General features: G+C 62.2%; 56 protein-coding genes (1 of these 56 running past the window's edge). 28 read left to right on the top strand and 28 right to left on the bottom strand.

Annotation, left to right across the window (positions count from 1 at the left end; translation table 11 throughout):
• Positions 1-206 precede the first annotated feature (206 nt).
• The 3 genes from NKH02_RS14495 to NKH02_RS14485 all read left to right on the top strand — a co-directional run bounded on the left by NKH02_RS14495 (position 207) and on the right by NKH02_RS14485 (position 2,099).
• Positions 207-362: a YjiS-like domain-containing protein gene (locus NKH02_RS14495; RefSeq protein WP_352879570.1), complete on the top strand. Its 156-nt coding sequence runs from the start codon at positions 207-209 to the stop codon at positions 360-362.
• A gap of 239 nt (positions 363-601) precedes the next feature.
• Positions 602-1,450, top strand: coding sequence for an S-formylglutathione hydrolase (fghA, locus tag NKH02_RS14490; RefSeq protein WP_352879569.1), 849 nt, complete (start codon positions 602-604; stop codon positions 1,448-1,450).
• A gap of 115 nt (positions 1,451-1,565) precedes the next feature.
• Positions 1,566-2,099: a hypothetical protein gene (locus tag NKH02_RS14485; protein WP_352879567.1), complete on the top strand. Its 534-nt coding sequence runs from the start codon at positions 1,566-1,568 to the stop codon at positions 2,097-2,099.
• Positions 2,100-2,115: 16 nt separating this feature from the next.
• On the opposite strand, the gene NKH02_RS14480 is transcribed toward NKH02_RS14485, so the two are convergent.
• The 10 genes from NKH02_RS14480 to NKH02_RS14435 all read right to left on the bottom strand — a co-directional run bounded on the left by NKH02_RS14480 (position 2,116) and on the right by NKH02_RS14435 (position 10,301).
• A complete protein-coding gene (locus NKH02_RS14480; protein WP_352879565.1) occupies positions 2,116-2,706 on the bottom strand; it encodes a hypothetical protein in 591 nt (196 codons plus the stop codon).
• Positions 2,703-3,302, bottom strand: a complete 600-nt coding sequence (locus tag NKH02_RS14475) for a L,D-transpeptidase (protein WP_352879563.1) — start codon at positions 3,300-3,302, stop codon at positions 2,703-2,705. The genes NKH02_RS14480 and NKH02_RS14475 overlap by 4 nt, the downstream gene beginning before the upstream one ends.
• Positions 3,286-4,449, bottom strand: coding sequence for a CpaE/TadZ family protein (locus NKH02_RS14470; RefSeq protein WP_352879561.1), 1,164 nt, complete (start codon positions 4,447-4,449; stop codon positions 3,286-3,288). Before NKH02_RS14470 ends, NKH02_RS14475 begins: the two co-directional genes overlap by 17 nt.
• On the bottom strand, positions 4,446-5,087 hold the full coding sequence (locus tag NKH02_RS14465; protein ID WP_352879559.1) for a TadE/TadG family type IV pilus assembly protein: 642 nt from the start codon (positions 5,085-5,087) through the stop codon (positions 4,446-4,448). Before NKH02_RS14465 ends, NKH02_RS14470 begins: the two co-directional genes overlap by 4 nt.
• A 1-nt stretch (position 5,088) precedes the next feature.
• A complete protein-coding gene (locus tag NKH02_RS14460; RefSeq protein ID WP_352879558.1) occupies positions 5,089-5,646 on the bottom strand; it encodes a TadE/TadG family type IV pilus assembly protein in 558 nt (185 codons plus the stop codon).
• Positions 5,621-7,099, bottom strand: a complete 1,479-nt coding sequence (locus NKH02_RS14455) for a pilus assembly protein TadG-related protein (protein WP_352879557.1) — start codon at positions 7,097-7,099, stop codon at positions 5,621-5,623. The genes NKH02_RS14460 and NKH02_RS14455 overlap by 26 nt, the downstream gene beginning before the upstream one ends.
• A 69-nt stretch (positions 7,100-7,168) precedes the next feature.
• On the bottom strand, positions 7,169-7,459 hold the full coding sequence (locus tag NKH02_RS14450) for a hypothetical protein (protein ID WP_352879555.1): 291 nt from the start codon (positions 7,457-7,459) through the stop codon (positions 7,169-7,171).
• Positions 7,446-8,888: a type II and III secretion system protein family protein gene (locus tag NKH02_RS14445; protein WP_352879553.1), complete on the bottom strand. Its 1,443-nt coding sequence runs from the start codon at positions 8,886-8,888 to the stop codon at positions 7,446-7,448. The genes NKH02_RS14450 and NKH02_RS14445 overlap by 14 nt, the downstream gene beginning before the upstream one ends.
• A 55-nt stretch (positions 8,889-8,943) precedes the next feature.
• Complete coding sequence (cpaB, locus tag NKH02_RS14440; protein ID WP_352879552.1) at positions 8,944-9,984, bottom strand: Flp pilus assembly protein CpaB; 1,041 nt, start codon at positions 9,982-9,984, stop codon at positions 8,944-8,946.
• A gap of 95 nt (positions 9,985-10,079) precedes the next feature.
• Positions 10,080-10,301, bottom strand: coding sequence for a Flp family type IVb pilin (locus NKH02_RS14435; protein WP_127329153.1), 222 nt, complete (start codon positions 10,299-10,301; stop codon positions 10,080-10,082).
• Positions 10,302-10,831: 530 nt separating this feature from the next.
• On the opposite strand from NKH02_RS14435, the gene NKH02_RS14430 reads away from it, so the two are divergent.
• The 5 genes from NKH02_RS14430 (at position 10,832) to NKH02_RS14410 (ending at position 15,286) form a co-directional block, all read left to right on the top strand.
• Positions 10,832-12,214, top strand: coding sequence for a TadA family conjugal transfer-associated ATPase (locus NKH02_RS14430; RefSeq protein ID WP_352879551.1), 1,383 nt, complete (start codon positions 10,832-10,834; stop codon positions 12,212-12,214).
• Positions 12,214-13,185: a type II secretion system F family protein gene (locus NKH02_RS14425; RefSeq protein ID WP_352879549.1), complete on the top strand. Its 972-nt coding sequence runs from the start codon at positions 12,214-12,216 to the stop codon at positions 13,183-13,185. The genes NKH02_RS14430 and NKH02_RS14425 overlap by 1 nt, the downstream gene beginning before the upstream one ends.
• A 67-nt stretch (positions 13,186-13,252) precedes the next feature.
• On the top strand, positions 13,253-14,152 hold the full coding sequence (locus NKH02_RS14420; RefSeq protein ID WP_352879548.1) for a type II secretion system F family protein: 900 nt from the start codon (positions 13,253-13,255) through the stop codon (positions 14,150-14,152).
• Positions 14,153-14,205: 53 nt separating this feature from the next.
• Positions 14,206-14,745, top strand: coding sequence for a tetratricopeptide repeat protein (locus NKH02_RS14415; protein WP_352879546.1), 540 nt, complete (start codon positions 14,206-14,208; stop codon positions 14,743-14,745).
• Between the two features lies 1 nt (position 14,746).
• Entirely contained in the window at positions 14,747-15,286 is a 540-nt protein-coding gene (locus tag NKH02_RS14410) for a prepilin peptidase (protein ID WP_352879544.1), read from the top strand.
• A gap of 523 nt (positions 15,287-15,809) precedes the next feature.
• Here NKH02_RS14410 and NKH02_RS14405 read toward each other — a convergent pair.
• On the bottom strand, positions 15,810-16,826 hold the full coding sequence (locus tag NKH02_RS14405) for a phosphatase PAP2 family protein (RefSeq protein ID WP_352879543.1): 1,017 nt from the start codon (positions 16,824-16,826) through the stop codon (positions 15,810-15,812).
• 216 nt (positions 16,827-17,042) lie between these two features.
• Here NKH02_RS14405 and NKH02_RS14400 point away from each other — a divergent pair, with 216 nt between their 5' ends.
• On the top strand, positions 17,043-18,323 hold the full coding sequence (locus tag NKH02_RS14400) for a hypothetical protein (RefSeq protein ID WP_352879541.1): 1,281 nt from the start codon (positions 17,043-17,045) through the stop codon (positions 18,321-18,323).
• Positions 18,324-18,599: 276 nt separating this feature from the next.
• The gene (locus NKH02_RS14395) at positions 18,600-19,619 is read left to right on the top strand and encodes an isopenicillin N synthase family dioxygenase (RefSeq protein WP_352879540.1); all 1,020 of its coding nucleotides are present in this window, start codon (positions 18,600-18,602) and stop codon (positions 19,617-19,619) included.
• 247 nt (positions 19,620-19,866) lie between these two features.
• On the opposite strand, the gene NKH02_RS14390 is transcribed toward NKH02_RS14395, so the two are convergent.
• The 4 genes from NKH02_RS14390 to NKH02_RS14375 all read right to left on the bottom strand — a co-directional run bounded on the left by NKH02_RS14390 (position 19,867) and on the right by NKH02_RS14375 (position 24,683).
• The gene (locus NKH02_RS14390) at positions 19,867-20,961 is read right to left on the bottom strand and encodes an alcohol dehydrogenase family protein (protein WP_352879539.1); all 1,095 of its coding nucleotides are present in this window, start codon (positions 20,959-20,961) and stop codon (positions 19,867-19,869) included.
• Positions 20,962-20,993: 32 nt separating this feature from the next.
• The gene (locus NKH02_RS14385) at positions 20,994-22,373 is read right to left on the bottom strand and encodes an aspartate aminotransferase family protein (protein WP_352879537.1); all 1,380 of its coding nucleotides are present in this window, start codon (positions 22,371-22,373) and stop codon (positions 20,994-20,996) included.
• 31 nt (positions 22,374-22,404) lie between these two features.
• The gene (locus NKH02_RS14380; RefSeq protein ID WP_352879535.1) at positions 22,405-23,898 is read right to left on the bottom strand and encodes an NAD-dependent succinate-semialdehyde dehydrogenase; all 1,494 of its coding nucleotides are present in this window, start codon (positions 23,896-23,898) and stop codon (positions 22,405-22,407) included.
• Positions 23,899-24,191: 293 nt separating this feature from the next.
• The gene (locus NKH02_RS14375; RefSeq protein ID WP_352871651.1) at positions 24,192-24,683 is read right to left on the bottom strand and encodes an Lrp/AsnC family transcriptional regulator; all 492 of its coding nucleotides are present in this window, start codon (positions 24,681-24,683) and stop codon (positions 24,192-24,194) included.
• 83 nt (positions 24,684-24,766) lie between these two features.
• Between NKH02_RS14375 and ehuR the strand changes: the two genes are divergently transcribed.
• From ehuR to NKH02_RS14320, 11 genes are all read left to right on the top strand, one after another.
• Positions 24,767-26,152, top strand: a complete 1,386-nt coding sequence (gene ehuR / locus NKH02_RS14370) for a MocR-like ectoine utilization transcription factor EhuR (RefSeq protein ID WP_352871650.1) — start codon at positions 24,767-24,769, stop codon at positions 26,150-26,152.
• 123 nt (positions 26,153-26,275) lie between these two features.
• Positions 26,276-27,061, top strand: coding sequence for an ectoine/hydroxyectoine ABC transporter ATP-binding protein EhuA (gene ehuA, locus NKH02_RS14365; protein ID WP_352871649.1), 786 nt, complete (start codon positions 26,276-26,278; stop codon positions 27,059-27,061).
• 67 nt (positions 27,062-27,128) lie between these two features.
• Positions 27,129-27,980 carry an ectoine/hydroxyectoine ABC transporter substrate-binding protein EhuB gene (gene ehuB, locus NKH02_RS14360; protein WP_352871648.1) on the top strand — a complete coding sequence of 284 codons (852 nt, stop codon included), beginning with the start codon at positions 27,129-27,131 and terminating at the stop codon, positions 27,978-27,980.
• A 164-nt stretch (positions 27,981-28,144) separates the two neighbouring features.
• Positions 28,145-28,804: an ectoine/hydroxyectoine ABC transporter permease subunit EhuC gene (gene ehuC, locus NKH02_RS14355; RefSeq protein WP_352871646.1), complete on the top strand. Its 660-nt coding sequence runs from the start codon at positions 28,145-28,147 to the stop codon at positions 28,802-28,804.
• 34 nt (positions 28,805-28,838) lie between these two features.
• On the top strand, positions 28,839-29,498 hold the full coding sequence (gene ehuD, locus NKH02_RS14350; RefSeq protein ID WP_352871644.1) for an ectoine/hydroxyectoine ABC transporter permease subunit EhuD: 660 nt from the start codon (positions 28,839-28,841) through the stop codon (positions 29,496-29,498).
• Between the two features lie 3 nt (positions 29,499-29,501).
• Complete coding sequence (gene eutA / locus NKH02_RS14345) at positions 29,502-30,281, top strand: ectoine utilization protein EutA (protein ID WP_352871643.1); 780 nt, start codon at positions 29,502-29,504, stop codon at positions 30,279-30,281.
• 5 nt (positions 30,282-30,286) lie between these two features.
• Complete coding sequence (gene eutB, locus NKH02_RS14340; RefSeq protein ID WP_352879534.1) at positions 30,287-31,279, top strand: hydroxyectoine utilization dehydratase EutB; 993 nt, start codon at positions 30,287-30,289, stop codon at positions 31,277-31,279.
• The gene (gene eutC, locus NKH02_RS14335) at positions 31,276-32,268 is read left to right on the top strand and encodes an ectoine utilization protein EutC (protein WP_352871641.1); all 993 of its coding nucleotides are present in this window, start codon (positions 31,276-31,278) and stop codon (positions 32,266-32,268) included. The genes eutB and eutC overlap by 4 nt, the downstream gene beginning before the upstream one ends.
• Positions 32,269-32,468: 200 nt before the next feature.
• Positions 32,469-33,659 (top strand): ectoine hydrolase DoeA, encoded by a 1,191-nt coding sequence (gene doeA, locus NKH02_RS14330; protein ID WP_352879532.1) that lies wholly within the window; start codon positions 32,469-32,471, stop codon positions 33,657-33,659.
• Positions 33,660-33,664: 5 nt separating this feature from the next.
• Complete coding sequence (doeB, locus tag NKH02_RS14325) at positions 33,665-34,663, top strand: N(2)-acetyl-L-2,4-diaminobutanoate deacetylase DoeB (protein WP_352879530.1); 999 nt, start codon at positions 33,665-33,667, stop codon at positions 34,661-34,663.
• Positions 34,664-35,109: 446 nt separating this feature from the next.
• The gene (locus tag NKH02_RS14320) at positions 35,110-35,364 is read left to right on the top strand and encodes a hypothetical protein (RefSeq protein WP_352731361.1); all 255 of its coding nucleotides are present in this window, start codon (positions 35,110-35,112) and stop codon (positions 35,362-35,364) included.
• 198 nt (positions 35,365-35,562) lie between these two features.
• Here NKH02_RS14320 and NKH02_RS14315 read toward each other — a convergent pair whose 3' ends face one another.
• From NKH02_RS14315 to NKH02_RS14305, 3 genes are all read right to left on the bottom strand, one after another.
• On the bottom strand, positions 35,563-36,681 hold the full coding sequence (locus NKH02_RS14315) for a DmpA family aminopeptidase (protein WP_352879529.1): 1,119 nt from the start codon (positions 36,679-36,681) through the stop codon (positions 35,563-35,565).
• 4 nt (positions 36,682-36,685) lie between these two features.
• Complete coding sequence (xseA, locus tag NKH02_RS14310) at positions 36,686-38,317, bottom strand: exodeoxyribonuclease VII large subunit (RefSeq protein ID WP_352879527.1); 1,632 nt, start codon at positions 38,315-38,317, stop codon at positions 36,686-36,688.
• An 82-nt stretch (positions 38,318-38,399) separates the two neighbouring features.
• Entirely contained in the window at positions 38,400-39,356 is a 957-nt protein-coding gene (locus NKH02_RS14305; protein ID WP_352871635.1) for a LysR substrate-binding domain-containing protein, read from the bottom strand.
• Positions 39,357-39,534: 178 nt separating this feature from the next.
• Between NKH02_RS14305 and NKH02_RS14300 the strand changes: the two genes are divergently transcribed.
• Positions 39,535-39,825, top strand: coding sequence for a DUF1127 domain-containing protein (locus NKH02_RS14300; protein WP_352879525.1), 291 nt, complete (start codon positions 39,535-39,537; stop codon positions 39,823-39,825).
• 146 nt (positions 39,826-39,971) lie between these two features.
• On the opposite strand, the gene NKH02_RS14295 is transcribed toward NKH02_RS14300, so the two are convergent.
• The 5 genes from NKH02_RS14295 to NKH02_RS14275 form a co-directional block, all read right to left on the bottom strand.
• On the bottom strand, positions 39,972-40,196 hold the full coding sequence (locus tag NKH02_RS14295; protein WP_352879524.1) for a type II toxin-antitoxin system HicB family antitoxin: 225 nt from the start codon (positions 40,194-40,196) through the stop codon (positions 39,972-39,974).
• A 68-nt stretch (positions 40,197-40,264) separates the two neighbouring features.
• Positions 40,265-41,197 (bottom strand): DUF937 domain-containing protein, encoded by a 933-nt coding sequence (locus tag NKH02_RS14290; protein ID WP_352879522.1) that lies wholly within the window; start codon positions 41,195-41,197, stop codon positions 40,265-40,267.
• Between the two features lie 101 nt (positions 41,198-41,298).
• Positions 41,299-42,672, bottom strand: coding sequence for a glutamate--cysteine ligase (locus NKH02_RS14285; RefSeq protein ID WP_352871631.1), 1,374 nt, complete (start codon positions 42,670-42,672; stop codon positions 41,299-41,301).
• A 259-nt stretch (positions 42,673-42,931) separates the two neighbouring features.
• Positions 42,932-43,666: a 16S rRNA (uracil(1498)-N(3))-methyltransferase gene (locus NKH02_RS14280; protein ID WP_352879591.1), complete on the bottom strand. Its 735-nt coding sequence runs from the start codon at positions 43,664-43,666 to the stop codon at positions 42,932-42,934.
• Between the two features lie 31 nt (positions 43,667-43,697).
• Positions 43,698-44,345, bottom strand: coding sequence for a hypothetical protein (locus NKH02_RS14275; protein WP_352879520.1), 648 nt, complete (start codon positions 44,343-44,345; stop codon positions 43,698-43,700).
• Between the two features lie 88 nt (positions 44,346-44,433).
• Here NKH02_RS14275 and NKH02_RS14270 point away from each other — a divergent pair, with 88 nt between their 5' ends.
• Positions 44,434-45,132, top strand: a complete 699-nt coding sequence (locus NKH02_RS14270; RefSeq protein ID WP_352879519.1) for a type 1 glutamine amidotransferase — start codon at positions 44,434-44,436, stop codon at positions 45,130-45,132.
• Between the two features lie 293 nt (positions 45,133-45,425).
• Positions 45,426-45,557: a hypothetical protein gene (locus NKH02_RS14265; protein ID WP_352871709.1), complete on the top strand. Its 132-nt coding sequence runs from the start codon at positions 45,426-45,428 to the stop codon at positions 45,555-45,557.
• 57 nt (positions 45,558-45,614) lie between these two features.
• Here NKH02_RS14265 and NKH02_RS14260 read toward each other — a convergent pair whose 3' ends face one another.
• Genes NKH02_RS14260 through NKH02_RS14250 form a run of 3 tightly spaced genes read right to left on the bottom strand, consistent with a single transcriptional unit; the run spans position 45,615 to position 48,392 of the window.
• Complete coding sequence (locus NKH02_RS14260; RefSeq protein ID WP_352879518.1) at positions 45,615-46,394, bottom strand: metallophosphoesterase; 780 nt, start codon at positions 46,392-46,394, stop codon at positions 45,615-45,617.
• Positions 46,395-46,432: 38 nt separating this feature from the next.
• Positions 46,433-47,569, bottom strand: coding sequence for an alpha-hydroxy acid oxidase (locus NKH02_RS14255; protein WP_352879517.1), 1,137 nt, complete (start codon positions 47,567-47,569; stop codon positions 46,433-46,435).
• 19 nt (positions 47,570-47,588) lie between these two features.
• On the bottom strand, positions 47,589-48,392 hold the full coding sequence (locus tag NKH02_RS14250; RefSeq protein ID WP_352879516.1) for a FadR/GntR family transcriptional regulator: 804 nt from the start codon (positions 48,390-48,392) through the stop codon (positions 47,589-47,591).
• 210 nt (positions 48,393-48,602) lie between these two features.
• On the opposite strand from NKH02_RS14250, the gene NKH02_RS14245 reads away from it, so the two are divergent.
• The 4 genes from NKH02_RS14245 to glcF all read left to right on the top strand — a co-directional run bounded on the left by NKH02_RS14245 (position 48,603) and on the right by glcF (position 54,307).
• A complete protein-coding gene (locus NKH02_RS14245) occupies positions 48,603-49,925 on the top strand; it encodes a DUF3422 family protein (protein WP_352879514.1) in 1,323 nt (440 codons plus the stop codon).
• A gap of 279 nt (positions 49,926-50,204) precedes the next feature.
• Positions 50,205-51,701, top strand: a complete 1,497-nt coding sequence (locus tag NKH02_RS14240) for an FAD-linked oxidase C-terminal domain-containing protein (RefSeq protein WP_352879512.1) — start codon at positions 50,205-50,207, stop codon at positions 51,699-51,701.
• 64 nt (positions 51,702-51,765) lie between these two features.
• Positions 51,766-52,971, top strand: a complete 1,206-nt coding sequence (glcE, locus tag NKH02_RS14235) for a glycolate oxidase subunit GlcE (RefSeq protein WP_352879510.1) — start codon at positions 51,766-51,768, stop codon at positions 52,969-52,971.
• Between the two features lie 10 nt (positions 52,972-52,981).
• The gene (glcF, locus tag NKH02_RS14230; protein WP_352879508.1) at positions 52,982-54,307 is read left to right on the top strand and encodes a glycolate oxidase subunit GlcF; all 1,326 of its coding nucleotides are present in this window, start codon (positions 52,982-52,984) and stop codon (positions 54,305-54,307) included.
• 15 nt (positions 54,308-54,322) lie between these two features.
• Here the strand turns inward: glcF and NKH02_RS14225 are convergent, their stop codons facing one another.
• The gene (locus NKH02_RS14225) at positions 54,323-55,243 is read right to left on the bottom strand and encodes a bifunctional 5,10-methylenetetrahydrofolate dehydrogenase/5,10-methenyltetrahydrofolate cyclohydrolase (protein ID WP_352879506.1); all 921 of its coding nucleotides are present in this window, start codon (positions 55,241-55,243) and stop codon (positions 54,323-54,325) included.
• A 268-nt stretch (positions 55,244-55,511) separates the two neighbouring features.
• A protein-coding gene (locus tag NKH02_RS14220; protein ID WP_352879504.1) for a L,D-transpeptidase crosses the window boundary here: on the bottom strand, positions 55,512-55,725 show its 3' end. 527 nt of this gene lie beyond the right edge of the window; 214 of the gene's 741 nt are visible here — the last part of the coding sequence; its start codon lies beyond the right edge, outside the window — the gene reads right to left on this strand; it ends in the stop codon at positions 55,512-55,514.

Raw genomic sequence — 55,725 nt, 5'->3', positions numbered from 1 at the left:
AGAACTGAAAAACTCGTTGCGACCGTGGCTGTAGCGCGAAGTGGGCATCACGCGCAAGTATGCGGGCATTGGAGGCGTTGGACAATCCTGCTTGATGGGACAGTGAAAAGCGCCTCGACTGGCCAAGAAGCCAGCGCAATCCTTTCCATCGCGCGTGCCTTTCGCGCGGATGTTTTGCGCTTTCGACTGACCCAAAGGAGACGATCATGTTGTATGAACTTCGACGCCGTTTCGCCCGCTGGCTTTCCTATCGCCAGACGCTTGCGAGCTTGAGGCAGGTTTCGGACCGCACACTGGCGGATGCCGGCATTTCTCGCGAAGAGGTCCGCGAGCGTGTCCACCACGCCAGTCTGGGTCGTTGAGACAACGGAGGCGAGCATCGCCTCACACATTGCGGAACTTAACCGGACCAGATGCGCGGGAACGACCGAGACGTTGACTTCGCGTTGTCCTCCCGGTCGTGAGCTTGCCCACGTCTTGCGTGACTTGCGTCATCCCACGGAATCCGGATCATGGTCCATCCTCCAGGGTTGCCGCGATCCCGACCGATGCCGTAGACACGGCGACCATGGTTGGCGTTTTGAATGCGGAGAAAAAGCACATGTCAGAACAGATGAAAATCATCTCCACCGCCAGGTCGCACGGCGGCGTGCAGGGCGTCTATTCCCACGCTTCGGATGCCTGCGCCTGCGACATGAATTTTGCCGTTTTTGTGCCGCCGCGGGCCCGTGAAACGCCTTGCCCCGTGGTGTGGTACCTCTCCGGCCTCACCTGCACCCATGCCAATGTGATGGACAAGGGCGAGTACAGGCGGATGGCCGCGGAGCTTGGCCTGATCGTCGTTTGTCCCGACACCAGTCCGCGTGGCGCCGACATTCCCGACGAGAGGGACAATTGGCAATTTGGCAGTGGCGCCGGCTTCTACGTCGATGCGACGCAGGCGCCTTACGCGAAGAACTATCGCATGTACTCCTACCTCACCGAGGAACTGCCGGCCCTGATCGCGCGGGAATTTCCGGCCGACATGACGCGCCAGGCGATCTTTGGCCACTCGATGGGCGGCCATGGGGCGCTGACGATTGCGCTGAAGAACCCAGAGCGCTTCAAAAGCTGCTCGGCGTTCGCGCCGATCGTTCAACCGGCCACCGCCGGCTGGTCGAGGCCAGCCTTCGAAAAATATCTCGGCAAAGACGAGGCCTCGTGGCGCGGCTACGACGCCACCTCGCTCATCGAGGATGGACACCGTTTTCCGGGGTTTCTCGTCGATCAGGGAACGTCGGACGGATTCCTCGATGATGGGCTGAGGCCCTGGCTTCTGGAGGCGGCCTGCGCCAAAGCCGGCATTCCGCTGACGCTGCGCATGCAGGACGGCTACGACCACTCGTATTTCTTCATTTCCAGTTTCATGGACGACCATCTGAGATGGCATGCGGAACGGCTTTCGCCATAAGCCGATTTGGGCGACCGTCTCTGGCATCGCCTTACGGAGCCGGACATCTCGCTGGAGCCGTTAAGCCTTGCGCAATCTATGCGGTCTATCTTGGCTGGTAGATTGTCGAGGGAACATGAAACGCAAGCCGCTTCTGCTCTTAGCCTTCCCGTTTCTCATTCTTGCGATCCTGGCAGGGGAGCGCATGGCGACCTTCTTGCTGGGAGCCTATCCGGCCAGCCCCGCCGCATGGTGGATATGGCTTGAACTGCGCCCTTTGTCGACGATGCTTTGGCAGCAGGTCGATCTCTATCTGGGGGGCTCGATGGCTCTCGACGCAGCCATCATTGCCGCCGCATCGATCGTCTGCTGGATGGCGTGCCACACCAGAAGGTCGGCTTTCTTCTTCCTCGCCAACCACATCGCCCTGATTTTCGTCGGGCTGATGATCGCGGTCGGCAGCCATTCGGAAACGGCGAGCACGATCGCCGCGTTCACGTCGCCCAGCGGTCTTCCAATCTCGCTGACGGTCGATTTCACCTTGAAGAACAGCCTGGTGCTGCTTCTGGGCGTCACGGCCTGTGCCTACTGCCACATCGCCTTCCTCGCCGAAGCGCGGGAGCGGTCCGTCCGGGCCATTCGCATCCTGGCCCTGCGGCGCGATCTCTAGGCCGTTCCCACCAAGTCTAGTTGATCCTGCGGTAATAGACCTTGCCGTCGGGCTTCTCGATGCGCTGGTAGTTGGAGCTTGGGGGAGGAGGCGCCGCCGGTACGGTCCTCGTCCTGGGCGCGGGCGGCGCTTCGATGACGCCGGGTTCGCTGTCGCCGTCGAGAGCTTCGGGCGCTTGCGCCAGCGTGCTGGTGGTGATCTCGGACGGTTCCGCCGCACTCGACACGGCCTCGCCGCCGGCGACCGGTATATTCTTGGCCAACCGGGCAATGCTGCCATCGATCTCGTTGAAGCTGCCTTGCAGTTGGCTGTCCAGTTTCTCGAACCGGCTCTGGAAGCCGTTGTTGACCGTGTCGAGCCGTGCCGCGATCCGCTGCTCGAACGCGCCGAGCTGCTCCAGCCGCGCCTCGACGAAACGCAGGTCGCTTATGCCCCGGTAGAGATAGACCGCGGCCGCTATGTTGATCCCGGTGATCAGCAAGGCGCCGCAAGCCACAACGATGCCGATCGTCCTTGTGCTGCCGGGTCGCTCGATGGCGCCCTGTTCGCGCTGTTCATGGTTTCCGATATCGATCGCCGGCATGTCCGGTTCGCTGATCGTCGTCATTGGACCACCACCTTTGCGCCGACCGCGACGCGCTTGAAGAGATCGATCACATCCGTGTTGGTAAGCCGAAAACAGCCCGATGTCCCGTCGAAGCCGACACCCTTCGGATCGTTGGTGCCGTGTATGCGGTAGAGCGTGTCGCGCCCGTCGCGGGACAAATAGAGCGCCCTGGCGCCGAGCGGATTGTAGGGACCGGCGGGCACCATTTTCGGCAGCTCCGGCTGGCGGGCCCGCATTTCCTGCGGCGGGCGCCACTCCGGCCATTCGGTCTTCGACCCCACCTTGACGACGCCGGTCCAGCCGAACCCGTCGCGCCCGACGCTGATCTGGTAGCGCAGCGCCTGGCCCTGGCGGGTCACCAGGTAAAGCGCCTTCTCGTCCTTGCGGATGATGATCGTTCCCGGCTGCTCGGTGGTTGGAAAGGCGACGGCCTTGCGCAGGCTGGGCCCCATCGCCGGCAGCGGCGGCCGCTCGACCGACCGCGCCTCGGCGAAGTCCTGGACGGACAGCGCCAGCGCCATGCCGAGCACGCAGGCGCCGGCCAGCCGCCCAGCCATCCGGTATCTCGCGATCCGGTATCTATCGGGCGGCGTCATCGAGCCGCTCTTTGAACATCCGCTTCAGATCCTTGTTGAAGCGCGCCCGCCCATCCACTTCCGATGGCGGGATGGCCCTGTTCAGCGCGTCGGTCAGAAGCGCGTTGTCCAGCGCCACCGACTTGATGTGCGGCGCCTTGAATATCTTCTCGAGCTCGCTGCGCGAAAAGTGGTTCCCGAACCATTTGCGCTTGTGCTTGTTGGCGACCAGCGTGATGCTGACCGCGTTGCCGCGCAGCTCGCGGATCTTCTTGTAGAGCCGCTTGCCTTGCCGCAGCGAAGCGACATTGAGCTCGAAGACGATGAAGATCTCGTCGCTCGTCGAAAGCACGGAATTGTGCCAGGGCGTTTCGAGATTGGGCAGGTCGATGACGATGTCGTCGAAGCGGTAGGCGACGAGGTCCAGCAGCCGGAAGACGAAATCGCTGCCATGCGGCTCGAACGGCAGTTGCGGCCGCTCGAACGCGTAGAGGGTGAGGCCGGACGGGCGCGACAGCTTGATGACATCCATCAGCTCGACATCGAGCCGTTCCGGCTGGCCGATGATGCCGGCAAGATCGAACTGGTTGAACAGATTGAGATAGGCGCCGCAATTGGCGCTCTGGAAATCGAGATCGACCAGGCAGGTGGAAGCCGCGCGCTCGGTCGATTTCGAAGCCAGGAACTCGGCCGCCGACAGCGCCATCGTCGTCGCACCCGCGCCGCCGCTGGCGCCGATGAAGGTGATGATCCGGCTTTTCGTTCCCTGGTTGCCGGTGTCGTGGAAGGTCACCGCGTTGAGCAACTCCTTGCCGTCGAGCGGCTTGTGCAGCCAGTCGGAGGCGTTCATGCGCACCAGCACGCGCGTCTGCTCCGACGTCAGCTCGTCGGAAACCGCGATCAGCGGCACATCAGCCCACAGCGCGCGCGCCTCGACGATGCCGGGCCGGCCGAGCAACTCGCCATTGCCGAGATCGAGGATGACGATGCCCGGACGCGTGTCCGCCGGCGGCCCCTTGAGAAAGTCGTTCGTCTCGGAAATCCTGACATCATAGATCGCCAACGCATCCAGCCGCGTCGCCACATCGCGCTTGAACTGCGGATCCGACGAGAACAGCGCCACCTGCTTTCGCTTGGTCGGCGTAACCTTGGTGTTGATGGCATTCATGGCCAGGTGCTCTTTTGGTCTTCGCCCGTGACCGTGCTCAGCATGGAGGGCATGGTAATGTTACTGAAACCCAGCAAGGCGCCCAGAAAGAAGAATTGGAATGTCACGCCTTGCAAGCTAACGGTTATTGTCGGTACGGATCCGCCCGGACGGGTTTGATAACCCAATCCGGTCGCTGAATATCTGACGATTACATTGGCAGGCTGGAGCATCGGGAAAAAATGGCACATGCCCGGCCGTTGTCCCGCGGCAAGCGGAGGGCAAGTCCCAATGCCCGTCGCGTCCCCGCGAAAGATCTTGCTAAAATCAGGGACGGTGACAATAGGTACGCATCCTGTGCCGACACAGCTGCACGTGTTCGTGGCGCCGTTGCACGTATAGTCGTAGTTGCCCACAGGAATCGGGTCGCCTGGCGTTGTCGCGATTCCAGCTGCTGCAATTTCGGGTACGATCGGTGTTGAAATCGAAGCCATGCGCGCCCCGATTTCGACGGCTTTGGTGGCGGCGTTCCATTGATACCAGGCGTAGCCAAAGTCCACAAAGCCAAGGGTCAGTATCAGCAGCAGGGTCATGCTGATGGCGGCTTCCACCATCGCCGCGCCGCCTTCCTCTTTCCTGAACCGGGTTAATGTGTGCATCTCACCACCCGGTGTATCGTTCTTCGTGGCCAGCCGAGAAGGTGATCGGCCCCAGGCCAAGATAGTTGAGCAAGGACGCGCCGGTGTATGTGAAAGACGTTTCGAGCCGGACCACCCGGACGCTGGCGGTCGCGCTGTGGTAGTTCGCCAAGCCAGTATTTGGGTCAACGATCACCGGGATGACGAGGTAATTGAGATTGACCGTGACGGCCGCCGGCAGCCAACCCGTGACCCGGCTTGCAACCCCGCAATCTCCACCGCAGTTGTATGATCCTGTGGCAGCGATGTTTTTTGCATAGGTGACGCAGTTGAGCGCCGTATTGAACGTCTGATTGCAACGTGCTGCATAGCGAGCCCCATCATTGAGACCAGCTTCGATCAGCAGCTTCTGATGGAGAAGATTCCCGAACTCGAAGACGCCGGCCGAAAGACTGATCATCAGTGGCGTAATCAATGTCATTTCGACGAGGACCGCGCCTCTCTCCTCGCGACCAAACCTTCGAAAAATCGACCCGAGCCCCATCAACATCACATCACCTGTAAAGCTGTGGCTCGTCACGAACGAAATCCTGTAGCGATCCGCGCCCGCCGGCGCCGGTGATATCGACCAATTCAACCATGACCGATGCGCTTGTCGATGCGCTTGACCTCACCGGTTCCGTTAGGAAGAAACTGCCGAAAGCCCGCACTGGGATATCTGTTGAATTTCCGTTCAAATCGTAGCCCTCGTCTTCCAATCTGTTGCAGTCAACAATGGAGACATAGAGAATTCGGCGGTCAACCGTCGTGATCTGCGGCAGACATGAATTTGGCGGTGTGCCTATCTCACCGCCAGTTGACGGCGTGGCTTGAATGTTTTGTCTTAGCTCCTCTCGATAGACTTCGTAGCGCGTCGGCTTTGTGACGGCCCACCCGGCAGGTTTTGTTGCTGTGGGGGATGTTCCGAAATTGGTGTTCCAGTACCCGGTCAGATCCCAATTGCCGTCGCCCATCCGGCCACTCATATAAGGAAATGTCTGGTCACGGGGCATCCCCATCGTCCCCGGTTTTGTAAAATCCAGATCGGTTAGTTTGGGGCAGTTGTTTCCTTTTCCCGTTTTGATCGCTCCCTTTCTGACATTTCGTGCCGGGCCGTATTCTGCAGTGTTGAATTTGTTGCCGCCGGGATCGATGCTGAATCTAACATTGAAGGCATCTTCAACCGGTCCGGCATTCTGTCCGGTCTTGGTGTCGGCCGTGCCGCTTGCATAGCAACCTTTCGGAACCGACGTAGCGATCGTTTCGGCGAGCCCGTTGGCGCCATGTCCGATACCCACCGGGGGGTCGAGGAAACCGAAATTTCCTGGGCCGGCCAAAGCAGCCCCGTTGCCGATCTTACGCAGCTGGATCAGTCGACGGCGATAATCCGTGCTCGCTACCGCCTCCTCCAGCGTGATGCCTGCGGTTGGATCTTCATAGGGATTGCAGATGAACATCGGCGTGAAATCACAAACGGCGCTGTTGAACCCGGCGACCGAAACCGAACCGATGTTGAAACCGTTCACCCCGCCGACAAAAGAAGCCGGAAACATTGCTGAGAAACCAACCGGAGTGACGGTGACCTCAACAAACCTCGCGTCGGTTGCATCGGTGGTCACATTCGCGACAGTGATGGGATCGCTGTCATTGACTGGGAGACTACTCAGGTAGCGCCATGTCACGCCGGCTGCCGCAAGAGTTGTCGCTCCAGGCGGATCGCCAGCAGCTTGGTCCGCGAAACGGTAGGTGTTGAAGACAAGCGTAGCAAGGGCGTTGTTGCTGCGGGTGATCGCGTCCGACTTGCCGTCAAGCTCTGCTGCAGCTGCGAGCGCAAACGCATCGGCGCCCTTCTGAAGGTCGTTATGCAGGCTGTTGGCGCGGGACATATCGATGACCAGCAGGGCAAAACCGATGATCACCGGCAGCATGATTGCAACGAGGATCATCGCGACGCCGCGTTGATCGTTCCAGAAGGCACGAATGGTCCCCAACATGACCTTACTCTCTTTCCTCGCACCAGGGCCCCTCGCATGCCCGGCGCCCTCCGCATCCTTTCGTTCAGCTCACGGCGTCACACCCGACCCACCGACATTGACCGTGATCGCCGGCGGTGGCGGCGGTGGCGGTGGAAATTTGTAGTTGTGCGCGACAAGTGCGGCGCGCGTGCCGTCGCCTTCGATGTGTGTGTTCCTGGAGGCCGGGTTGAGCGGATCGACCGTCTGCAGCATCGAATTGAATTTCTGCGTGTCGCCGGCGGCCAACGTCACTGAATCATAATGGTTCAGATAGTCCGCGGCGCAGCCCGACAGCGCACCGGCGCACAGAATGAGGATCAAGGCGCTATTTTTTGACATAGAGCATCTTGTCCTTCGATTTGAAGTCGAGCATGTGGCCATAAGGGCCGGTGACGCCATCGCCCGTTTCGTATTTTCGGATCATGTCCTTGTTCACTTCAAGCTGGCCGAGCACGAAGAATTCCGGATCGTTGGCGGGCCGCGTCTTGTCGAAAGGCGTCGCCAGCTGCTCGCCGGGCTTCACCGGCCGCACGATGTGCGGCGTGACGATCACCACCAGCTCGGTCTCTTCCTTCTGGTTGCTCGAATTGCGAAACAGCGTCCCGATGACAGGCACCTGGCCGAGCCATGGCACCTGGTTCTGCTGCTTGATGGTCTTGCTGGACAGAAGGCCGCCGACCGCGAAGCTCTGGCCGTCGCGCAGCTCGACAACGGTGTCCAGTTTGCGGTTGGTGAAGATCGGGTCACCGGCGGAGGTGAAGCCGGTCAGGTCGCTCACTTCCGGTGCCAGCTTCATATGGATTTTGTCGTCGGCGAGCACGACCGGGGTGAACTGAAGATTGACGCCGAACTGCTTGTACTCGATCTGAATCAGGCCGTCGGCGGTGACGCTGCGGATGGGAACCTGGCCGCCGGCGTTGAAGCTGGCCTGTTCTCCGGAAAGCGTCGTGAGGTTCGGCTCAGCCAGTGTTCGCACGACGCCCTTGGCTTCGAGCGCTTCGATGACTAGGTCGACTTTGATGTTGCTGTCGATGACGCGGGTGATCAGTGCTGCAAAGGGATTGGAGTTCGACAACAGCCCGGTGATAATATTGCCCGCTCCGGCCACCACATTATCTTCGTCGACGGCGGCGCTGCCCGTGCCTACCCGGGTTGTGCCGCTGCCGTTTGTGCTCCGGATCGACACGCCAAGGTCGCGTCCGGCATTACGCTTGGCCTCCAGCACACGAACTTCGAGATTGACCTGCTGGCTGTCATCGACGGTAACGGAGTTGATGATGGCGTCGGGACCATACTGCTGCGCAACCTGCATGATGGCCTCCAGCGTCGCGCCGTCCTTGACATGGCCGCCGAGCCTGACCTTGCCGTTGATCGACCCGATTTCAATGCGCGACCTGGGTGCCACCTGGCGGATTGCCGCCGCCATGTCGCTGACATCGACGCCGACCTCGATCTGCAGGGCGCCGAGCGAGCGCTTGTCCGTGGAGAAAAGATTGACCGTGGTTGTGCCGGCGCCCTTGCCGATGACATAGAGCGTGCGGTCGGTCATCGGCTGGGCGTCGGCGATCTTCTCGTCGCCGACGACGATATCGCCCAGATTGGCACTCACCTGGACCGTTACCGATTGCGACATCGGCAGGAAGATACGATGCACGCTTGGGGTCGATACGTCGATGAAACGGTCGGCGGCATCAGCCGCAAGGCTCAACGACAGCAACGCACAGAAACAGGCCAGAACAGCGGCCAGTGATCCCCAGAACACGCGCATTTACGCTACCCCCTCGCCGGCTGATTCGGACTCCACATATCCTACTATGCCGGTGTTAATTTTGTCGCGGCACATCATATGTTTCGAGCTTTATACCTCGAAAGACACCGACTGTCGCCCGCGCCGGTGGTTCCGGCTGCACATATTTGACCACTTCCTTGACAACTTCTTTCACCTGCGGCGCAGATGCCACAGCTGGAGCCGGCTTTACCTTGCCCAGTTCGTCGAGGCGGCTTCCCACTTTTTCCACGGCCTGGGTCAAACCGGCTATCCTGTCTTCGGCGCGCTTGCGTTCCTCCGCGGCCGCTGCTTCCGCTGCTGCCTTCTTGTCGAGCTCCGCCTGCCTGGCGGCGACGTCTGCCGCCGTTTCGCCGGTCAGGTCGGAAAGCGTCACACGTTCGGTCGTCTCGCCCTTGCTGGCGGCGGCCTGGCGAAGTGCCAGCGACAACTGGCCCGCGCCCGCTGCAAGGGTCAGCTTCTGCGCATCCTTGGTGCTGGCCTCCAGCGTCACCGACTTCACCACCGTCGGATTGTCCTTGCTCACATCGGCCACCTGGTCGACGGCGAGCACCTTCATGCTCTGCAACAGCACATCGACAAAACTCCTGTCCGCACCGTCGTCGCCGCGCGCGGTGCGCGTCAGAAGTATGTCGACCCGGTCGCCCGGGAAGACGAAGCCGGCAACGCCAAGCACGTCGTTGACCCGAATGGAAACAGCTTTCATGCCGTCGCCGAGTACCGCGGAAAGTGTGGCACGCTGGCCTGGGCCTGTGATCTTGCTGGCTAGAATAGGTTCATTGGCGCTGATCGTCTGAAGCGCCTGCCTCGTGCCTTCACCAGCTAGAGCATCCTTTGTCGTCTTAAAGGCGCCTGTAGGAATCGCGCCCGCTGGCCAGGGAATTTCGCGCAGCTTGTCGACGCTTAGCGTGTCGCCAAACTTCAGCGGCATTGCCGCCACCACGACCGTGTCGCGTTGAATGCCATTCGACTGTGCCATCGCACTGCGTTGGTTGGCCAGCCAGATATTGGCAAGCACCACCGCCAGCACGCCGAACACTCCGGCGAGGACAATCATAATGAGAGTATTGGCGCGCATCTTCCCACCCCAAATCGCCCCCCAAGGGCGATGCTAGTTTCTTCCTGATGCAGAAAACTGGGTCGAGACCGAGTGGTCCCGACCCAGGAGTATGGTTACGGAGAGCAAGCGCCGGTGCCAGAACCGGTAGCGCTTACGCCGCTGCCATCGAGATTTGCGCAAAGACCGGTGAACTGAGCACCAACCCAACCGCCGATCGCGAGGATTGCCAGCAGTGACGCCGCAGCGATGATGCCGACCAGGATGGAATATTCGACCATGGCAGCGCCGTTTTCATCGTCGCGGAACTGCCGGGTCATCGTCATGAGCTTCTTCATGTCAATTTCTCCCTTTGGAGTTTCAACCCGACGAGACAGAGCAAAGGATGAAATCCATACCCAAGCATCCCCCGTCATCTCGATCCTAGGTCCCGAGAAATTGCAGAGTCAAACGGATTAAGGGTTCCTTAACTTTCATATACGTGATTCGGCAAGAAGATTGCAAAGCCATATCTTACCAAGGGATTGATTCTTTTCATTTTTCGATCGTCCTTAACCATTCGTTCACAATTTCGCCGTGGGTGTGGCAAAATTAGGGAAGCATTAGCTATAATGCATATTCCTTTATATCTAAGGGGTTAGCAGTGCCTCCGGAGCGATTTGGCGCCGAAAAACAGGCTGACGCGGAAAGGGGGGATCGACCCGGTGACCGCGAGCGGGCAGCCATATCAAATAAACTCGTTATTACAGGCTCCTGATGTTAACTATGTAGAAAGTATTACGGTTGCGCGGGTAACCTGGGCGCTTGTGCCTCCAGTGGTTAACGGTTAGTTTCCGCTAATATGAGTCCGACGGGGGTATAGGCGATTATGCTGGGGCGGTTCATCAAGGGGCCAAGCGAACAGCAGGCAGTGGCAAAGGTCGAGCCGCTGGCGGTGCTATCTGTTGCTCCGGCACCAGTCGCTGATATTGAATCCCGTGGCGACGATTTCCTGACACTCAAGGTCGAACTTCATCGCCACCTTATCGATCGGTTCAATCTGACTGCTCTTGAAAATGCGTCCAAGGATGAGATCCTGAATGAGATCCGTCCGATCGTTCGCGAATTCGTTCGCGGCCGCAACGTGCCGCTGAATGCCCGCGAGCTTGATCAACTGACCAGCGATACCGCCGACGAGATGCTGGGTCTTGGGCCGATAGAACCACTGCTTAAGGATGATTCAATCACAGACATCCTGATCAACACCCACAAGCGCGTCTTTATCGAGCGGCGTGGCTTGGTCGAAGAGACGCCAATCCGGTTTCGTGACGAGGCGCATCTGCTGCGCGTCATCAACAAGATCGTTTCCGCCATCGGCCGCCGCGTCGATGAATCGTCGCCGATGGTAGATGCCCGGCTGGAAGACGGATCTCGCGTCAACATCGCGGTGCGGCCCATCTCGGTGGACGGCCCGCTGGTCTCGATCCGCAAGTTCTCCAAGAACCCGTATTCGCTCGAACGCCTGATGGCGCTCAACTCGATCAGGCAGCCGATGATCGACATGCTGCGTATCGCGGTGCAGGCACGAAAATCGATCCTGGTTTCGGGCGGCACCGGCAGCGGCAAGACGACCTTGCTCAATGCGCTGTCGAGCTACATTCCCTCCAGGGAGCGCCTGATCACCATCGAGGACGCGGCGGAACTGCAATTGCAGCAGCCGCATGTCGGACGGCTGGAGACACGCCCGCCCAGTGTCGAAGGCAAAGGTGAGGTTCGCCAGCGCGAACTGGTCAAGAATGCGTTGCGTATGCGGCCGGACCGGATCATTGTCGGCGAAGTGCGCGGCGAGGAAGCGTTCGACATGCTGCAGGCCATGAACACCGGCCATGAGGGCTCGATGACCACCATCCATGCCAACACGCCGCGCGACGGGATTTCGCGGCTGGAGCAGATGGTCGGCATGGCCGGCATGCCGATGACGCACGAGTCCATTCGGGCGCAGATCGCTTCGGCCATCGACATCATCGTGCAGACACAAAGACTGTCGGACGGTGGCAGGCGCGTGACATCGATCTCGGAAATTACAGGAATGGAAGGCAATGTCGTGCAACTGCAGGAAATCTATCATTTCGTCCGGCGTGATGTCGCTGCCGACGGCACGATCATCGGAGAGTTTCGCGCCACGGGTGTCAGGCCGAGATTTGCGGCGGAAGCGGCAACGCTAGGACATCATTTCAGCAAGGACGCCTTCAATCCGCAGGTTGCTCTCTGATGCTGACCGGTCAGGCATTGCTTTATTTCATTTATGCACTTGCGGCGGCGTCGGTCATCCTTGCCGGTGAGGCTCTGTTTCTTTCCTTTGCCGGGCGCCGTGCGGCGGTCGGCGCCATCAATCGTCGGTTGAAGCGACTGTCTGACGAAGTTCCGGCTGAACGGACTTTGCAAAGCCTTCTCCGCGAGCGGGGTTTGACGGAATCTGGCGACTTTCTTTTTGGGCTGATCGGACTGAACAGGCTCTATACTCAGTCCGGCATCACCGGAAATCCACTCACATTCGCCGGTATATTCGTCTGTGCCGGGTTGGCATTGGCACTGCTGTTGTCGTTCCTCTTGGGCTTATCGGCCCTACTGGCGCTCGTTGTATTTCTGGTTGTCGGCTTTGTGTTGCCCCTTTTCATGCTTCGCCGCGCTCGCAACAAGCGAATCCTGAAGTTCGCGAAGCAACTCCCGAATGCTCTCGACATGATCGTGCGCTCGCTGCGCGCCGGACATCCAGCCTCCGTGGCCATTGGCCTTGTGGCGCGTGAGATGCCTGATCCCCTGGGGACGGAATTCGGTATCGTATCCGATGAGATCACCTTTGGTCTGAGTATTGAACAAGCCGTGCGAAAACTGTCTCAGCGGGTCGGATTCGAAGGCCTCCACCTGCTTTCGATATCCCTCTCCATTCAGTCCAAGACCGGCGGCAATCTGACCGAAATTCTGGCCAACCTTTCCTCGGTTCTGCGTGAGCGCCAGAAGTTGCGGATGAAAATAAGGGCGCTTTCGTCTGAAGGCCGCGTCTCAGCCTGGATCATCTCGCTGTTTCCAATTGTGATGTTCCTGATCCTTCAGATCACTGCCCCGTCCTACTATGGCAAGGTTTGGCACGACCCGATGATTGCCCCCGTGTTTTTGGGCTTTGGCGTATGGGCTCTGCTAGGCGACTTCATCATGTATCGAATGGTCAATTTCGACTTTTGAGGAGCTTACCATCAACCTGCTTTCCATAACCAACGACCTAAGTTTTCTGGTTTCCACCGCCGTTTTCGTGGCTGCGGTCGCCCTTTTCCTGTTTGGCGCGCTTGTCTTCCTGCCGGCCTTGCAGACGCGAAAGCTGGTGGCCCAAAGCCTCATGGCCGAAGGTGTGGTCGACCCTCGCTCGCTCGCGGGTCAGGAACAGTTGGCCAAGATCGCGGCGCAACGGCCGGTCGACGCATATTTTCGAACGATGGAGAAGGAGCGGCAAGAGCCAAGTGCACTTGAAGCGAAGCTTTTTCGCGCCGGCTTCTATCAAGCGAGCGCTCCATTGATCTATACGCTGTCGCGACTTGGCGCGGTGTGTGTCGGATTTTTGGCTGCCTACGCATTTCTGCTGCGAGTGTTGCCACCGCATCTGCCCGGTTTCTTCGCGCTTGCCGGCTCAGCCCTGCTAGGATTGGGGTGCATAGTGATTCCCAGCATTCTGCTCGATCGCTTCGAGAATGCTCAGAAGGAAACCTACCGTCGTGGTTTTCCGGATTTCATGGATATGATGATCACCTGCGCCGACGCAGGTATGAGCCTTGAGGCAGCGGTCGAGCGCGTTGGTTCGGAGTTGGCCGGTACCCACAAATGGCTGGGCATCCAGCTTGCGATCATGAACCTCCAACTGCGCGCGGGGAAGCCCTTGCGCGAGGCGCTGCGTGAACTCGCGGACCGTATTGGGCTTGAAGAAGCAAGAGCGCTGGCCGTGCTGTTCCGGCAATCGGAAGAGCTGGGCACCAGCCTGACGGACGCACTGCGCGTCTACAGCGAAGAGATGCGAGGGCAGAGAATTCTGAGCGCGGAGGAGAAAGCCAATGCACTGCCCGTGAAAATGATGATACCGTTGGGGCTGTGCATCTTTCCGGTCGTGCTGATGGTTATCATGTTGCCGGTCATCATCCGGATGAAGGGGATTTTCTTCTAGTTACATGTATGCTTTGGTCCTAATGTGAGTCGGGGGACCTCGAGGGGAACTATATGAGAAGGGTTATCGCTGTCGCAGCCTGCCTGTTGACGGTAGTACTTGCCGGCTGCCAGACGGACGCCACCGACGGTGTCGTCCGCACCAACGAGCCGTCGAAGGGTGATGTGACGTCCTTCGGCGATGCTTTCGACGGGCTGAAGACGGTCAGCGACGTCGAATATTACGCCTCCGACCAGGCTGTTGCCGAGGCCAAGAACCAGTTCCGCGCGGAAAATTACGGCAATGCCGGCGCGCTGTTCTTCAAAGCAACACAGCTTGCCCCCAATGACGGCGGCGCGTGGATGGGATTGGCCGCCTGCACCGACCGGATCCACCGCTTCGACCTGTCCGACCGGGCCTATGCCCGTGCCTTCAAGCTGGTCGGCGCGACGCCTGAATATTACAACAATGTCGGCTATTCCTACCTGCTGCGCGGCAAGCTGCAGGACGCCCGCAGCAATTTCCTCAAGGCCTATGAACTGGCGCCCAACGATCCGACCGTCGCCAACAATCTGAAGCTGCTGTCATCAAGCGTGCAGAATATCGAGCGCTAGCATGTTGCTGGTCGAATCGCTGCTGCTGAAGGCGCTCGCCATCCCTCTGCTGGCAAGGATCGCCTGGCTCGACTTCACCACCCAGAAGATTGCCAATCGCGATGTGCTGCTGCTGCTCTGTCTCGGGGCAGGAGGCTTGCTGCTGCTGTCGCTCCAGTCCGGATCCTGGTGGAACATGGGGCTCAGTGCCATTGCCGGGCTTCTGTTGTTCGTCGCGCTCTTCCCGTTCTGGGCGCTGCGCAAGATCGGCGCGGGCGACGTCAAGCTGATCGCTGTGGTGCCATTTTTGATCGGTGGAAGCGATCTGGTTGTGTTTTCGGTGCTGCTTTTGGTTTTCGCCCTGGCCACCGCCGCAATCGTGAAAAACCCGTTCATGCTGCCCGCGGGCGCTTTTCGGCTCATCGTCCAGCATCTGGATCGCAAGGGCGTGGTGCCATTCGGAGTGCCGATCGCGATAGCCGCGATCTGTACGATAGTGTTCCTGATCTACAAGAGTGTGGTGCTGGCGAGCAGCTCTGGAATCCTGAATCAGCTCAACTGACTCGACAGTCCGTTGCATCGTCAGAAACGCGAACCACAGCGATGTAAGCTTTGCTTAACGGGCCGGCAGGCATTCTATGTGCGAATGGAGCGCTTGAAAATGACACCCAATTACCGATTGGCAATGAATTGGCTGGCGGCTGGATTGATCGTTGGCGCAGTGGCAGTCCCGGTAGCCGCAATTGTCGACAGACCGGCTTCGCCAATGATTATCAGTGCCGAACCACCACCGCTCCCGATTATCAAGAAGAAGTATATGCGAAAGTGGCGCATCACATAGCGGCCAGCGCTTGTTCGATTTGAGTGGCCTTGCGGTTATTTTCTACGCTTCCGATGGTTAGATAAACGACCACAGGGGGAGGCGGAATGGCACTTCTACGGGAAGGAGCTATTCGGCCGCGATCAGTTCGACGCCATCGCCGCCAGATTGCGGGCGCTGAAGGGTAAGTTCATTCTCTCAATCAATGACGTGCCCACACACGTCGTATCTTCGCGGGTTTCGACATGCAGGAGCTAGAACTGTTTTACAGTGTCTCGGGAGGCAAAGGCATCCCAGCGCGGGAGCTGATTATCGTAGGCATGTTACGGCCCGCGTGTCGCCAGATCAGCAGCACGCCAATGATCGAAACGTAGCCATCCAAAGCATAGTGCCAGCCAAAATACACTGATCCATACAAGATCGAGGCCGCATACATCCAGCCGACAATGCCGAGCCGTCTGTTGAGTTTGGAGAGAAACAAGGCATTGAGAAAGGCTATGGCGACATGGATGCTCGGCATCGCCGAGATACCGACGCCGAAGACCGCGCTATCGTCAATGTATGACGCATATAGATAGTCGGATGTGCTCAGCGTCACCGTACCCAGCGGGACGGAAGCAAGGGCAGCCAATAGGTCTGCAAACCGGTCGCCATGGTACATTCGATCATAGAAGATCGGGCCTGCCGACGATCCAAGAGCCCTCAGGACTGTTCCTAGCAACAGGAGCGTTGCAGCGAACGACAGCAGATATCGAACCCTTGTGGGCGCGTTCGGCAGGAATGCTGCAAACAGGACGAAGCCGAAGAATTGAGCAAACCATATTGGCCCATACAGTAGACCGAGGGCTGGTGAGATCCATGAGGGCGTGATGGCGTGAAGGTGTCGCCAAGGCTGACCGAGATGCAAAAACTCATCCAGGTCGGCCAACGTTCGGTCGGCAAAGAACGGAACCCATGCAGGAATGAGATATTTAAACGTCGAGAAAGCTGCGATCGCCGCGCAGAATATGCCAATCACCCAAGCAGCCCCGATCCCTCGCTTTCGGATGAGGTCCCACAAATACGACATTGGAGCGGAAGGATGCGCTATCACCGAAGCCGCGCTAAGCCCGAAGAACAGCATCAGTGGCAAAGCGAAGAACTGTGTGACCATGTATTTACCCAGCAGCGCAACGAACGCGTGCCATGAAAGCAACGCCGCGACGGCAGTATAGGTCAGGGCAGCCAGCGCCAGTCTTCCTTGCACACCAAGTCGTGGCCTGGCGGCTAAAGCGTCCATCATTGGAATTCCCCTAGCTCCCAACGGTTAGTCAACCACCAATAGGCTCACCCAGCAAGGTCACGAACTCGGGTTAGTGGGTTCCTTCGGAGCCTTCGCCGGCGCGTAGGCTGACGGAAACGAAAAACCCGCCTGCGCGGCGGGTCACTGGCGCAAATCAGCACCATGGACAAAGATGTACCATAGCTGAGGTCACGAAATCAAGAAAAAATTCCTATCATGAACGGCACAAAAGCTGCCGACACAGCCGGACTGGCTGTCGTCAGGTCTTTTGTGAACCTGAGTTCGGAGCCCTACGGGACTGAGGACCTTGCCCAGCAATCAGGTCGATGGCTAAATAAACGATCACAGGGAGAAGGCAGCATGGCACTTCACCTTTCGGCGGATGCCCCGGTTTCAGTCGCACCGCAGAAATATCTCTTTGGTCCGTTCATCGATTTTCTCATGCTTGGTGGCAGTGCTTTCCTGCTCCTGCCAGTCCTGTACTTTGTGCCTCTCAAACACGAAGGTCTTGTGGCGGCGGTAATGCTCTTGCTCGCCAATCTGATAAACCATCCTCACTTCGCCCATTCCTACCAGATTTTCTATCGCGATTTCGCGCGCAAGGTGCGGGGAGATGGATACGCCAGGAATCTCCAGCTTCGTTACATTTTCGCGGGCATTGTCGTTCCGCTGATCATGTGCGCTTTCTTTGCCTATGGCTCGGTAACCGGGAACGCTCGCCTGTTGGGATATGCCACCAATGCGATGGGCTTTTTCGTCGGCTGGCACTACGTCAAGCAAGGCTACGGCATGCTGATGGTGGACGCCGTGTTGAAGCGCAAATTCTTCAGCGACCAAGACAAGAAGGTGCTGCTGTTCAACGGCTATGCCGTGTGGCTGTTCGCCTGGCTTCAGACAAACGCGGTGATCACCGAACGGCAGTTCTGGGGCCTGGATTACTACACGTTCGCTGTTCCGCCATGGGTCCTCGACATCGCGCTTGCGGTCGCCGCTGCTTCCTCGGCGGCCACCGTCGTGATGTTCGTCAATCGCTGGCGCAAGCATGGTGGCGCGCTGCCGTATAACGGCGTCGTCGCCTATGTCGTCACCCTTTATGCCTGGATCCTGTTCGTGACGATAAATCCGCTCTGGCTGCTCGTGGTGCCGGCGCTCCATTCGTTGCAGTACCTGGCGGTGGTCTGGCGTTACCAGACCAATGTCGAGCGCGACCGCGCGGATGCCGCCAGGGATCCGGAGCTCAAGGTCCTGTCCATAGCCGGACCGATGTACAGGCTGCGGGTGCTGATATTCATCGTCGCCGGCACAATTCTTGGCGCGCTTGGTTTCTGGCTCGTGCCGATGGCGCTGACGGCCCTGGTGCCCTACGACAAACAGGTGCTCGGCTCGTCGCTTTTCCTCTTCATTGCGTGGATATTCATCAACGTGCACCACTACTTCCTGGACAACGTGATGTGGCGTCGCGGAAACCCGGAAGTGTCGAAATATCTGTTCCGCTAGCTGCTTGCCGATCCTCTTCGGCCACGCCCACCATTGGACGATCGCGCTCGAAAGACGGCACGCGCGATGCATTGCGGGACCAGCTTGGAACATTATTTGCCGACAGGCCACAATTCGCAGCGCCGGCGTTCTTCCATTCGGACCAGATTGGAGTGCCCGTTGCTTTGATCGGCGGTCGTCGCGTGCCACTTTGGAGGCGCGATCCGTGCTCGGATCTCCTGCCTGTGGTCGCTTCTACCTCTCCCAGGCAAGGCAGAGAAAAGAAGGAACCCGACCATGCCCAGAATTGTGCCGGTGCTCGATCTCAGCCGTCTCGAACAAGGTGCGTCCGAGCATCGCACCTTTCTCCTGGACCTGCGTACGGCAGCCCGGGACGTCGGCTTCTTCTACCTCGGCGGCCACGGAATTTCCGCCGCGGAGATCGACGACGTGCTTGATGCCTCGCGCCGGTTCTTCGCATTGCCGGAAGCCGACAAGCTGGCCATCGAAATGGTCAAATCCCCGCAGTTTCGCGGCTACACCCGTGCCGGCGGCGAACTGACCAGGGGCGCGGCCGACTGGCGCGAGCAGCTCGACATCGGCGTCGAGCGCCAGCCCATCCCGCAAGGGCCGGGAGTAGCACCCTGGACACGGCTGCAAGGGCCGAACCAGTGGCCCCAGGCGTTGCCGGAGCTCAAGCCGGCGCTGCTGGCATGGCAGACCAAGGCGACGGCGGTGGCGATCCGGCTGCTGAAAGCCTTCGCACTGTCGCTCGATCAGCCCGAGGACGCGTTCGACGCGATCTACCGCGACTCGCCCAACCATCGCATGAAGATCGTGCGCTATCCCGGCCGTGACGCGACCGAAGGCGACCAGGGCGTCGGCGCGCACAAGGATGGCGGCTTCCTGACCCTGCTTCTGCAGGACGACAACAAGGGGCTGCAGGTCGAATATGACGGAAGCTGGGTGGATGTCGACCCGCTCCCCGGAACGCTGGTGGTCAACATCGGCGAACTGCTCGAACTGGCATCGAATGGCTATCTGCGCGCCACCGTGCACCGTGTCGTGACGCCGCCTGCCGGCGTCGAGCGGATTTCCGTTCCCTTCTTCTTCAGCGCGCGGCTGGATGCCACCATCCCGCTTTTCGGCCTTTCCGAGGAACTGGCGGCGCAAGCGCGCGGTCCGGCGAGCGATCCCGACAACCCATTGTTCCGCGATGTCGGGACCAATGTGCTCAAGAGCCGGCTGCGTTCACATCCCGACGTGGCACGCCGCCACTATGCCGATCTTCTGCAGACCGGAGCCGCGGGCTCGTGAGGGCTGCTGAGCACGAATTTTTGTCGTTTTCGATATTTTTTGGAATTCCATTCGTCGCCAAGCCGTCGAAATAAGCTCAAATAGGTAAAACCGTTCGGCGGTTTCCTCCCATTCCGCCGGACGGTGTTCCCCTCTGAAGGTTTTGACCTTCTTTTGGCCGGGCCGTATTCGAGCCCGGCCATTTTTCGTGCTGGTTTCGGACGGCGCAATCATTTCCGCATCGAGGCAGTGTTGAGGCATAGGTTATTCAGCCAGCCGAACCCCACATCGCATCCGGCACCACCACCAGCTTGCCGACGAAATCCTTGGCGATGAAATCCGCCTGCGCATGGTGGAAATCGGAGAGCTTGTAGACTCCGCCGACCAGTGGCCGGATTTTCTTCGCCTCGATGTACCCGACGATGCGGCGAAAATCCGCGCGCGTGCCTTGGCTCGAGCCATGCAGCTGCAATTGCTTCAGGTACATGGTCCTGAGATCGAGCTGCACGACCGGGCCGGCGATCGCGCCGGCGGTGGTGTAGCGGCCCTCGGGTCTCAAAATACGCAACAGGTCGTTGAAGATGGCGCCGCCGACGAGGTCGGCGACAACGTCGATCGGCTGGCCGCCGGTCGCCTCCGCCACGGCTTGCGGCAGGTCGGCAACGCCACGGGTGATGACAGCCTCGGCGCCGATGTCGCGCACCGCCTGCTCCTTGCCCCTGCCGACGACGGCATAGGGGACGGCGCCGCGCGCCCGTGCCAATTGCACGATGCCGGAGCCTACGCCGCCCGAGGCGCCGGTGACCAGCACGCGTTCGCCGGCTTTCAGGCCCGCGCGTTCCAGCATCTGTTCGCCGGTCAGATAGGCGCAGCAGAAGGTGGCGAGTTCGACATCGGTCATGTCCGTGTCGACGACATGGGCATTCTCGGCCGGCACGGCCTGGTACTCGGCGTAACCGCCGTCGCGGCCGTGGCCCATATAGTCGATGTCGGCGAGCGAATCGTCGTCGCGATTGTAGATGGAGAAATCGACCATTACCCGTTCGCCGATACGGTCAGGCGAAACACCCTCGCCGACAGCGGCGATGGTGCCGACAGTATCGGTGCCCTGGATGCGCGGGAAGCTCAGCGTGTTGCCCTGGCGCCGCCATGTCGACACCGCGGCCGCGTCCTCTTCCGTGCCATAGGCGCCCTGGCGCACCCAGACATCGGTGTTGTTCATCCCGCAGGCGCTGACTTTCACCAGCACCTCACCAGGAGCAGGCGAGGGCACTTTCACATCGCCGCGGTAGACGAGTTTCTCCGGTCCGCCGTGCCCGGTGAGCAGCACGGCGGCCATGGTGGCGGGGAGGGTTCTGGTCATGGCATTCTTAGTCATGGCATTCATGGTCGATCTCAGAGATTGGCGAACACGCTCTTGACCGCATCGGCGGTCTTCGAAACGACGATGTCGGCTTCCTCACGGGTCAGGCAGAGCGGCGGCGCGAAGCCCAGGATATCACCCTGCGGCATGGCGCGGCCGATGACGCCGCTTGCGGCAAGCGCTGTCGCCACCTGCGGCCCGATCTTGAGCGAAGCGTCGAAGAACACCCGGTCGTCCTTGTCTGCAACGAACTCGACCGCTGCCAGCATGCCGTCGCCGCGCACGTCGCCGACATGTTGGTGGCCGCCGACCGCCTTGGCCAGCTCGGCGCGGAAATAGGCGCCTGTCTCGCGGGCATTTGTCACCAGGTCCATCTCGTCGATCAATTCGAGATTGGCGACGCCGGCGGCAACGCAGATCGGATGCGCCGAATAGGTCCAGCCATGACCGAGCGAGCCGAGCTTGTCGGAGCCTTGCACCAGCACCTGCCACATCTTGTCGGCGACGATGACGCCCGATAGCGGCGCGTAGGCCGAGGTCAGACCCTTGGCGATGGTGATCAGGTCCGGCTTGATGCCATAGTGGTCGGAGCCGAACATGGTGCCCAGCCGGCCGAAGCCCGTCACCACTTCGTCGGCGACCAGCAGCACGTCGTATTTCTTCAGCACCGCCTGGATCTTTTCCCAGTAGAAGGCGGGCGGCGGCACGATGCCGCCGGTTCCGAGGATCGGCTCGCCGATGAAGGCGGCGACCGTTTCCGGCCCCTCGGCCAGGATCATCTCCTCGAGCTTGTCGGCGCAGTGTTGCGAGAACTGCTCCTCGCTCATCGAGCGGTCGGCGCGGCGGAAATAGTAGGGCGCCTCGGTGTGCAGGATCGGCGCGCGCGGCAGGTCGAAGGCGTTGTGGAACAGGTCGAGCCCGGTCAGCGATCCCGTCATCACGCCCGAGCCGTGATAGCCGCGCCAGCGCGAGATGATCTTCTTCTTCTCCGGCCGACCGAGCACGTTGTTGTAATACCAGATCAGCTTGATGTTGGTTTCGTTGGCGTCCGATCCCGACAGGCCGAAATACACCCTCGACATGCCCTTCGGCGCGCGGTCGATGATCATCTTGGCCAGCGTTATCGAGGCCTCGGTGCCGTGGCCGACATAGGCGTGGTAGTAGGCGAGGTTCTTCGCCTGGGCGGCGATGGCATCGGCGATCTTCTGACGGCCGTAGCCGACATTGACGCAATAGAGGCCGGCGAACGCATCGAGGCTCTTCTTGCCATTGTTGTCCCACACGGTGACGCCTTCACCGCCGGCCATGATGCGCGTCGGGCTCTCGCCACGCGCGTGCGTGCCCATATGGGTCGAGGGATGGAACAAGTGATCGCGATCCCAGGCGGCGAGTTCGTTGGACTGATCGAGCATTTTTTGACTCCTTGAGGGATGGCCGGACGAATTACGAGATGTCCAGGCAGAGATACTTCAGATCGGTGAAGGCTTCGAGCCCGTGGCGCGAGCCTTCGCGGCCGATGCCGGATTGCTTGACGCCGCCGAACGGTATCGGCGCGCCGGTGATCTTGACGCGGTTGATGGCGACCATTCCGTAGTCGAGCGCGCGGCCCATGCGCTGCTGGCGGGCGCCGTTCTCGGTCACGACATAAGCGACGAGGCCATATTCGGTGGCGTTGGCGCGGGCGATCACCTCGTCCTCGCTGTCGAACGGCGTCACGGCGGCAACCGGTCCAAAGGTTTCTTCGCGCATGATCAGCGCTTCGTCCGCGACATCGGCCAGCAGCGTCGGCTGGTAGAATAGCGGCCCGGTCTCATGGCGCTTGCCGCCGGTGAGGCAGCGCGCGCCGTGGGTCAGTGCGTCGGCGACCTGTTCCTCGACCTTCTTGACGGCGCGCTCATGCATCAGCGGACCGATGTTGGTATCGTCGGCAAGGCCATTGCCGGTCCGCAGCGTCTCGATGCGCTGGGCGAAAGCTGCGCAGAAGCGATCGTAGATCGGACGCTGGATATACATGCGGTTGGCGGCGAGGCAGTCCTGGCCCGACGTGGCGAATTTGGCATCGATGGCAATGTTAAGCGCTTTGTCCAGATCGGCATCGGCAAAGACGATCAGCGGTGCATGGCCACCAAGCTCCATCACCAGCCGCTTCATCGTCGGCGCACTCTGCGCGGCGATCAGCCGGCCGATCTCGGTCGAGCCGGTGAAACTCATGGCGCGAACGCGCGGATCTTCGCACATCCGTCCGACGATTGTCGCGGCTTTGCCGGTGACGATGTTGAAGACGCCTGCAGGCAGGCCGGCGCGTTCGCCAAGTTCGGCCAGCGCCAGCGCCGACAACGGCGTTTCCGAGGAGGGATGCGCGACGATGGTGCAGCCGGCGGCCAGAGCTGCCGCCGCCTTGCGGGTCAGCATCGCCGCCGGAAAATTCCACGGCGTGACGACACCGACGACACCGAGCGGTTCACGCCGCACCATCATTTCGGCGTTCGGCAGATGGCTTGTTACGCTCTCGGCGTTCAGACGTTTTGCTTCTTCCGCATACCATTCGACGAAGGAAGCGGCATAGTCGATTTCACCGAGCGACTCCCGCAGCGGCTTGCCCTGTTCCAGTGTCATCAGCAGAGCGAGGTCTTGCTTTGCGGCGATGATCAGCTCGAACCATTTTCGCAGGATCCTCGAGCGCTCCTGCGGCAACAGTGAACGCCAGGCCGGAAAGGCGCACGCGGCTGCATCGATCGCCTTTGTCGTCTGCTTGCCATCGAGCGCGGCGACGAAAGCGACGGTGGTGCCGGTGGCCGGATCGGTGACTTCGAAGCTTTCAGCAGCTTCGCTTGCAGTCCAGTGGCCATCGACATAGGCGAGCTCACGCAGCAGCCGGCGGTCGACGAGGCGATCGAGCGCTTCATGGCGATGCGAGCGGGCAAAATGCGCGGACATGGTTCGAGGCCTCCCGGTTCGGAATGATGCGGGGAAGACTATCCGTCCTATGCGGACAGAGAGGCTGTTTGGACAGCCCCATAGAGAGAGATTGTCTCTATTGGCCCGTGGGCGCAGATGATCTCTCTACTGGCCGATGGGCGCTACTAAACCCTGGAGATTGGCCGAAAGCTCCCCGCCTTCGTCATCCTCGGGTCTGCGCCGCGTCGCTGCGCTCTTTGCTCCGCCCGTGGATGACGAAGTGACGGGTGTTTCGATCAGTCTCCTGGGGTGTACAGTAGGGGAGATCGACCTCAAGCCGACGCCGGCAAAAGGTCGGCTATGGGCAGCGCAATCTCGTCCTTCACTGTCTTGATGACGATGTAGGTGAAGTAGCGATCGATGCCGATTTCACGCTCGAGCAAGCCATCGACCAGGCGCTGGTAGGCGTCGATGTCGCGCGCCATCACCTTCAGCACATAGTCGACGCCGCCGCCGACGGACCAGCAGGCGACGATCTCGGGAATGTCGCGGATGACGCGCTCGAAGCGGTCGAAATCGGCCTGGCGGTGGTTGGCCAGCGTCACCTCCATCAGCACGGTGGCGACGGGGGCGACGACGCGCATGGCGATCCTGGCGTGATAGCCCGAGACGATGCCGGCCTTTTCCAGCTTGCGCAGCCGCATCCAGCACGGCGTCGGCGACAGGCCGACCTGTTCGGCCAGCGCCAGCTTGGTGATGCGTCCGTCTCGCTGGATGGCGTCGAGGATTTTCAGGTCGATCGGGTCGAGTTTCGCTGAAGTCATAAGGGCCCACTTTTTCGTCGACGGTACCATGAGGGCGCATTATTTCGATTGTCAATTGCACTGATTTCGATCTCTAATAAGTCATGACATTGTGGCGTCCCGATCCCAAGCTCATCCGACGGCCAGCCTATCAGTCGCTTGCCGACCAGTTCGCGCGCGCCATCCATGACGGGCGCCTTGCCAATGGTGCGCGGCTGCCGACCCACCGCCGACTGGCCGACGACCTCAAACTTTCGGTGCAGACCGTCAGCCGCGCCTATGAGGAATTGATCCGCCGCGGCCTGATTTCGGGCGAGATCGGCCGCGGCAGTTTCGTCCAGACGCAGCGCCGCGAGCCGGAACCGCCTTATCTGCCGGAGCGGCTCGGCGAAGTCATCGATCTGTCGATCCTGAAGCCTGTCTGCGAACCGATGCATCTGGAGCGGCTGAAGCAGGCGCTGGGCTGGCTGGCGGAGAATCTGCCGTCGAGTTCGGCACTTTCGTTCCGTCCCAACATGGTGTTTCCACGTCACCGCGCGGTGGCGGTCGAATGGCTTCGACTGTGCGGGCTCGACACCTCCGCGCAGAACATAAGCCTGACCAACGGCGCCACCGCCGGCATGACGGTGGCGCTGATGAGCGTGGCGCCGCCGGGCTCGACGGTTGCCACCGAGGCGATCGGCCACCATACGCTGGTGCCGCTGGCCCGCTATCTCGGCTTCAATCTCGAGGGGCTGCCGATTGATGACAATGGGCTGATCCCGGAAGCGCTGGACGAGGCTTGCCGGCTTTCCGATATCCGCGCCGTCTTCGTGCAGCCCTCGGTGATCAATCCGACGGCGACGCTGATGGATGCGGCGCGGCGCGAGCAGATCGCCGCCGTCGCACGCAAGCACGACATCGCCATCATCGAGAACGATGTGCTCGGCCCGCTGGTCGAGGACCGGCCGCCGCCGGTCGCCGCGTTTGCGCCAGAGCGCACGCTCTACGTCACCTCCTTTACCAAGATCGTGGTGCCAGGCTTGCGCATCGGCTATCTCGCCGCGCCCGACCGCTATGTCGCCGCCGTCGCCAACCGGCATCTGGTCTCGAACTGGATGGCGACGCCGCTGGTGGCCGAGATCGCCACCAAATGGGTGACCGACGGCACCGCGATGGAACTTGTCCACTGGCAGCGCGCGGCGCTGCGTCGGCGGCTGGATATCGCGGCGGAGGTGCTGGCCGGGGTCGACTATCGCGCCCGGCGCGACGGGCTGCATGTCTGGCTGCAACTGCCCGCCGACCGCGCCGAGGAAAGTTTTGTCGCCCAGGCCCGGCTGCAGGGCGTGGCGATCGCGCCCGGCACATCCTTCCGCATTTCGGATGCGCCCTGGCATCCGGCGGTGCGCATCTCGCTGGGCTCGACCACTGAAGGGGAACTGCGCGCCGGCCTCGGCGTTGTCACCAAGCTTTTGCTTGGCGATCCGGAACATCTGTTGCTCGCTATCTAGGCCGAAGTGCTCGGAAATTGTGCGGAATCAGAATAATTGTCATGGTATTATTTTCCCAATTGACATGATTTGGCGCGTTCCGCATCGTTAAGAGCATAGACCTCTCCAGGACGGGGAACCGCAGTGCCCACGCCCATCATCAAGATCGACGCCATTTCCAAAAGCTTCGGCACGTTCAAAGTGCTGGACGGCCTGTCGATGCAGGTCATGCCTGGCGAGAAGCTGGCGCTGATCGGCCCGTCGGGCTCGGGCAAGACGACGATCCTGCGCATCCTGATGACGCTGGAGCGCATCGATGGCGGTCATATCCAGATCGACGGCGAGCAACTCTACCACATGGAGCGCAACGGCCAGTTGCTGCCCGCCGACGAGCGGCACCTCACAAGGATGCGCCAGAAGATCGGCATGGTCTTCCAGCTGTTCAACCTGTTTCCGCACAAATGCGTCATCGACAATGTCACTTTGGCGCCGATGCTGACCAAGGGCACGCCGCGTGCGGCCGCCGAAAAGCGGGCGATGGAACTGCTCGAGATGGTCGGCATGGCCGACAAGGCTAAAAGCATGCCGGCGCAATTGTCCGGCGGGCAGAAGCAACGCGTCGCGATCGCCCGAGCACTCGCGCTGTCGCCGAAGATCATGCTGTTCGACGAGGTGACGTCGGCGCTCGATCCGGAGTTGGTCGAGGAGGTGATGAACGTCATGCGCAAGCTCGCCGCCGAAACCGACATGACCATGCTGCTGGTCACCCACGAGATGGGTTTTGCCCATGATTTCGCCGACCGGGTGCTGTTCTTCGATCGCGGCAAGATCGTCGAGGAAGGCAAGCCCGACGAGATTTTCCGCAATCCAAAGCAGGAGCGTACGCAAGGCTTCCTGAAGAAGATCATCGCGGCCGGACATCGCGTCTGACCGCAATGCCAGGGGTGGCGAGGCCATCCGGAACAAAAGCAAGACAAGAAACAAGGAGTTGGGAACAATGAAGAAACTTGGCATTCTGGCCGGTGTCGCCGGCCTTGCGCTAACCGCGGTGCTGGCCGCCTCGACCGCCGGTTCGGCCGACGACAGCAAGCTCGAGCAGCTCAAGGCGCAAGGCTTTGCCCGCGTCGCCATCGCCAACGAGCCGCCCTATACGGCGGTCGCCGCCGACGGCAAGGTTTCGGGCGCTGCGCCCGATGTGGCGCGCGAGATCTTCAAGCGCCTCGGCGTCGCCGACATCGTCGCCTCGATCTCGGAGTACGGCGCGATGATCCCCGGCCTGCAGGCCGGGCGCTTCGACGTCGTCACCGCCGGCCTGTTCATGAAGCCGGAGCGCTGCGCCGCCGTTGCCTATTCGGAACCGGTGCTGTGCGACGCCGAGGCGATGCTGGTGAAGAAGGGCAATCCGAAGGGTTTCAAGAGCTATGAGGATGTCGCCAAGGACGCCACCGCAACCATCGGCGCGCCCGGCGGCGGCACCGAAGAGAAACTGGCGCTCAATGCCGGCGTGCCGCGCGAGCGTGTCATCGTTGTGCCGGATGGCCAGAGCGGCGTGAAGATGCTGCAGGATGGCCGCATCGACGTTTACTCGCTGCCTGTTCTGTCGATCAACGACCTGGTCAAGAAAGCCAATGATCCGAACCTCGAAGTCATCGCGCCGGTGCAGGGCGCGCCGGTCTATTGCGACGGCGCCGCCTTCAAGAAGGGCGACGAGGCGCTGCGCGACGCCTTCGACGTCGAACTGGCCAAGCTGAAGACATCGGGCGAGTTCGCCAAGATCATCGAGCCCTACGGCTTCTCGGCGGCAGCGGCGATGTCGACGACGCGCGACAAGCTCTGCGCGGCGAAGTAGGGCTTTTCTTTTTCCTTCTCCCCGTTTCACGGGGAGAAGGTGGCCCGAAGGGCCGGACGAGGGGCAGCGCCAACTTCTGAGAGTTTAGCGCCGCCCCTCATCTGCCTGCCGGCACCTTCTCCCCGTCAACGGGGAGAAGGAGCTAAACCAACGTTGGAACCTAGATGACCCAGTGGTCCGGCTATGTCGGCCTGATATTGCAGGGAGCGCTTGTCACCATCGAGCTGACGCTGATGGGGTCGGTGCTTGCCCTGTTCATGGCCTTTCTCGCCGGGATGGGGCGGCTGTCGCGTTTCTTCGTGCTGCGCGCGCTGGCCACCGCCTATATCGAATTCTTTCGTGGCACCTCGATCTTCGTGCAGTTGTTCTGGGCCTATTTCGTGCTGCCTTTTGCCGGTATTTCGCTGACGCCGCTGCAGGCCGGCGTGCTGGCGCTCGGCCTCAATGTCGGCGCCTATGCCGCCGAAGTGGTGCGTGGCGCCATCCAGTCGATCGGCCGCGAACAATACGAGGCCTGCACCGCGCTCAATCTCGGCCGCTGGCAAGCCATGCGTCACATCATCTTGCCGCAGGCGCTGCTGGTGATGTTGCCCACCTTCGGCAACAACGCCATCGAACTGCTCAAGGCGACCGCCGTTGTGTCGCTGATCTCGCTCACCGACCTGACCTTCCAGGCGCAGGTGGTGCGCGCCCAGACCGGTAACACCATGGTGCCCTTCACCACCATCCTGTTCATCTATTTCATCCTGGCGCTGCTCATCTCATGGGGCGTGCGCTCGCTGGAACGCCGCATGGCGCGCGGCCTCGATGGGATGCGCGTCTGATGGCGAATGCCTTTCTGATAAATTGGGCCTGCTGATGGAATGGGATTGGAATTTCGTCTGGGAAATCATGCCGACGCTGATCCAGGGGGTGAAGATCACCATCCTGGCGACGCTGCTCGGTTCGGTGCTGGCGGCGATCGTCGGTCTTGGCATCGCGCTGGCGCGCCGCTCGCCCAACAAGGCGTTGTCGCGCACGGTCGGCTTCCTGGCCGAGTTCATTCGCGGCACGCCGTTGCTGGTGCAGCTCTATTTCATCTTCTACGTACTGCCCGACATCGGCATCCTGTTGCCGCCGCTGGTGGCCGGTGTCATCGGGCTCGGGCTGCACTACGGCACCTACACGGCGGAAGTCTACCGCGCCGGCATCGACAATGTGCCGCGCGGCCAATGGGAGGCAGCCAAGGCGTGTAATCTGGGCGCCAGGCAGACCTGGACCCACATCATCATTCCGCAGGCCATTCCGCCGATGATCCCAGCGCTGGCCAATTATTTCATCGCCATGTTCAAGGAAACGCCGCTGCTGTCGGCGATCACCGTGCTGGAGTTGATGAACCAGGCGAAAAGCGTCGCCAACACCTATTATCGCTACATCGAGCCGATCACGCTGGTCGGTGCTTTCTTCCTCGTCATCAGTCTGTTTTCGGTCATTCTGCTACGCTGGCTGGAACGCCGCTACGGCAAGATCGAGAGGTAACCGATGAAACCCTTGCCCGAGATAAAGGTCTATCCGAAACGGCCGTCACTGGATGCGCGCCCGCTTGAGCGTCGCGTCGGCCTGATCATCCTGGCTACCGACCACACCAGCGAGCCGGATTTTCGCCGCATGGTGGCGAGCGAGCGGATCGGCGTCTACGTCGCGCGCATTCCCTACGCCAACCCGACGACACCGGAAAATCTGCGCAAGATGCAGCCGGCGCTGACGGCGGGCGCGGCCCTGATCCTTCCGGATGAGCCGCTTGATGCCATCTGCTATTCCTGCACGTCGGCCTCGGTGGTGATCGGCGATGCCGAGATCGAGGCCGCGATCCAGGCCGCCAAACCCGGCGTGCCCGTCGTCACGCCGCCGAGGGCGGGCGTACGCGGGCTGCGTGCGCTCGGCGCAAACAGGATCAGCATTCTCACGCCCTACACGGTCGAGACATCTAGGCCGATGGCGGCCTATTTCGCGGCGCGGGGGTTCGACATCGCCAGCTTCACCTGTCTCGGCTTCGAGGACGACCGCGAGATGGCGCGCATCGCCCCGGCAGCGCTTGTCGATCTGGCGCGTGATGCGACCGATGCCAGCGCCGACGCGCTGTTCGTGTCCTGCACGGCGCTGCGTGCTGCCCTCGCGGTCACCGGCATGGAAAAGGCGATCGGCCGTCCCGTGGTGACCAGCAACCAGGCGACCGCCTGGAATTGTCTGCGGCTTTGCGGCGACGAGACAGCCCATCCCGAATCCGGCCGTCTGATGACGCTGCCATTGCCGCGTGATTGATGATCATGACACAGGTTACGCTAGAACACATTCGCGCCGCGCGTGAGCGCATCGCCGGCAAGGTCGAGCGTACGCCGACCGTGCTGTCCCCGAGTCTTTCCGAACAGTTGGGCGCACAGGTTCACCTCAAGCTCGAACATCGCCAAACCACCGGCAGCTTCAAGCTGCGCGGCGCCTCGAATGCCGTCGCTTCGCTGAGCGCCGACGAGAAGGCGCGCGGCGCGGTCGCGGCGTCGACCGGCAATCATGGCCGGGCGCTTGCCCATGCGGCGAAGCTCGAAGGCATGCGCGCGGTGATCTGCATGTCGCGGCTGGTGCCGGGCAACAAGCTCGACGAAATCCGCCGGCTTGGCGCGGAAGTCCGCATCGTCGGCAACAGCCAGGACGATGCCCAGCAGGAAGTCGATCGGCTGGTGGCGCAGGAGGGGCTGGTGATGCTGCCACCCTTCGACCATCCTTCCATCATTGCCGGGCAAGGCACGCTCGGGCTGGAGATGATCGAGCAGGTCCCGGATGCTGCCCTCGTTCTGGTCCAGCTCTCTGGCGGCGGGCTCGCCTCCGGCGTTGCCGCAGCCATCAAAGGCGTCAATCCCGGGACAAAAATCATCGGCGTTTCGATGGCGCGCGGTGCGGCGATGAAGGCCAGCCTCGATGCCGGCCATCCGGTGCTGGTGGAGGAGTTGCCGACGCTGGCGGATTCGCTCGGCGGCGGCATCGGCCTCGACAACCGGCTGACCTTCGCCATGTGCCGCGACCTGCTCGACGATGTCATACTGCTTGGCGAGGACGAGATCGCCGCCGGGATCCGCCATGCCTACGAACGAGAACGCGAGATCGCCGAGGGCGCCGGCGCGGTCGGCATCGCGGCGCTGCTCGCCGGCAAGGTCAGGTCGGACGGGCCGGTGATTGTTCTGCTTTCCGGCCGCAACATCGACATGGACCTGCACCGCAAGATCGTTTGCGGCGAGGCACCGTCGCTCAAGGAGCGCGCAGCATGAGCCGGATTACAATTCTCACCGAAGCTGAATTGCGCGCGATCGTGACGCTCGATCTTGATGCCGTAGCCTGCATTGAAAACGCCTTCCGCGCGCTCGCCACCCTGCCGGTGGCTATGCCGCCGATCATGCGGCTCGACATTCCCGAGCATCGCGGCGAGGTCGACGTGAAGACCGCCTATGTGCCGGGCATCGATGGCTTCGCCATCAAGATCAGCCCCGGCTTCTTCGACAATCCGAAGCTCGGCCTGCCCAGCGTCAACGGCATGATGGTGCTGTTGTCGGCCAAAACCGGTCTGGTCGAGGCGCTGCTGCTCGACAATGGTTATCTGACCGACATCCGCACGGCCGCCGCCGGTGCCGTCGCCGCCAAACATCTGTCGCGGCAGGACTCGTCGGTTGCCGCGATCTTCGGTGCCGGCGTTCAGGCCGGGCTGCAACTCGAAGCACTCATGCTGGTGCGGCCGATCGCCGAGGCACGCATCTGGGCGCGCGATGCCGCCAAGGCAGAGATGACCGCCGCTGCCTTGCGCGAAAAGCTCGGCATCACCGTGCGCGTCGAATCCGACCCTGCAAACGCGGTCGTCGGCGCCGACATAATCGTCACCACGACGCCGGCGACCGAGCCGCTGATCAAGGCGGGGTTTGTTTCCGCGGGCCAGCACATCACCGCGATGGGCTCCGACGCCGAGCACAAGAACGAGATCGCCCCGGCAATCCTGCGCATGGCCGATCTCTATGTCGCCGACAGTGCCCGCCAGACGCGGCGCCTGGGCGAACTGCATCATGCCATCGCGGCGGGTGTGGTGGCTGGCGATGCGGAGGTGACCGAACTTGGCCAGATCATCGCTGGCGCAAAACACGGCCGGCGTTCGGCCGGGGACATCACCATTGCCGACCTGACCGGCACCGGCGTGCAGGATACGGCAATAGCCACGCTCGCCCGCGACCGTGCGCGGGCGGCCAATTCCGGGACCATTTTCGAAAGCTGATGCTGGCCGCAGGAGCATGATCCGGAAAAGCGGGAAGCGGTTTTCCGGAGAAATCATGCTCAAACAAGAAAATTAGCATGATCCGGAAAAGTGGGAACCGGTTTTCCGAAGGGATCATGCTCAAACAAGAAAATTGACTGGAGCCAGATTCAACGAAGTTGAAGCGGGTTCCGAGGCCCAACAAACGAGGACCAAGAACAATGCAGCCGAACCTGAAATTCTCGCGAGGCGAATATGCAGAACGCCTAGCCAAGACGCGCAAAGCCATGGAAGCGAAGGGCGTCGACCTCTTGATCGTCAGCGATCCCTCCAACATGGCTTGGCTGACCGGCTATGACGGCTGGTCGTTTTATGTGCATCAGGCCGTCATCGTTCCGCCGTCGGGCGAGCCCGTGTGGTATGGCCGCGGCCAGGACGCCAACGGCGCCAAGCGCACCGCCTATCTCGCGCATGACAACATCGTCGGCTATGCCGATCACTATGTGCAGTCGACCGAGCGCCACCCGATGGATTTCTTGTCGAGCGTGCTTGCCGATCGCGGCTGGGGCAAGCTCACCATCGGCGTCGAGATGGACAATTACTGGTTCTCTGCCGCCGCTTTCGCATCGCTGCAGAGGCATCTGCCCAACGCCCGCTTCGTCGACGCCACCGCATTGGTCAACTGGCAGCGCGCGGTCAAGAGCCCGACCGAGATCGACTATATGCGCAAGGCCGCCCGCATCGTCGAGGCGATGCACCAGCGCATCGTAGACAAGATCGAGGTCGGCATGCGCAAATGCGATCTCGTCGCCGAGATCTATGATGCCGGCACGCGCGGCGTCGACGGCCCAGAGGGGCGAATTGGCGGCGACTATCCGGCGATCGTGCCGTTGTTGCCGTCGGGGGCCGACGCCTCGGCGCCGCATTTGACCTGGGACGACAAACCGATGCAGCGGGGCGAGGGCACCTTCTTCGAAATCGCCGGTTGCTACAACAGGTACCATTGCCCACTGTCGCGCACCGTTTTCCTCGGCAAGCCGACGCAGGAATTCCTCGATGCCGAGAAGGCAACGCTGGAGGGCATGGAAGCGGGCCTGGCGGCAGCGAAACCCGGCAACACCTGCGAGGATATCGCCAATGGCTTCTTCGACGTGCTGAAGAAATACGGCATCGTCAAGGACAACCGCACCGGCTATCCGATCGGCTTGTCCTATCCGCCGGACTGGGGCGAACGCACGATGAGCCTGCGTCCCGGCGACCGCACCGAGCTCAAACCGGGCATGACCTTCCACTTCATGACCGGCCTGTGGTTGGAAACGATGGGACTGGAGATCACCGAGTCCATCCTGATCACCGAAACCGGTGTAGAGTGCCTGGCCAATGTGCCGCGCAAACTGGTGGTGAAGGATTGAACCCGATGTCGAGTCTACGCCCATCACCGATCGCGCCGACGGTGGATTTCGACCGTGACGGCGTCCAGCATGGTTTCCTGCGCCTGCCCTACAGCCGCGACGATTCGGCGTGGGGCTCGGTGATGATTCCGATCTGCGTCATCCGCAACGGCAAGGGGCCGGCAGCACTGCTGACCGGCGGCAACCATGGCGACGAGTATGAGGGGCCGCTGGCGCTCTACGACCTCGCCCGCACGCTCGATCCCAGGCATGTCAGCGGTACCGTGATCATCGTGCCGGCGATGAACTATCCAGCCTTCCGCGCTGGCACTCGCACCTCGCCGATCGACAAGGGCAATATGAACCGCAGCTTTCCCGGCCGGCCGGACGGCACGGTGACCGAGAAGATCGCCGACTATTTTCAACGTGAGTTGCTGCCTCGCGCCGACATCGTGTTCGACTTCCATTCCGGCGGCAGGACACTGGACTTCGTGCCGTTCTGCGCCGCGCACACTTTGCCCGACAAGCCACTGGAACAGAAAGCTTTCGACGCGGTTGCGGCATTTTCTGCCCCGTTCTCGATGCGCATGATCGAGATCGACGCTGTCGGCATGTACGACACGGCTGCCGAGGAGATGGGCAAGGTCTTTGTCAGCACCGAGCTTGGCGGCGGCGGGACCTCCCGCGCGCAAACCGTACGGATCGCGCGGCGCGGTATTCTCAATGTGCTGCGTCATACCGGCATCGTTGCCGGGGCGGTCGAGAAGAGCCCGACGCAGTGGCTCGACATGCCATCGGGCGATTGTTTTTCGTTCGCCGAGGATGACGGCATGATCGAAACCATGATCGATCTTGGCGAGCCCGTCGAAGAAGGCGCGGTGCTGGCCCGCATCCATTCCACCGGTCGCACCGGCATCGCCCCCCAGGAAATCCGGGCAAAAATGTCGGGCATGCTGGCGGCGCGGCATTTCCCCGGCCTGGTCAAGGCCGGCGACTGCGCGGCGGTCTTGGCTGTGCACGTCTGAAGCTTGAACCCTGCGGCAAGGTTGTCCATCCCAGCTTGTTTCCGCCCTTCGGCGCGGCGGAAAGAAGCAGGATGGCGAGCGGAGTCGACATTGCATGAAGATGTCACTATATAGCGGCGGCTTCGATCCGCGCGCCTGAGGGCAGCACCCCGAAGCAACTGTAAATGTGTTGTGTGTTGCGCCATCTATTGTGACGAAAATCGGCTCGGAAACCGGAAAAAAGCAAATAGAAACAGTGGCGCAACGCTGGGTGTGACCAGCCAACGGTACCGACTCCTCCAGAATCAGAAAATGTTCTTGACCCTTCGATTTCCTATGGCTCTGTGGACCTTGGACGGTATCGGCTTGCCGAGTGACCGCGACTCGGCTGGAATGGGGACATGCATCCTTTACTGGGTGCCGACGTTTATGATTACCAACCGGCTTTGCCGCAAGGGAATAGCAGTATGAGTGAACACGCGATCGAATTCTTGCAGGAATGGATCGGCGAAAAGGTCCACTGCCAGCCTTCCGAGGCCCGGATCGAGAAGCAGGCCGAGACACTGGCCAAGGAATGCGCCGCCAAGGCGGCCGAAGTCGGCATACCCCTGGAGGATATCCAGGAGGAAGTCGGCGACATCAAGGAACTCATTGCCTCCAGGCTCGAGGAAGCGGCCGAGGCCGACGAGCAGCAGCAGGCGTCCAGCAAAGCCGCGGAATGACCGCTTAGAGCAATTCCAGGAAAAATGTGAAACGGTTTTCCCGGGAATAGCGCATAGCGCTTTCCCTTGGGAATTGCGTCGAGACAAGAAATTGGAGCGGTTCGCCGTTTCCGTGAACGGTGAACTGCTCTAGGGGGCGACCCCCATCTGAAACACGCGGGCTTTGTTTGGCCCGCGTTTTCGTTTCAACGATCGCTTTCAGCCAAATTTTTCTTTCAGCCAGGCCTTCGGCAGCGCCGGCACGAAATTGCCGTCGCGTCCGCTCATGTCGTCATTGGCGACCAGCGCGTTGAGGATCGCTTCCTCCACGGCCTGGATCACCGCGTCGAAAAACGGATCGATGTCGGTGTCAGGGATGAAATCGGCACTGGCGATGCTGCCTGACGGCGCCAGAGCCGCTGCGGGATTAGCGGTCGAGAAGGCGAGAAAAATATCGCCGGAGCTGTGATAGCCGAAGCCGCCGGTCATGGCGACGCCGAGCGGCACCCGGCGTGCCAGCCGCTTCATCTGGTGCGGCAGGAACGGCGCATCGGTGGCGATGACGGCGATGATCGAGCCCTTTTCGGCGCGCGGCGCACCTTCGTGGATCGCCGGTTCGACGAGTTCCGGCCCGGCACGCAGACCACGAATGGTAAAATTGTGTCGCTTGCCGAAATTCGACTGCACGAAGGCGCCGACGGTGTAGGCATGGCCTTGCCATTCGACGACGCGCGACGCGGTCCCTGAACCTGCCTTGAAGCCGAAGGTGATCATGCCGGTGCCGCCGCCGACGCTGCCTTCCTCGATCGGTCCGCTGGTCGCACCGTCGAGGGCCTGGGCGACGTGCTCAAAAGTCAAATGGTGGCCGTTGATGTCGTTGAGGAAGCCGTCATAGGTCTCCGCCGCCACCGGCAGGCCCCAGGCGCTGTCGAGCGCCGCCGACAGCACGCTTTGCATCCAGCGCAGCGTGCCGTCGCGTGAGACACCGCAGGAATGCGTGTTGGTGATGGTGATCGGAAAGTTGAAAGCGCCGGTTTCCTCGACGATGTGCGAGCCGGTCAGTTCGCCATTGCCGTTCTGGCTGAAGATGCCGGCGAAGACCGGCGTGGCAAGGTCGGCGCACGGCCTGGGCAGGATCGCGGTCACGCCGGTGCGCACCGGACCCCGGCCGACGACGAGCGCGCCGTCGCCGGAAATCACCGTCGCGTAACCGACCGCCACGCCGGGCACATCGGTGATCGCGTTGAACGGCCCGGGTGTCCCGTCGAAGCCGATGCCGAAACTCCGCGCGCGCGGCTTGCCGGAAGGCGTTGCCAGATGGTCCGGATTGTCGGTCATGGTCTCAGAACAGCGATCCCTGGTTGCCGGGCTCTTTGGTCCTGGCTGCTGGTTTGGCCACCGCTTTCGGTTTTGCCGTGCCGCTGGTTGCAATCGCATCGGCGGTGCCGTCCGCGAACTCAAGCGAAAGCGCCATTCCCGACGCCACCTCGGACGCCTGCTTGATCACCGCTCCGTCGGCGTCCTTCACCAACGCGAAGCCGCGTGCCAGCACCGCCTTGTGCGACAGCGTCGCCATCAGCCTGTCGGCTTGGACAACGCGGCCGCGCAAACGCTCCAGCCTGAGCACCACGGCTTGCGTGCCGCGTCTGGTTAATGCTGTCAGGAAATCCCTCTGCACGCGTTGCCGCCGCGCTGTGGGCTCGATCGTGATGCGGCCTTGCAGCAAAGCCAGTTGCTGCCTGTGCCGCTGCAGCGATGCTCTGGCGCATTTTGGCAACTGGTCCGCCGCACGATTTAATTCCGCACGTCGGGCTCTTGCCAACGCACGTAGCGCCCCTTGTGCCCGCAAAAGATTGCGCTCGTTGGTGCGCCGCGCCTCGGCAATCCGCTGGGACAGCATCGCCGGTGTCAGCTTTACAGCGAAGAACCGTGCCCGCTTTCGTTCGGTGGAGACCATCAGGCCGCGGCCGAGCCGGCTCGTCGCATCATCGAGGCGTCGCCGCGGCAGCGCCAGCAATTGATCGGGCGAGGGGAGAGCACGGGCGGCCGCACGGGCTGCCTGCCGCTTGCGTTCGAAATTGCGCAGGACCGCCGCCTTGAGCCGCGCGCCGAGGCCGGCAAGCGTGGCTTCAAGGTCCGCCTTCACCGGCACTGCAATCTCGGCCGCACCGGTCGGGGTCGGTGCCCGCACATCCGCGACGAGATCGATCAGCGTCCAGTCGGTCTCGTGGCCTACGGCCGAAATCACCGGAATCGCGGAGGCGGCAACGGCACGGGCGAGCGCCTCGTCGTTAAAGCCCCAGAGGTCTTCGAGGCTGCCGCCGCCGCGTGCCACGATCAGCAGATCGGGGCGCTGGATGGCGCCATCCTGGGCCAGCGTGTTGAAGCCGTTGACCGCGGCGGTCACTTCCGCGCCTGACGTTTCGCCCTGCACACGTACCGGCCAGACCAGGATGTGCAGCGGAAACCGGTCCTTGATGCGGTGGATGATGTCGCGGATGACGGACCCTGTTGGCGAGGTGACGACGCCGATGACGCGCGGCATGAATGGCAGCAACCGCTTGCGGCCGGTGTCGAACAGGCCCTCGGCCTGCAGCCGCCGTTTGCGCTCTTCCAGCAGCGCCATCAGGGCGCCGGCGCCGGCCGGCTCCAGATTGTCGATGACGATCTGATAGTTGGACTTGCCGGGATAGGTGGTGAGTTTGCCGGTGGCGATCACTTCCATCCCCTCTTCGGGGCGGAACTTCAGCCGGCTCATCGTGCCCTTCCACACCACGGCGTCGAGCCGGGCACGGTCGTCCTTCAGCGCGAAATAGGCATGACCTGAGGAATGCGGCCCGCGATAGCCCGAGATTTCGCCGCGCACCCGCACATTGCCGAAGACGTCCTCGACCGTGCGCTTCAGCGCGCCGGAAATCTCGCTCACCGTGTATTCGGCGGCGTTGGTGCGTGATTCGGATGGTGCGTCGCTCATCGGCCGATTGGGGAACGGTTGGGCGCCCGCGTCAAGGTGGCCGCGCCAGGCCAGGCGTTCATAACCCGCATGCCTGACCCGCCTACCAACCGGGCAGGATCTGGTTTGGCTTGGTTCGCCGCAGCTTGCTGAAGGCGAGCGCTGCGAAATCGAATGTCCCGGTGTCTTCGCTGAGCGGCACGGAAATATTGTCCAGGCTCTCCGAAATATGGCGGGCGAGCGCATCGACGATCTCCGGTCGCGACGTCTGGCCGCGCATGATGCCGATGCGGCAATCGGGCAAGGCGCCGAAGCCGTCGGCTTCACCCAGCACCCGCATGCCCGGCCGCAGCGCGCATTCCGGCAGCACCGAGATCGCCAGGCCCGAAAGCACAGCGGCGGTGATGACGGTGGCCGAGAAGCTGGTGAACAGGATGCGATAGTCGCGGTTCTGCTGGTCGAGCACCTCGACGGCGGCGCGCCGCCAGATGCAGTTCGGCCGGCCAAAGGCCATCGGCAGCGTCTGCTGCTCGTGCGTCGCATGGTTGGCCGAGGTGACCCACAGCAGCGGTTCGCGCCGCACCACCTCCGACTGGCCGCGTACGTCGTTGTGCGTCACCAGCGCCAGGTCGAGATTGCCGCGTTTGATATGCTCGACCAGCCCCGGCGTCGGCTCGCAGATGACGGTCAGTTCGACGCGCGGATTGGAGCGCGTGAACCGCGCCATGATCTCGGGCAGGAAACGGTCGGCATAATCGTCCGGCGTGCCGATGCGGATCGTGCCTTCGAGCCGCCGGTCGTCGAAGGCCGCCAGCGTCTCGCGGTTGAGATAGAGCAGCCGGCGCGCGTAGGAGAGCAGCTTGTCGCCTTCCTCGGTCAGCCTGTTGGTGCGCCCGTCCTTTTCGAACAGCGGCTTGCCGATCCGCTCCTCCAGCCGGCGCATCTGCATCGACACCGCCGACTGGGTCCGGTGCACCTCTTCGGCGGCTCTGGTGAAGCTGCCGGTGTCGGCGATCGAGATGAAAGTTTGCAATTGATCCAGATCGAGCGGCGATTTCATCGATATGATCCATCACTAGTGTTGATGCCTAGGATTAGAAACATTCGTTGGATTAATCAATCGCATCATGGCAAATTCGCATTGTCCACATGAAAGCATGTGAATTGGGACCGGAACGGCCGCTGTCGCCAGCGCCGATTGCCTGGCCTTGCTCGTTCGAGTCTGAAGGAGACCGACAATGACCACGTTTGATTTCGCCACCGAGACCTCGCGCATCACCTCGCGTCCGGCCGTTGCGACGCGCGTGGCAAACACCATTTCCAACGTCTACCGCGCCTGGAAAAACCGCCGCGCCTTCTACCGCCTTGGCGAGATGTCGGATGCCGAACTCGCCGATATCGGCCTGACGCGCGCCGACCTGCATGTCGCCATCGACGTGCCGTTCGGCCGCGACCCGACGGCGATGTTGCGCGAAATTGCCAGCGATCGCATCGAGACGATCAAGGACATTGCCCGCAAGGTGGCTTGATCTGTTGCTTGTTGTTTAGGTCACCGTGAACCTTTTCGAGGTTCGGCGCGACTGAGAAGTATGCAGGCCCCGACTCCCTGCCGGGTCCCCGCCGGCCCGCCTGCACTCTGCCCGGTCCTCCCAGGACCGGGCTTTTCTTTTGGCAGTCAGGCGAATGCCAGCTTTCGCGATGGCCTTGGTATCGACCTGCCGAGCTCATGCGCAGCCCCTATCCAAGATGCTATGGCGTCCTGGACATTCGCGATGGCCTCTTCAGGGGTGTCGCCGTCACTCACGCAGCCTGGCAGATCAGGCACCAAAGCCGAAAACCCCCCTCCGTCCTCTGCAGAAAGTGGCGCAATGACGACCGGATATTCAAGTCTGTCGATCATGTCTCTTTGCCTCGTCGATCAATGCCACGAGCTTTCATCTGCTCCAGTCTCTCACCCACTGATTTCGACTACCGCCGGTCCATGTCCCGCTTGAACTGGTCGAAGATCGTTTCCACGCTTTTCTGGTAGTCGTCACGCTGCTGTGCGCCGGTTTCGAACATCTTGCCGAACAGGTCGTCGAAGGGATTCCTTGGCCTGCCGCTCGGATTGGCCTGTGGCTGAGATGCCTGACGCTGGGGCGCTTGAGGCTGTTGCGGCGCAGGCTGTCCGCCCGGGATTCCGAAGCCGCCACCGCCGCCTTGCCGCAGGATCTCCTCGAAGATTTTGCCCAACGGATTGTTGCCATAAGGGCTTTGCGTCTGCTGAGGCTGCGGCTGGCTTTGCGGCTGCGCCGTCCCGCCGCCGAACATGTCCTGCAAAACCTTGCCGAGCGGGTTGTCCATCGGGTTCTGGGGCTGCGGCGCCTGGCGCGGCTGGGGCGCCGGGGCCTGCATGCCGCCACCTTGCCGCATCATCTGCTCGATGATCTCGCCGAGCGGATTGTTGCCGCCACCGCCAAAGCCGCCGGCGGCTTGCATCTGATTTGTCGTCTGCTTGAACAGCCCGCCCATGAGCATCGAGGCGATCGCCGGCAGCATCTGCTGCAGGATCTGCTGGTTGACACCGCTCGCTTGCGCCGCCTGGCTGGCCACGGCGCGCGACAGATCCTTCGAGCCGAACAGGTGCCCGAGAATGCCGTTGCCCTCATCGACGCCCTGCGGCGAGAAGGCCCGGGTTGCGTCTTCGAAATACTTGGCGTGCTGGCCGCTGGCCATCGCGGTCATGAAGGCGCCGAGCCCGTAGGGGTCGGCCGTGTTGCGTTGCAGCCCCTGCGAAAAGGCCGGCAGCAGCGCGGCGACCGCCGCCTGCGTCTGCTGCATCGAAAGCCCGTATTGTTGGGCAAGGGCCTGCATGCCGTTGCCGTTCTGCGCCTGCGTCAGCATGTCGAACAAGGTAGGCATCGGCGTCTCCTCCGGAAATCCTCGCCGAAGAAGCCTAGTTCGTTTCCACTTCCGATTGAAGCGACTTTTGCCGATCGATCGGCTGCGTCAAATCCGAGGGGTTAATAGGCATATTCCATGAACACCGGCTCGATCGAGCCGCCCCAGCGCGTGTGATAGGCCGACAGCATCTCCTCGGCGCTGGTGGTGCCGCGCGCGACGACCTCGTCGAGCGTGTTGAGGAAGGATGTCTCGTCATAGCCGTCGCGGTTCTTCTTGCCGCGGTTCTTCAGCCCCATGCGCGAAATGACCAGCACGTCGCGCGCGATTTCGCGCAGCGTGGTGTTGCGGAAGGGCGCGGAAATGCCTTGTTCCGGCACGGCATTGCGCATCGCCAGCGTTTCTTCATACGTCCAGCTCGAGGTCAGCGCCTCGGCGGCGTCGAGCGCTGCCTCATCGTAGAGCAGCCCCACCCAGAAGGCTGGCAGTGCGCAGATGCGCCGCCATGGTCCGCCGTCGGCGCCGCGCATCTCGAGGAAGCGCTTCAGCCGCACGTCCGGGAACAGCGTCGACAGATGGTTTGCCCAGTCGCCCATTGTCGGCAGCCCGTCGGGAACTTCATTGCGCGCGGCCCCGGCCATGAACTGGCGAAAGGTGATGTGCGTCATGTCGTGATAGCGGCCGTCGCGGATGACGAAATACATCGGCACGTCGAGCGCCCATTCGACATAGTCGGCGAAACCGAAATCGGGCGAGAAGCAGAATTCGAGCAGGCCCGAGCGCTGGTTGTCGGTGTCGCGCCAGATGTCGCCGCGCCAGCTCTGCAAGCCGTTCGGGTGACTTTCGGTGAAAGGCGAATTGGCGAACAATGCCGTCGACAGCGGCTGCAGCTTCAGCGACACCTGCATCTTGCGGCGCATGTCGGCCTCGCTCTCGAAGTCGAGATTCACCTGGATCGTGCAGGTGCGGTACATCATGTCGAGGCCCTTGGTGCCGACCTTGGGCATGTAGCGCGTCATGATCTCGTAGCGCGACTTCGGCATTTTCGGCGTCTCGGCCAGCGACCATTTCGGGCTGCCGCCGAGGCCGAGGAAGCGGATGCCCATCGGCTCGGCGATCTCGCGCACCTGCGCCAGATGCGCATTGCCCTCGCGGCAGGTCTGATGGATGGTCTCCAGCGGTGCCCCGGAAAGCTCGAACTGGCCGCCGGGTTCCAGCGAAATCGCCCCCTGGCCGGTCGGTTCGACCAGACCGATGATGCGGCCATCATCGATGATCGGATCCCAGCCGAGCTTTGATTGCATGCCTTCGAGGATGGCGCGGATGCCGCGTTCACCGCCATAGGGGACGGGCGCGTTGCCGTCGACGTAGAAGGGGAATTTCTCGTGTTCGGTGCCGATACGCCACTTGTCGCGCGGCTTGTTGCCTTCGGCCAGATGCTCGACGAGTTCGTCGACACCTTCGATCGGGCGGAAATCGGTAGTATCGCGCGCCATTTGTAAGCCCTTAGCACATGACCCCGAAAATCTGCTTTCGATTTTCGGAAAGAGCCATGAACCCAATGAAATGCTACAGCGTCCTTTGCGTGTCCGAAGGGACGCGCGGCACTGTAGGACGATCGGACGATCGCCGGCGCTAAATGGACGAAATGTCAGCAGACGAGCAAGCGAAAAATCCTGAGCCACAGGTGAACGGGAATTGAACGGCGGCGACGGTTCTTCCTTCTCCCACAAGGGGGAGAAGAGAAGGGGTCGCTCACCAGTCTCCGATTGTTGCCTGGATCACCGCGAGCGCCGCCACCGCCGCCGTATCGGCGCGCAGGATGCGCGGGCCGAGTGGAATGGCGGTGACGAAGGGAAGCGCGCGCAGCACCTTGCGCTCGTCGTCCGAAAAGCCGCCCTCCGGCCCGACCAGCAGCCCAAGCTTGTTTTCCTTCACCGCCCGCAGCGCGGACAGCGGATTGTTGGTCGAGGCGTCCTCGTCACAGAAGATCAGCCGCCGTTCCTTGTCCCAACCGGTCAGCAAACGCTCGAATTTTTCCGCTTCGAGCACTTGAGGCACCGCCAGGATGCCGCATTGTTCGGCGGCTTCGACGACATTGGCGCGCAGGCGATCGATCGAAGGCTTGGCCACTTGCGTGTGCTGCGTGATGACCGGCTGCAGGATGCCGGCACCCATCTCGACCGCCTTCTGCACGAGATAGTCGAGCCGGCCCTGCTTCAGCGGCGCGAAGCAGTAGATGAGGTCGGGCAACGGCGGCTGCGGCCGTTGTAGCGCCAGCACCTTCAGCCGCACCGCCCTTTTTGATTTGGCAGCGATAGCCGCCGACCACTCGCCGTCGCGGCCGTTGAACACCAGGATTTCGGCGCCTTCGCCGAGCCGCAGCACATGCAGGAGATAGTGGCTCTGCTGCTGACCGGCATCGAACTCGATGTCTGGCCGCAGATCGTCGGGCACGAACAGACGTTGCATCTTGTAATTGGCGCGCATCGCCGAGGAATGAGCGAGCCTGCCGCCGGCGTCAAGTCTCGGCGGACGGATGCCAGACGGGCCGAAAGCCATGCCGCAGCACGGCGAGCGTCGTGGCCGGTGTCAGCAGCGAGAGTGTCTTGCCTTCGAGCCGGTCGAAATCGGCGGGCGGGCCGTATCCGGCAAAAGACCAGCGCAGTACCTTGCCGCCGCGCAAGGCATAAGCGTTGCCGCCATCCGCGACCATGGCGCCGTCCGGCAGACCGGCAAGCTCTTCAAAGGCCAACATCGCCAGCCTGCCGCCCGACGCAAGCCGCTCCTTGTGCAGCCGCTTGTCGACTTGCGGCGCGCGCGGCTCGGCAATGCCGAAAGCTTCGCCGAAGCGACCGACGAAATCCTTGGCCCGTTCGCGCTGGCAAAAGAAACAGGGGCGATGCCCGGCCGCCAGTGCCGTCACCTCGTCGAGGAAGAAAAGCTCGGTCCAACCCGCTTTACCGCCCTCCCGGTTGCGGCCCATCGGCTCGCGCCGCACATCGCGGAATTGGCAGACGCAGATAATCCAGGCTTGAAGCGCCCAGCGCTTCTTCAACAGCGTCTTCGTCTCGGGATCGTGGATGATGCCGCGATTGCCGGTGAACAGTCCACGCTCGGGCACGGCGTGGATGGCGCCGAACGGATCGACCCGGTTTTGCAGTGGCATATCTTTCTCTCCGAACGCGCATCTTGGCTGCAATGCGGACGGCATGATATCGCTCGTTGCATCTTTTTCCTGTCAGCAGGGGTTTTTCATGCGGGTGCTGGTGGTCCAGAACTACGACTATACCGGCCTTGGCCAGGTCGGCGCCGCACTCGCGGAGGCGGGCGCCGATCTCGATGTCCGCTACCCTTACAAGGGCGATCTCCTGCCGGACGATGCGGCCGGGCATGATGCCATGGTGGTGCTCGGCGGTGGCCAGAATGCACTGGCCGACGATGAATACCCCTATTTCCCGGCACTGCTCGAACTGACCCGCGATTTCGCCGGCAAGGATCGCGCCGTGCTCGGTATCTGCCTCGGCAGCCAGCTTGTCGCCCGTGCCTTCGGCGGCGAGAACCGCATTGGCGGCGCCAACGAGTTCGGTTGGCACGGCGTGTCGCTGACGGCGGACGCCAAGGCCGATGCGGTGCTGGGCGCGCTGCCGGAGAAATTCCCGATCTTCCAGTGGCACGACGACACCTTCGTGCTGCCCGAGAACGCCGTGCGGCTCGCCGGCAATGATGTCGCCGAGAACCAGGCGTTTCGCGTCGGCCGCGCGGTCTACGGCTTCCAATTCCATTTCGAGGCTGACCGGCCGATGGTCAAGGACTGGAGCATGTCCTTTGCCCCGATCATCGCCGCGCGCCATCCCGACTGGGCCGGCAAGCTCGATGGCGAAATGGCCCGCAACGGGCCTGACGCGGATGCCGCCGGCCTTGCCATTGCCCGTGCCTGGGTGGCGACGATCTGAGCGTCCGCGCCTTGGCGCCTTGCCGCGTGACATAATTGGCACGCGGCGGCGAAACCGTTGGGGAAAACCGGTTTCATCCTTGGCTTGTGTCCGTCCGCCATCCTAGAAGGCGCGCGCTCCGCATCTCCTGTGCAACCGCGATGAACCTTCTGTGTGACCCGCGCGACACACCGTTGATACAGAACATGCCTAGAAGCGCGAAATCGTCGAAACTTTGAAGCGAATTCTCCGTTTCAACGCATTGGTAACCGCCTCGTGCACAGATGCACAAAGCTCAACAAGAGATGACCTCCGTGAAAGCAACGCTTCTGTCCTTTGCCATGTTGTCCGCCATCGTGCTTTGCGGTCTGGGTATCTACGCCGCCGACGCGGCCAACAACCACAACGCCGTCGACGGTTACGGCGTCACCGCCTCGCTGCGCTAAAGCCGGGGCCGCGCCAGGAGCTGGAGCGTCCTCGGACGCGCAGCGCTCAAGCTTCCTTTATTGTCCAGGTCCCTTGATCGTCATTGTCAGGATGCGTTTGTCCGAGCCGTCGACGACGAGCGCGGTCAGCATGCCTGATTGCCAGGCAAGCGTATCGACATTGACGCGGTTGGCCATCACTTCAGCTTCCGGTACCGGCGTGTGGCCATGCACCACGATCTTCGGATAGAGGCCGGTGTGATTGTGGAAGACGTCGCGGATCCAGATCAGATCCTGCGGGTTTTGCCTATCCAGGGGAATGCCCGGCCTGATGCCGGCATGGCAGAAGAAGAAATCGCCCAGCGTCACCGAAAACGACAGCGAGCGCAGGAAATCGATGTGACCCCGCGGCACGGCCTCGACCAAGGCCTGATGTCCTTTGCGCACGGCGGTCTCGGCCTTGCCGAACCATGCGCTGGCGCCTTCGCTGATCGCCACGCCGTAGGACTGCCCGGTCTGGATACCACCAAAGCGGATGAAAAGCCCTTCCGGGTCGGGGGTCTTGAGAAAATCGAGAAAGCCGATGTCGTGGTTGCCGGCCAGCATCAGATGACGCGGGTCGCGCTCGCGCGCTTCGATCAGGAAGTCGATGACGCCCTTTGAATCCGGTCCGCGGTCGACATAGTCGCCAAGATGGATGACGCGCCAGTCGGCGGGTACGTCCTGCTCGATCTCGGCCTTGATGCGTTGATGCATGGCGGCCAGCAGGTCGAGCCGGCCATGCACGTCGCCGATCGCGTAGAGACGCACACCGTCCGGCCCCTGCGCGTCGAGAAAATGGATACCGGGTTCCGCCAAGGTCTCGTCGTCTCCGTGGTCAGGGCTGTCACGGAACTTTAGCGCCGGAGCTGGTCCTTGCCCATGTCGGTGACCAGACGCTTTCCGCACAGCGCCAGCGTAATGTCCATCTCCTTGCGGATGATTTCCAACGCCTTGGTAACCCCTTCCTTGCCGAGCGCACCCAGGCCGTAAAGAAATGGCCGGCCGATATAGGTGCCCTTGGCGCCGAGGCAGAGCGCCTTCAGCACATCCTGGCCGGAGCGGATGCCGCCGTCCATATGCACCTCGATCGTGTCGCCGACCGCATCTGCGATCTCTTCCAGCACCCCGATCGACGAGGATGCGCCATCGAGCTGGCGCCCGCCATGGTTGGAAACGATGATCGCGTCGCCGCCGGTCTTGGCCGCCATCAGCGCGTCTTCCTTGTCGAGAATGCCTTTGAGGATCAGCTTGCCGCCCCAGCGTTCCTTGATCCAGGCGACGTCCTTCCACGACAGATGCGGATCGAACTGCTCCGTCGTCCACGATGCCAGCGAGGCCATGTTGCCGACGCCTTTGGCGTGGCCGACAATGTTACGGAAGGTCCGCCGCTTTGTGCCGGCCATGGCGGCGCACCAGCGCGGGCGGATGGCCATGTCGAGCATGTTCGTCAGCGTCAGCTTGGGCGGCGCCGAAAGGCCGTTGCGGATGTCCTTGTGGCGCTGGCCGAGGATCTGCAGGTCGAGTGTCAGCATCAGCGCCGAGCATTTCGCCGCCTTGGCCCTGTCGATTAGGTTGAGCACGAAATCCTTGTCGCGCAACACATAGAGCTGAAACCAGAACGGCTTGGTTGTCACAGAGGCAACGTCTTCGATCGAGCAGATGCTCATCGTCGACAGGGTGAACGGCACGCCGAATTCCTCCGCCGCCTGCGCCGCCAGCATCTCGCCATTGGCGTGCTGCATGCCTGTCATGCCAGTTGGCGCCAATGCAACCGGCATCGACACCTTCTCGCCGATCATGGTCGAAGCCAGCGAGCGGTTGTCCATGTCGACGAGCACGCGTTGGCGGAACTTGATCTTCTGGAAGTCCTCTTCGTTGGCCCGATACGTGCTTTCGGTCCACGAACCGGAATCGGCATAGTCGAAGAACATCTTCGGCACGCGCCGGCGCGCGAGGTCCTTGAGGTCGGCGATAGTCAGGATTTGGCTCATAGGCTTCCCGTTTCGATGGTTAGGAGCGTTTGCGTGCGGGTTCGGCATCGGTGGCGTCGACACGCTGCTTCAGCCTCAGCCGCGAGACGCGCTGCCAGTCGCCGCTGCGCTCGGCCTCTGCCATCGACCGTTCGACATAGGTGATGTGGTCCATCGCCGCTTGCCGGGCAGCGGCCGGATCGCCGGCCTTCACCGCCGCATGGATCGCCCGGTGCTGCGCAAGCAGCGCCTCGCGCGCGCCGGGCACGCTGAATACCAGGAGCCGGTTCTGGAACACGCCTTCCGACAACAGCCGGTAGCAGGAGCGCAGCGTGTGCAAAAGGATGATGTTGTGCGCGCACTCACAGATCGCATGGTGGAACTCGACGTCGATTTCAGCCTCGTCGTCGAAATCGCCGGTCCGGTGCGCATCGTCCATGCGTGCCATGATCTTGTCGAGCAGCGCCATGTCGTCTGGAGTAGCGCGCCGCGCCGCGTATTCAGCCGCCACCCCTTCGATCTCACGGCGGTATTCCAGATAGTCGGTCACAGCCTTGCGGTGCATCGAGATCAGGTCCGTCACCGGCTTGGTGAACAGCTGGCCGATGACATCGGCGACATGCGTGCCGCCGCCGGGCCTTGTCGTCAAAAGGCCGCGCCCCTCCAGCGCTTTCAGCGCGTCACGCAGGATCGGCCGCGACACGTCGAACTGGCGTGCAAGCTCGCGCTCACCCGGCAACCGGTCGCCGGTGCGCAGCACGCCTTCAAGGATGAGGCTCTCGATCTGCTGCACCACCTCGTCGGCGGTGCGCGAATGCTCGATCCTGGAAAAAATGTCGCTCAATTCAAATGCCTGGAAGGTGAACCGGTGTCGCGCAGGATAAAGCCTGCGCCGCCAACTGGTCAAATTATTTATCCAATTGGTCGACGCGTGTCGATTTTGCCGCCCGACGCCATATCGTCTTCGTCTAAACTTTGCTGTTTGCGTCATCAGGCTATTGGCTCTAGAGGGACGCGAGTGCAAGAGGGTTCAGAGAAACCCGGGGGACAAGCCGTGTCAGACGACCCGTCCAATCTCGAGTTCCAGCCGCGCGCCAAGGGCAGCGTCATGGGGTTTCCCGCGCATGAGGGCCGGCCCGGTGCGCTCGGCGAGGTCCATGCCCGGCCGCATCCGCTGATCGAAAAGCCGCGCGTGCTGGTGCAACTCGCCTTCATGACCGAGGGTGGCTCCGGCGTTGATCATGCCGTGCTTTCCGAACTGTCACGACGCCTCGGCATCGCCGCGCCCGACCGGCAGGCCCGCCACCACGCCATGAAGTGGGGCAAGGGTTCGCTGCGCTGGGAACGGCACACCGAATTCTCGACCTACCTGTGGGAAGGGCCGCTCTCCGAAAGCGGCAGGGCGCAGGAAGATTCGCCGTTCGGCAACGGGTTTTCGCCGCCGGGAACCGTCATTTCGGGCATCCGGCTCGAAATCCGCAAATGGACGCAGGTCAGCGAAAGGCTGATCGCCGGCTTCGACCCGACCAGCCTGTGCTACTCGCTGGTCGAGCGCGGCAACGCAGCCATCGTCACCGACTTTCGCCAGGACGGTGACGGCATGACGCGCATGCTGGTGCTCGATCGCGGCCTGACCCCGGCGCGCACCGGCGCGCTGTCGCAACGGCTGATCGACATCGAAACCTATCGCACGTTGGCCATGCTCGGCCTGCCGCTGGCGCTGAACCTTTCCGGCCGCGCCCGCCGCATCGAGGACCGGCTGGCGCAGACCACGCTGGAGATGAAGGTCGCTCAGACTCGCGACAGCCAGACCTTGCTGGCCGATCTCACCGAACTCGCCGCGGAACTGGAAGCGGACGCGGCGTCGAGCCTCTACCGCTTTGGCGCCAGCCGCGCCTATGACGGCATCGTCGGCGAGCGGCTGGAGGCGCTCGAGGAAGAAGCCGTGCCCGGCTACGACACCTGGGGCGGCTTCCTGCAGCGCCGCGTCGCACCTGCCATGCGCACGTGCCGCTCGGTCGAGGAGCGGCAAGCCAATCTGTCGCGCAAGCTGACCCGCGCCACGACGCTGCTGCGCACATGGGTCGATGTCGAGGTCGAGAAGCAGAACCGCGACCTGCTCGCCTCGATGAACAACCGCGCCCGCCTGCAGCTGCGCCTGCAGCAGACCGTCGAAGGCCTGTCGGTCGCCGCCGTCTCCTATTATGTGGTCGGCCTCATCGGTTATGTCGCCAAGGGCGCCTCGATCTTCGGCCATGCCTTCGCTCCGGAGGTCATCACCGCCGCCTCGGTGCCGGTCGCCATCCTGCTGGTCTGGTGGGGCGTGCGCCGTGTGCGCCGGATGCACTCCGAACCCGGCAAGCTGGCTGGCGAGTAGGACTGCCTCACCCTCCCCCTTGTGGGGAGGCTCGGCTCATGATCGCAGCGAAGCGAAGATCGTGAGACGGGGTCCTCGTAAAGCGCCGCGCTGAACCCCCACCCCGCTCACTTCGTTCGCGACCCTCCCCACAAGGGGGAGGAGGGTAAGACAGCGGCAGATTGCCGCTGCGGAAGCCTGTCTCGACCTTGAGGCTGGATTCCTCACCTAGGCAGGATTTGCAACCAGCGCGCTTCACTGGTAAAAGATTTTGACCAGTCAAGCGAAACGAGGCTGTTGATGTCCGGCCTGGCCATGCCGAAACCAGACGACGCCACGATGCGCCGGCGCGACGAGATCGTCGCCGACATGCGCATCATCGTGCCGGGCGAGGGTGTCGTCGACGCTGCCAATTCCATGCGAGCCTTCGAGAGCGATGGCCTGACCGCCTACCGGCAACTGCCGCTGGTTGTCGTTTTGCCGCAAACGGTGGCGCAGGTTTCGCGCGTGCTGAAATATTGCAACGACCGCAACATCCGCGTCGTGCCGCGCGGCTCCGGCACCTCGCTGTCCGGCGGCGCGCTACCGCTGGAAGACGCGGTGCTGCTGGTCATGAGCCGATTCAACCGAATCCTTGCGATCGATTTTCCCAATCGCGTCGTCATCGCCCAGCCGGGCGTCACCAATCTCGGCATCACTACCGCCGTCGAGCAGGAGGGCTTTTACTACGCCCCCGATCCATCCTCCCAGATCGCCTGCTCGATCGGCGGCAACGTCGCCGAGAATTCCGGCGGCGTGCACTGCCTGAAATACGGCCTCACCGCCAACAATGTGCTGGGCATCGAGATGGTGCTGATGAGCGGCGAGGTGGTGCGGCTGGGCGGAAGTCACCTCGATGCGGAAGGCTATGACCTGCTTGGCGTCATGACCGGTTCGGAGGGGCTGCTCGGCGTCGTCACCGAGGTCACCGTGCGCATCCTGAAGAAGCCTGAGACGGCGCGTGCACTGCTGATCGGCTTCCCGACCAGCGAGCAGGGCGGCCAATGCGTCGCCGACATCATCGGTGCCGGCATCATTCCGGGCGGCATGGAAATGATGGACCGGCCGGCGATCCACGCGGCGGAAGATTTCGTCCATGCCGGCTATCCCCTCGATGTCGAGGCGCTGCTGATCGTCGAGCTCGACGGACCGGGCGTCGAGGTCGATCATCTGATCGGTCTCGTCGAAGCCATCGCCTACAAGAACGGCTCGACCACCTGCCGCATCTCGCGGTCCGAGCAGGAGCGGTTGAGCTTCTGGGCCGGCCGCAAGGCGGCTTTCCCGGCGGTCGGCCGCATTTCGCCCGACTATTACTGTATGGACGGCACCATCCCGCGCAAGGAGCTGCCACGTGTGCTCGCCGGCATGCGCGAGCTTTCGGAGAAATACGGTCTCGGCGTCGCCAATGTCTTTCACGCCGGCGACGGCAATCTGCATCCGCTGATCCTCTACGATGCCAACGTGCCGGGCGAACTCGACAAGGCCGAAAGCTTCGGTGCCGACATATTGCGGCTCTGCGTCAAGGTCGGCGGCGTCTTGACAGGCGAACACGGGGTGGGCGTCGAGAAACGCGACCTGATGCCGGAGATGTTCACCCAGATCGACCTCGATCAGCAGATGCGAGTCAAATGCGCCTTCGATCCCAACCATCTGCTCAACCCCGGCAAAGTCTTCCCGCAGCTCCGCCGCTGCGCCGAACTCGGCCGCATGCACATTTCCGGCGGCAAGCTGCCGTTCCCGGACATTCCGAGGTTTTGAGGGACATGTCAGCGCTTGCCAAGGATCGCAGCACTTCGGCACTCGCGACTGGCGCGTTCTCCTCATGACCACCTTTACCCCAACCACGTCAGACGAGGTCCTGTCCGCCGTCGCCTGGGCCGCGGCGGAAGAGACGCCGCTCGAAATCCTTGGCCATGGGTCCAAGCGCGGCATCGGCCGGCCACTGCAAACCGAACACACGCTCGACCTGTCTCAGCTTGTCGGCGTCACGCTCTACGAACCAGCCGAATTGGTGCTGTCGGCCAAAGCAGGCACACCGCTGGCCGACATCGAGAAGCTGCTGGCGGAAAACGGCCAGCAGCTCGCCTTCGAGCCGATAGACTACGGCCCGCTGCTCGGGGGTGAAGCTGGCAAAGGAACGATCGGCGGGGTGCTCGCCGCGAACCTCTCCGGTCCGCGCCGGCTGAAGGCGGGCGCGGCGCGCGATCATATTCTGGGCATCAATGTGGTGTCCGGCCGCGGCGAGGCTTTCAAGTCCGGCGGCCGGGTGGTCAAGAACGTCACCGGCTATGACATGTCCAAGCTGATGGCCAACAGCTGGGGCACGCTGGCGGCGTTCACCGACGTCACCTTCAAGGTGCTGCCGGCCGCCGAGACTGAAATCACGCTCGCCATCCGAGGTTTGCTCGACGACGCGGCCGCCGCGGCCATGGCCATGGCGCTCGGTTCCAGCGCGGAAGTGTCGAGTGCCGCCCATCTGCCGGAGCGCATCGCCGCGCGTGTGGCCAGTGGCAGTCTCGGCAACGAGGCCGCCACGCTGCTGCGTGTCGAGGGTTTTGGCCCGTCGGTCGCCTACCGCATCGCCGCACTGAAAACGCTGCTCGGCAATGCCGGGCCGCTGGAGGAGATTTCCGGAGAAATTTCACGGCTGATCTGGCGTGATGTGCGCGATTGCAGGCCCTTCGTCGACAGCAGCGAGAAACCGGTGTGGCGCGTGTCGATGACGCCGGGAGCGGGCCACCGGATGGTGCTGGCCTTGCGCATGCAGGCCGCCGTCAGCGCCTTCTATGACTGGCAGGGCGGCCTGCTTTGGCTGCGCATGGAAGAGGGCGATCCGGAAGCCGCTCTGCTGCGCGGGCTGTTGCGGAAACACGGCGGCGGCCATGCGACGCTGGTGCGCGCGGCACCTTCCCATCGCGCCGCCTTGCCGGTGTTCGAGCCGCAGGCACCGGCGCTCGCGGCACTCAGCCAACGGCTGAAGCAGGAATTCGACCCGAAGAACATCCTCAATCCCGGCCGCATGGCTTAGGACCAACGCGATGCAGACCAATTTTTCGCTTGCCCAGCTTGCCGATCCGCATATCTCGGAATCGGAAAAGATCCTGCGCAAATGCGTGCATTGCGGCTTCTGCACCGCGACGTGTCCGACCTATGTGACCCTCGGCAACGAGCTCGATTCACCGCGCGGGCGTATCTACCTGATCAAGGACATGCTGGAAAATGGCCGTCCCGCCGACAAGGAGATCGTCACCCACATCGACCGCTGCCTGTCCTGCCTCGCCTGCATGACGACATGCCCATCGGGCGTCAACTACATGCATCTGGTCGACCATGCCCGCGCCCATATCCAGGTGACCTACAAACGGCCGCTGCTCGACCGTCTGACCCGCGCCATGCTGGCCTTCGTGCTGCCCCATCCCAAGCGTTTTCGCACTGCGCTCAAGCTGACGAAGCTCGGGAAGCCGTTCATCGGCGTCTTCGAAAAAGTTCCGGCACTGAAGCCGCTCGGCGCGATGCTCAAGCTCGCCCCGGCCTCAATCCCGATGGCTTCGCGAAGCGCTTCACCAGGCACCCATGCCGGGCAGGGGACAAAAAAGGGCCGCGTCGCCATCCTCACCGGCTGCGCGCAATCGGTGCTCGATCCCGCCATCAACGAGACGACGATTGCGCTGCTGACGCGGCTCGGCGTCGAGGTCGTGGTGCCGCGGGGCGAGGGCTGCTGCGGTGCGCTGGTGCATCATATGGGGCGGGAGCAAGATGCCCTTGCCTCTGCGAGACAGAATGTCGACACCTGGACGCGCACCATCGAGCAAGGCGGTCTCGACGCCATCGTCATCACCGCGTCCGGCTGTGGCACCACGATCAAGGACTATGGCTTCATGCTGCGGCTCGATCCGGCCTATGCCGACAAGGCCGCGCGCGTCTCGGCGCTGGCCAAGGACATCACCGAATATCTGGTCGGTCTCGACCTGCCCGAACCGGTGCGCCAGCCGGGCACGATCGTCGCCTATCACTCGGCCTGTTCGATGCAGCACGGCCAGAAAATCACCCGCCAGCCGAAGGAGCTGCTGGCCAAGGCCGGCTTCATCGTGCGCGAGCCGCGCGAGGGCCATCTGTGCTGCGGTTCGGCGGGCACCTACAACATCCTGCAGTCCGAGATCTCGGCGAAGCTGCGCGACCGCAAGGTGAAAAACATCGAGGCGACGGGTGCCTCGATCGTCGCCACGGGCAATATCGGCTGCATCACCCAGATCGCTTCCGCCGCGAAGCTGCCGGTCGTGCACACGATCAAGCTGCTCGACTGGGCGTATGGCGGGCCAAAGCCGGAAGGCGTGCTGGACGAGAGCCTGATCGCCGCGGAATAGGGCGCCCGTCCGGCGCTACTCCGCCGCCAGCCTGTCCGCCGTGCCGTAGGTCGCCTCATAATGCGCGCGCTGCCGGCTGAGCGCCACCATCGTGTTGCGCAGCAGGATGGCGACCGTGATCGGGCCGACGCCGCCCGGTACCGGCGTGATCCAGGAGGCGACCTCGCGCACGCTTTCGGTGTCGACGTCGCCGACGATGCGGCTCGTCCCGTCCGGTCCGATTTCCGAATTGATGCCGATGTCGATGACGGCGGCGCCCGGCTTGACCATGTCGGCCTTGATCAGCCGCGGCTTGCCGACGGCGACGAACAGCGCGTCGGCCCGCCTTGCATGCGCGGCGACCGATCGCGTCATGTGGTGGCAGACCGTCACCGTCGCGCCTTCGCTCATCAACAGGAAGGCGATCGGTTTGCCGACGATTTCCGAATGGCCGACGATCACGACTTCCAGCCCCTTGAGGTCGAGGCCGGTCTCCTTGAGCAACTCGACCGAAGCGGCCGCCGTGCAGGGCGCGAGATCGAGCTGGTTGTAGACGATGTTGCCGATCGAAGCCGGATGCATGCCCTCGACATCCTTCAGCGGATGCACCGCCGCCTGCAGCATCCTGATCGGGATGTGGGCAGGGACCGGCCGCTGGATGATGATGCCGGTGACGCGCGGATCGGCGTTCAGGCCGTGGATTGCCGCTTCCAGCTCGCCTGACGTGATGGTGGCGGGAAAGCGCCGTTCCTCGAAATCGATGCCTGCCAATTGTGCCTTGGCGCGCTGGTTGCGCACATAGACGTCCACCGCATCGGTATCGCCGACGGTGATCGAGATCAGCTTGGGCGGAAAACCCTCGGCTTTGGCGATCGCCGCGTCTTCGCGCACAGCGGCGATGATGCGCTGGGCAACCGGGCCGCCCTTGAGATAGCGGATGTCGTCTGACAGGGACATGGGTCGACTCTTTTGTCTGGTTGCCGCCCACATAGCAAAAGAACATCGGCAAGGGCAGCGCGAAAGCGAACCACCATGGTTTTTGCGCGACGCGCCAGGAAACAGTGTTTCGTTGCGCCTCAGGCCGTGGTCAAAACGGAAAGGGCAGCACGGTTTCCCACACTGCCCTTTCTGACTGGCCGCATCCCCATACGGCCCGTCCCCCGTTATCTCCGGACTGGCCTCGAAAAGCTGGTTGCTTTGCCGGCCAAGTGATTCGCAAGAACTATCATATCACCTCGACCGTGGTTCCGACATTGACCCGTTCATAGAGGTCGACGACGTCCTCGTTGCGCATGCGGATGCAACCCGACGACACCGCGCCGCCGATCGTCCACGGTTGGTTGGTGCCGTGGATGCGGTACTCGGTCGTGCCGAGATAGAGCGCGCGGGCGCCGAGCGGGTTCTCCATGCCGCCGGCCAGATAGGTCGGCAGGTAGCGG

The organism is Mesorhizobium sp. M1396 (genome assembly GCF_040317725.1).
In the GTDB taxonomy this organism is placed as follows: domain Bacteria; phylum Pseudomonadota; class Alphaproteobacteria; order Rhizobiales; family Rhizobiaceae; genus Mesorhizobium.
This window is presented reverse-complemented; position numbering and strand designations above follow the sequence as displayed.

Coding starts and splice junctions, on each gene's coding strand:
- NKH02_RS14495 (WP_352879570.1), top strand. CDS start 207: ATGTTGTATGAACTTCGACGCCGTTTCGCCCGCTGGCTTTCCTATCGC.
- fghA (WP_352879569.1), top strand. CDS start 602: ATGTCAGAACAGATGAAAATCATCTCCACCGCCAGGTCGCACGGCGGC.
- NKH02_RS14485 (WP_352879567.1), top strand. CDS start 1,566: ATGAAACGCAAGCCGCTTCTGCTCTTAGCCTTCCCGTTTCTCATTCTT.
- NKH02_RS14480 (WP_352879565.1), bottom strand. CDS start 2,706: ATGACGACGATCAGCGAACCGGACATGCCGGCGATCGATATCGGAAAC.
- NKH02_RS14475 (WP_352879563.1), bottom strand. CDS start 3,302: ATGACGCCGCCCGATAGATACCGGATCGCGAGATACCGGATGGCTGGG.
- NKH02_RS14470 (WP_352879561.1), bottom strand. CDS start 4,449: ATGAATGCCATCAACACCAAGGTTACGCCGACCAAGCGAAAGCAGGTG.
- NKH02_RS14465 (WP_352879559.1), bottom strand. CDS start 5,087: ATGCACACATTAACCCGGTTCAGGAAAGAGGAAGGCGGCGCGGCGATG.
- NKH02_RS14455 (WP_352879557.1), bottom strand. CDS start 7,099: ATGTTGGGGACCATTCGTGCCTTCTGGAACGATCAACGCGGCGTCGCG.
- NKH02_RS14450 (WP_352879555.1), bottom strand. CDS start 7,459: ATGTCAAAAAATAGCGCCTTGATCCTCATTCTGTGCGCCGGTGCGCTG.
- NKH02_RS14445 (WP_352879553.1), bottom strand. CDS start 8,888: ATGCGCGTGTTCTGGGGATCACTGGCCGCTGTTCTGGCCTGTTTCTGT.
- cpaB (WP_352879552.1), bottom strand. CDS start 9,984: ATGCGCGCCAATACTCTCATTATGATTGTCCTCGCCGGAGTGTTCGGC.
- NKH02_RS14435 (WP_127329153.1), bottom strand. CDS start 10,301: ATGAAGAAGCTCATGACGATGACCCGGCAGTTCCGCGACGATGAAAAC.
- NKH02_RS14430 (WP_352879551.1), top strand. CDS start 10,832: ATGCTGGGGCGGTTCATCAAGGGGCCAAGCGAACAGCAGGCAGTGGCA.
- NKH02_RS14425 (WP_352879549.1), top strand. CDS start 12,214: ATGCTGACCGGTCAGGCATTGCTTTATTTCATTTATGCACTTGCGGCG.
- NKH02_RS14415 (WP_352879546.1), top strand. CDS start 14,206: ATGAGAAGGGTTATCGCTGTCGCAGCCTGCCTGTTGACGGTAGTACTT.
- NKH02_RS14410 (WP_352879544.1), top strand. CDS start 14,747: ATGTTGCTGGTCGAATCGCTGCTGCTGAAGGCGCTCGCCATCCCTCTG.
- NKH02_RS14405 (WP_352879543.1), bottom strand. CDS start 16,826: ATGATGGACGCTTTAGCCGCCAGGCCACGACTTGGTGTGCAAGGAAGA.
- NKH02_RS14400 (WP_352879541.1), top strand. CDS start 17,043: ATGAACGGCACAAAAGCTGCCGACACAGCCGGACTGGCTGTCGTCAGG.
- NKH02_RS14395 (WP_352879540.1), top strand. CDS start 18,600: ATGCCCAGAATTGTGCCGGTGCTCGATCTCAGCCGTCTCGAACAAGGT.
- NKH02_RS14390 (WP_352879539.1), bottom strand. CDS start 20,961: ATGACCAGAACCCTCCCCGCCACCATGGCCGCCGTGCTGCTCACCGGG.
- NKH02_RS14385 (WP_352879537.1), bottom strand. CDS start 22,373: ATGCTCGATCAGTCCAACGAACTCGCCGCCTGGGATCGCGATCACTTG.
- NKH02_RS14380 (WP_352879535.1), bottom strand. CDS start 23,898: ATGTCCGCGCATTTTGCCCGCTCGCATCGCCATGAAGCGCTCGATCGC.
- NKH02_RS14375 (WP_352871651.1), bottom strand. CDS start 24,683: ATGACTTCAGCGAAACTCGACCCGATCGACCTGAAAATCCTCGACGCC.
- ehuR (WP_352871650.1), top strand. CDS start 24,767: ATGACATTGTGGCGTCCCGATCCCAAGCTCATCCGACGGCCAGCCTAT.
- ehuB (WP_352871648.1), top strand. CDS start 27,129: ATGAAGAAACTTGGCATTCTGGCCGGTGTCGCCGGCCTTGCGCTAACC.
- ehuC (WP_352871646.1), top strand. CDS start 28,145: ATGACCCAGTGGTCCGGCTATGTCGGCCTGATATTGCAGGGAGCGCTT.
- ehuD (WP_352871644.1), top strand. CDS start 28,839: ATGGAATGGGATTGGAATTTCGTCTGGGAAATCATGCCGACGCTGATC.
- eutA (WP_352871643.1), top strand. CDS start 29,502: ATGAAACCCTTGCCCGAGATAAAGGTCTATCCGAAACGGCCGTCACTG.
- eutB (WP_352879534.1), top strand. CDS start 30,287: ATGACACAGGTTACGCTAGAACACATTCGCGCCGCGCGTGAGCGCATC.
- eutC (WP_352871641.1), top strand. CDS start 31,276: ATGAGCCGGATTACAATTCTCACCGAAGCTGAATTGCGCGCGATCGTG.
- doeA (WP_352879532.1), top strand. CDS start 32,469: ATGCAGCCGAACCTGAAATTCTCGCGAGGCGAATATGCAGAACGCCTA.
- doeB (WP_352879530.1), top strand. CDS start 33,665: ATGTCGAGTCTACGCCCATCACCGATCGCGCCGACGGTGGATTTCGAC.
- NKH02_RS14320 (WP_352731361.1), top strand. CDS start 35,110: ATGAGTGAACACGCGATCGAATTCTTGCAGGAATGGATCGGCGAAAAG.
- NKH02_RS14315 (WP_352879529.1), bottom strand. CDS start 36,681: ATGACCGACAATCCGGACCATCTGGCAACGCCTTCCGGCAAGCCGCGC.
- xseA (WP_352879527.1), bottom strand. CDS start 38,317: ATGAGCGACGCACCATCCGAATCACGCACCAACGCCGCCGAATACACG.
- NKH02_RS14305 (WP_352871635.1), bottom strand. CDS start 39,356: ATGAAATCGCCGCTCGATCTGGATCAATTGCAAACTTTCATCTCGATC.
- NKH02_RS14300 (WP_352879525.1), top strand. CDS start 39,535: ATGACCACGTTTGATTTCGCCACCGAGACCTCGCGCATCACCTCGCGT.
- NKH02_RS14295 (WP_352879524.1), bottom strand. CDS start 40,196: ATGATCGACAGACTTGAATATCCGGTCGTCATTGCGCCACTTTCTGCA.
- NKH02_RS14290 (WP_352879522.1), bottom strand. CDS start 41,197: ATGCCTACCTTGTTCGACATGCTGACGCAGGCGCAGAACGGCAACGGC.
- NKH02_RS14285 (WP_352871631.1), bottom strand. CDS start 42,672: ATGGCGCGCGATACTACCGATTTCCGCCCGATCGAAGGTGTCGACGAA.
- NKH02_RS14280 (WP_352879591.1), bottom strand. CDS start 43,666: ATGCGCGCCAATTACAAGATGCAACGTCTGTTCGTGCCCGACGATCTG.
- NKH02_RS14275 (WP_352879520.1), bottom strand. CDS start 44,345: ATGCCACTGCAAAACCGGGTCGATCCGTTCGGCGCCATCCACGCCGTG.
- NKH02_RS14270 (WP_352879519.1), top strand. CDS start 44,434: ATGCGGGTGCTGGTGGTCCAGAACTACGACTATACCGGCCTTGGCCAG.
- NKH02_RS14255 (WP_352879517.1), bottom strand. CDS start 47,569: ATGAGCCAAATCCTGACTATCGCCGACCTCAAGGACCTCGCGCGCCGG.
- NKH02_RS14240 (WP_352879512.1), top strand. CDS start 50,205: ATGTCCGGCCTGGCCATGCCGAAACCAGACGACGCCACGATGCGCCGG.
- glcE (WP_352879510.1), top strand. CDS start 51,766: ATGACCACCTTTACCCCAACCACGTCAGACGAGGTCCTGTCCGCCGTC.
- glcF (WP_352879508.1), top strand. CDS start 52,982: ATGCAGACCAATTTTTCGCTTGCCCAGCTTGCCGATCCGCATATCTCG.
- NKH02_RS14225 (WP_352879506.1), bottom strand. CDS start 55,243: ATGTCCCTGTCAGACGACATCCGCTATCTCAAGGGCGGCCCGGTTGCC.